Here is a 57342-nt window from a genome sequence, read left to right on the forward strand (position 1 = left end):
ACCGGTTCGTGGTCCTCGGCCTGCCCCGCCTCCATGCGCCTGCCGCGCTCCAGCTCGGCGTCCAGCTCCGCGCCGAGCAGCAGCGCGATGTTGGAGATCCACAGCCACACCAGGAACACCACCACGCCCGCGAGCGGCCCGTAGGTCTTGTCGTACGAGCCCGCGTGGGTGGCGTAGAAGCCGAAGCCGAACGAGGCGACCACCCACAGCAGCACCGCGAGCAGCCCGCCGGGCGTGATCCACAGCCAGCCGGGCTGGCGCACGTTCGGCGAGGCCCAGTAGAGCAGCCCGATGGCCGCGCTGGCCAGCAGGAGCAGCACCGGCCACTTCGCCAGGTCCCACACCGCGACGGCCTCGCGGCCCAGCCCCACCAGGTCCCCCACCCACACGGCGACGTCGCCGGTGAGGGCGGTGCCCGCCGCGACCAGCGCGAGCAGCACCACGACCCCGAGGGTGAGCAGGACGCGCAGCGGCAGGACCTTCCACAGCGGGCGGCCCTCGTCCACCTCGTAGATGGCGTTCGCCGCGCGCATGAACGCGCCGACGTAGCCGGAGGCCGACCACAGCGCGGTGGCCAGGCCGAAGATCGCGACGGGACCGGCCACGGACGGGCGCAGGCCGTCGAGCGCCTCGACGAGGATGTCGCGGGCCGGGCCGGGGCCGAGCGCGGACAGGCTGTCCACGAGGGTCTGCTTGGCGTCCGGGCCGAGGACGCCCAGCAGGCCGGTGAGCAGCAGCACTCCGGGGAACAGCGACAGCACGGCGTAGTAGGTCAGCGCGGCGGCGCGGTCCATCAGGCCGTCCTCGGTGAACTCGGCGGCGGTGCGCTTGAGGACGGCCCACCAGGAGCGCTTGGGCAGCTCGGTGGGCGCGGCGGGTGACTGGGCCATGACCGGCGGTTTGCCCGAACGGGGGTCACCCACACCACGCGGTTGACCCGGCGTGACCGGGGTAGTCGGAGTGGAGGCTTGGGGAGAGGAGACGGTCATGGAGCAGGTCACCGCCGCCACCGACCGGGCGGACCCGTCCACCGGGGAGCTGGTCGGCAGGCTGAGCGAGCAGGTGAGCAGGCTCGCCCGCGAGGAGATCCGGCTCGCGGTGCTGGAGGTGCAGGAGAAGGGCAAGCGCGTCGGGCGCGGGGCCGGGCTGCTCGGCGGCGCCGGGGTGCTGGCCTGGTTCGGCGTGATGGCGCTGATCGCCGGGCTGATCCTGGCGCTGGCGCAGGTCATGCCCGCCTGGGGCGCCGCGCTGGTGGTGGCCGGTGGGGTGTTCGTGGTGGCCGGGGCGCTGGCCCTGGTCGGACGCGGGCAGCTGCGGCGGGCCGCGCCGCCGATCCCCGAGCAGGCCGTGGCCGGGGTCAAGCGCGACCTGGCCGCCGTGAGCGAGCGGGCGCACCGGTGAGCGGGCCGGGCGGCGTGCCGCAGGACCGGCGGGCGCTGGAGCTCGACATCGAGCTGACCAGGCAGGAGCTGGGCGACACGGTCGAGGCGCTGGCGCACAAGGTGGACGTGCCCGCGCGGGCGCGGGAAGCGGTGGAGGACGCGAGGGAGCGTGCCTCCGAGGCGGTGGACGAGGTCAAGGGGAAGGTGGCAGAGGTGGCCGGTGAGGTGAAGGCGAAGGCGGACGAGCTCGCCGAGGGGGCGGCTGTCGTGGCCGGTCAGGCGCGGGCGAAGGCGGCCGAGGTGGCCGACGGGGCCAAGGTCAAGGCCGCCGAGGTCGCGGACAAGGTCGCCGAGGCGGCGGGCGAGGCGAAGGACAAGGTCGCCGAGGTCGCGGACGAGGCCAAGGTCAAGGCGGCGGTGGTCGCGGACCGGGCCTCGGTCGCGGCCGGTCAGGCGCGGGTGCGGGCCGCGCACGCGGTCGAGCAGCTGCCGACGCCCGCGCGCCGGGTCCTCGGCGAGCACCCGGCCGCGGTGATCGCGGGCGCGGTGGCGCTGGGGCTGCTGGTGTGGCGGTTGGCTCGGCGCGGCAGGTGAGGCGGGACCGCCCGGCGCGCCCGAGGTCGGCGCGCCGGGCGGGTGGTCACGCGGTGAGCCGCAGCAGTGCGGACAGGCCGCGCGGGCGGTCCACCGAGCGCTCGTGCGGCAGCAGGTAGACCGGCATCCCGGCGCGCACCGCCGCGCCGTCCTTCACCGGGTCGTCGCCCACGTACAGCACCCGGCCGGGCAGCTCGGCCCTGGCGACGGCGAACAGCGCGGGGTCGGGCTTCTCCATGCCGTGCTCGCAGGACAGCACCACCACGTCCAGCAGCTCCAGCACCCCGGCCGCCGCGAGCGCGGGGCGCAGGTCCCAGCCGATGTTGCTGAGCACGCCCAGCCGCAGGCCCCGCGCGCGCAGCTCGGTCAGCACCGGCAGCGCGTCCGGGTAGGGGCGCCAGCCCGCCGGGTCGGTCAGGCCCGCGTAGACGGCCTCCACCACGGTGTCGGGGAACGGTCCGGCCTCGGCGATCAGGGCCGTCCACACCGCGCGGTGCGCGTCCACCGACAGGTCGCCGCCCTTGCGTGCCTGGAGCGAGGCCGGGGCGTCCACGTGGGCGAGCACCCGGCTCAGGGTGGTCGCGGCCTCCGGTTCCGGCAGGCCGGTGCGGGCGGCGAGACCTCGGGCGTCGAGCACGCCGGTGTCGTCGAAGAGGGTGCCGGAGAAGTCGAACAGGACGGCGTCGAACGGGCTGTCGTTGTCCACGCCTCCCCACCGTAGTGACGGCGGGGCGGGTGGGCGCGGCTGCGGCCGGGAGGCTGCGGTCAGAAGAACTCGTCGAGCAGCTGGTAGTACTCCACCCGCCACGGGTCGGTTCGGGCCAGCACCTCCCGCGCCGGGCCCGCGCCGTAGGCCGGGTTCAGGTCGGGGTCGCCCGCCGAGCGGGCCAGCAGCGCGAGGTCCTGGTGGCGGTCGGCGAGGCCGAGCCTGCCCACGTCCAGGACGCCGGTGACGCGCAGGGTGTCCGGGTCGAGCAGGACGTTGGGCAGGCTGAAGTCGCCGTGGCACACCGCGAGGTCGCGCTCCTCCCCCGCCGCCGCCCGGTCCCGGCCCGCGCGCAGCAGGTCGAGGAGCTCGGCGGCGGTGCGGCCCGCGCGGACGTCGTCGAAGTCGGACTCGTCCACCAGCCCGGCGGCGGTGTTCGCGGCGGCCTCGGGGACGGTGACGGCGAGGCGGCGGTCGAACGGGCAGTCCGGGAGGGCGTGCAGGACGTCCAGGAACGCCAGCAGGTTCGCGATCGCGGTGGGCGCGGCACCCTGCGGCAGGTCGGAGGCGGGCACGCCGGGCAGGGTGGTGGTGACCAGGGCGCCGGTGTCGGACCAGTCGACCACCTCGGGCGCGCCGACCGGGGTGGTGGCGAGCCAGAGCAGGCGGTCGCGCTCGGCGGCGAGGGCGGTGGTGTCGAGCGAGCTCTTGCGGTGGTGGCGGCCGTCCGGGCTGCGGCGCACCAGCGCGCCGGACAGGCCGGTGGTCACCGGGGTCCAGTCGTCCACGGGGGCAGTGTGCCCGGTCAGAGCCGGTCGAGCAGGCGGTCCGGGTCGAACGCGGTGAACGGGCCGCACACCCGCACCCCGAACCGGGACAGCTCGGGGTGCCGGACGGCGACCTCGGGGCGCAGGACCAGCAGGTCGGGGACGAGGTCGACGGGCACCGGGCGGCCGAGGACGACGCCGTCGAGGTCGAGCGCCCGCGCGGTCCCGGTCCGGTCCACGACGACGCCGAGCAGGGCGTCGCCGAGCTGCCTGGCCCTGGTCAGGACCTGGCCGATCGCCCGGTCCTGCGCGTCGGGCTCCGCAGGGCGGGCCAGGGTGAACTCCTCGACGACGGCCTCGGCCGAGACCCGCCGGACCGCGCGCGGCACGTCGAGGTCGGCGGGCGCCACGCCCCGCGAGGCGGTCCGGTAGAGCGAGACGAAGCCCTCGGTCGCGCGCCGCTCCGCCTCCGCCCGGCCGGACGGGGCGGCGCCGCCCGTGCGCGCCACCGGGACCACCACGTCGACCACCGCAGAACGAGGCACAGGAATCGTCGAATCCACTTCCACTAGGTCCGGTTCCGCTGGGTCCGGGAGGGCGCGGACCCGCGTGCGATCCGGTCGGGAACCATGCCACACCGTTCGGTGACCCAACAACCACCTTGCGTGACGAACCGGCTGTGGGGATGCTCACGCCCGCGCGGAGCTGAAGATCGGCCCCGAACCCCTTGACCGGTCCGCCCCGCCGGTCGGGCCGCCCCCGCCGCCCCGCCGTGGGCGAATTGTCCGTATCCTGTGGCCGCCCGGCCCGGAACCGGAGCGCTCTCCGTCCCCACGAGCACCACGGGGTCCCACCAGCACCACAGGAGTCCGCACATGCCCCCTGCCAGACGCGCCGACGCGCTGATCAACCGCGAGCGCATCCTGGAGGTCGCGCGGGACGCGCTGGCCGAGTCCGGGTGCGCCTCGCTGAACTCGATCGCCAAGCGCGCGTGCGTCGGCGCGGGGACCCTCTACCGGCACTTCCCGACCCGCGAGGAGCTGGTGCTCGCGGTGTACCGGCACGAGGTGCAGCGGCTGGTGGACCGGGCGCCCCGGCTGCTGGCCGAGGTGGGGCCCGAGGAGGCGTTCCGGCGCTGGGCGACGGGGCTCGCCGGGTACGTGAAGGTCAAGCACGGGCTGGGCGAGGCGTTCAGCGCGGCCACGCGGGAGAACCTGGTCAGCGAGTCCTACGAGCAGGTGTCCGGCGCGGTGGCGGCGCTGCTGGCGGCGGGCGTCCGCGCCGGGGTGTTCCGCGCCGGGACGGCCGCCGACGACGTGCTGCTGCTCATGGGCGGGATGTGGCGGGTGCCGCCGGGCCCGGACGGGGAGCGGCAGGCCGAGCGGGTGCTGGGGCTGGTGGTCGAGTCGCTGCGGCCGTAGCGGGGCCCCGCCGGGGGCGGGTCCGGCGGGACCCCGCGCGGGCTCAGTCGCAGGCGATGCCGTCGCGGTCGCGGTCGAGGTCGTAGACGTCGTCGCCGACCACCCGGACCGGGCCCCGCACGTACGCGGGACCGTTGCCGCTGCCGCCCTCGCAGTCGACGTCGTCCGCGATCGGGACGCAGGCGTCGGCGTAGTTGGGGTGGCAGCCGTCGTTCGCCGGGGCCGCGGCGGTGCCGCCCAGCGGCGGGACGACCAGCGAGACCGGCGGGACCAGCTCCTCCGTGGTCACCGGCGCGGCGAACGTGGTGGTGGTGGTCGTCGTCGTCGCGGTGGTGGTCGTCGTCCTGGGCGCGGTCGAGCCGGTCGTGGACAGCGGCGCGACGCTCCCCGCCTGGCTGCTCTGCTGCCGCGCGTTGACCGCGAGCATCGCGACCATGAGCGCCAGCACGACACCGGCCGAGATCAGCAGCGGCTTGCGCGACTTCGCCGCGGGCTTCGGCGCGGGCGCCCGCGGCGGCTTCGGCGCATCGGCGCCGGGATGCCGGGAGTCCGGGTCGGAGGGCACCAGCACGGTCAGCTCGATGCCGGACCGGCCGCGCTTGGCCCTGGCCTCGCACAGCGGCCGGACACCGCTGGCGATGGCCCGCTCCAGCATCCCCGCGTAGCGCCGGGACATCGCCGGGTCCAGCTCGCCCACCCGCAGGCCGTTGATCCTGGCCTCGACGACCCGCGCGCCCACGGCGGGGGCGAGCACGACCAGCTCGACCTTGACCTCGTTGTGGCCGCCGAGGGGCGCGTCGTAGGCCGCGAGGACGTCCTGGTGGCGCTCCACCCCCGTGAGCGACACCGGCAGGTTCCCCGGTAACGGCCAGAAACCCTCGGTCGCGTTCTCCCGCACGTTCTGCTCCCCCTCGTTCCGCAATGCTTCCACCACGACCATCGGCCACCGGCGCGCGGTGTTACCGGTCGGTCGGGTGTCACGGCGGGGCGGGCGGCCGGGGCGGGGGGCCGGTTCGCGTGGTTAGGCTGCCCCGGTGGGACTGTTCACCGTGGACGAGGCCAAGGCCGAGCTGACCGCCCTCATGCCCGTGCTCGACGAGATCGTCGCGCTGCGCGCCGACGCCGCCGAGCTGGCCGCCTCGCGCGCGGACGGGGGCTCGCCATCGCCGCTCGGCGGGCTGCCCGAGCTGAAGGCCGCCCAGGCGCGGTTGGACGAGCTGATGACGGCCGTGCAGGACACCGGGGCCGAGCTGAAGGGGTTCGCGCCGCTGCTGGTCGACTTCCCCGCCGACCTGGACGGCGTCCCGGTGCTGCTGTGCTGGTTGGAGGGCGACCGGGCGCTGGAGTGGTACCACCGGGCCGACATCGGGTTCGCCGGGCGGCGCAGGCTCCCTTGACGGGATGACCCCAAGTGGGGTTACGTGTGGGGTTACAGAGATAACCCCACACGGGAGGTCGTCATGCCCAAGATCAACGTCTACCTGCCGGACGACCTCGCCGAGACCGTGCGCGCGCTGGACGTGCCGGTCTCCGCGATCTGCCAGCGCGCGCTGGAGCAGTCGGTGCGCCGGGTCGCCGCGATCCGCGCCGCCGACCCCGCCGACCTGTCCGGGCTGGAGCGCGTCACCGACCGGTTCCGGGGCGCGCTCGCGCTGGCCGCCGCGCGCGCCACCGGCGAGGTCGGCACCTCCGACCTGCTGCACGGCCTGCTGACCGAGGGCGACAACCTCGCGGCGCGCGTGCTGCCCACCCTCGACGTGGACGTCGCCGCGCTCCGGCGGGCCGTGCCCGAGCGGCCGGACGCCTCGGGCGGGCGGACCTGGAGCGCCGAGGCGGCGAGCGCGCTGGAGCTGAGCGTGGTGGAGGCGCTGGCCCTCGGGCACAACTACGTGGGCTGCGAGCACCTGCTGCTGGGGCTGGTCGCCGAACCGGACGGCGGTGGCGGGCGGGCGCTGCGCGCGGCGGGGGCGGACGTGAGGTCGGTGCGGCGGGCGGTGACCGCCGCGCTGAGCGGGTACGAGCAGCTGCGCGCCAACAGCCCCGCGCCCGACCAGGGCGCTGCGCTCGCCGCCGTCACCGGGCTGGTGCGGCGGGAGCTGGCGCCGCTGGTCGAGCGGATCAGCAGGCTGGAGCAGCGGGGGTGACCGCGCGGGTCGTGCTGGCGCTGCTCATCGTGCTGGCGCTGGCCTGAACCGCTCGGCCAGCCAGCGGACCTGGCGCTCGGCGTGCACCGCCTCGCCGTGCTCGTGGTGGTTGAACGGGTAGACGGCGATCTCGGTGTCGTCCCCGGCGAGCGCGTTGAACGCGGCGAACACCCCGGACGGCGGGCAGACGTTGTCGCGCAGGCCGGTCGCGAACAGCGCGGGGGCGGTGGTGCGGCGGGCGAAGTGGACCGCGTCGAAGTGGGACAGGGTCTCCAGCACGCGGTCGGCGACGCCCCGGCGCACCGACAGGTACTGCACGATCTCGCCGTACGGGTGCGCGTCGGTGATCAGCACGTTGCGCGCGATGTGGCACAGCAGCGGCGCGCTGGCGAGCAGGGCCGCCGCGCCGCCGCTGAGCCCGGCCGCGGCGATGGCGAACCCGCCGCCCTGGCTGTTGCCCGCGACCGCGATCCGGGTCGGGTCGACGCCGGGGAGCGCGGCGGCGGCGTCGACGGCGCGGGCCGCGTCGGTCAGCACCCGGCGCAGGTAAGCGGTTTCCGGGTCCTCGACGCCCCTGGTCAGGAAGCCGGGCGCCGACGGGCCGGAGCCGACCGGGTCGGGGGTGTCGCCGCCGCTGCCGTACTGGCCGCCCTGCCCGCGCGTGTCCACCAGCAGGTGCGCGTACCCGGCGCACGGCCACAGCAGCCGCTCCTGAGGCAGGCCCCTCCCCCGGCCGTAGCCCAGGTGCTCCACGACCACCGGGAGCGGTTCGTCGCCGTGCGGGCGGGAGTACCAGGCGCGGATCGGGTGGCCGCCGAACCCGGCGAACGTGACGTCCCAGGTGCGCAGCAGGGTCAGGCCGGTGTCGACGGGTTCCAGCGCGAGGATCGGTTCGCGGGAGCGCGCGTCGTCCATGGTGGACTTCCAGAACTCGTCGAAACCGGCGGGTTCGGGCACGTCCGGCCGGTGGTCGCGCAGCTGGTCGAGCGGGAGGTCGAACAGGGGCACGGCGCTGTCCTCTCGGTGCGGTGGCGGGGAACGGGCGCGGCGGGGCTCGGCGGCGGGGGTTCGGCGGCCGGGCTCGACGGCCGGGGTTCAGCGGCGCGGTGGCGCGGTGCTCTGGCGCACCACCAGCTCGGTCGCGAGGTCTATCCGCTCCACGGCGGGCCGCTCGCCGCGCGCCAGCGTGAACACCATCTGCGCGGCCGTCGCCGCCATCTCCGGCAGCGGCTGGCGGACCGTGGTCAGGCCGGGGCCGATCCACTCGGTGACCGGCAGGTCGTCGTAGCCCACGATCGACAGGTCGCCGGGGATCGACAGGCCCAGCTCGCCTGCGGCGCGCATGACGCCCAGCGCCTGGAAGTCCGACCCGGCGAAGATGGCCGTCGGCCGGTCGGGGCGGGTGAGCAGGTCCATGCCGTGCGCGTAGCCGCCGTTGACGTAGAAGTCCCCGTACCGCACCAGTTCCGGCGCCACCGGGAGGCCGCCGGACTCCAGCGCGCTGCGGTAGCCGTCGACGCGGGCCCGGCTGCACAGCATCGTGGTCGGACCGGAGATCACCGCGATCCGCTCGTGCCCCAACGAGATCAGGTGCCGGGTGGCGGCCAGCCCACCCGCCCAGTTGGTGGAGCCGACGGTGGGCACGCCCGGCGGCGGCTCGCCCGCCGTGTCCACGAAGACGAACGGGATGCTGCGGGCGGTCAGCCGGGCCCGCTGCTCCTCGTCCAGGTCCGACAGCACCAGGATCACGCCTATCGGCCGCCTGGCCAGCAGGTCGTCGAACCACTCGCCGGGCGGCCGGAGCGCGCCGCCCAGCTCGGACAGCACCACGGCGGCGCGCTCCTCGGCGGCGGCCCGCTCGACGCCCCGGATGATCTGGGTGGCCCACACCGAGTTCATCTCGTGGAACACCAGGTCGACCAGCGCGGGCCGGGACGACTGGCGGGCGCGCCTGCGCCGGTAGCCGCTGCGCTCGATCAGGCCCTCCACCCGCGCCCTGGTCTCGGCGGCCACGTCGGGCCTGCCGTTGAGGACCTTGGAGACGGTCGGGACGGACACCCCGGCCTCGGCCGCGATCGAGGTGATCGAGGCGGGGTGCCCGAGCTCCGGGTCCGGTGCGGGCGACGTGCTCATGCGGTACCCCGTTCAGCCGAGTCGCCCGGCGGTCGCCGGACCTAAAGTTTCGGGGCCAGAGCGTAGAGCTTCCGCCCCCAGTTGCCAACGGATGGTCGAAGTCTGGCAACGAATCCCCTGGAAGCAAAACGGTCACGGGGTGTTGACGTGGTGGATCACGGGTCTTACGGTCTGCCCACCGGGCCGGTATGTCGGGCTAGATTTCGATAGTTTCGGCCATTCACGAGGACGTGAAGCGGAGGTACCTGGTCGATGGCGAACAGGACGGCGGACGGGGGCGCCCCCTGGCGGGACGCGCGCCTGCCGGTGGCCGATCGGGTCGAGGCGCTGGTCTCGGCGATGACGCTCCGCGAGAAGCTCGCCCAGCTCGTGGGCGTGTGGGTGGGGGCCGACCCGGAGGGCGGCGACGTCGCGCCGCACCAGTCCGAGCTGACCGGTGAGCCCGTCGACTGGACCGAGGTGATCTCCGCCGGGCTCGGCCAGCTGACCAGGCCGTTCGGCACCAGGCCGGTCGACCCGGTGCTCGGCGCGCGCTCGCTGGCCTCCGCCCAGGAGCAGATCGTGGCGGCGAGCCGGTTCGGCGTCCCCGCGCTGGTGCACGAGGAGTGCCTGACCGGGTTCGCCGCCTGGCGCGCCACCGCCCACCCGGCCCCGCTGTCCTGGGGCGCCTCGTTCCGGCCGGAGCTGGTGGAGGCGATGGCCGGGCGGATCGGCGCCTCGATGCGGGCGGCGGGCGTGCACCAGGGGTTGGCGCCGGTGCTGGACGTGACCCGCGACTACCGCTGGGGCCGCACCGAGGAGACCATCGGCGAGGACCCGATGCTGGTCGGCCTGGTCGCCGCGGCGTACGTGCGGGGGCTGGAGAACGCCGGGATCGTGGCCACGCTCAAGCACTTCGCGGGCTACTCGGCCTCGCGGGCGGGCCGCAACCTCGGACCGGTGTCGATCGGGCCGCGCGAGCTGGCCGACGTGGTCCTGCCGCCGTTCGCGATGGCGGTGCGCGACGGCGGCGCGCGGTCGGTGATGAACTCCTACAGCGAGCTGGACGGCGTGCCGTCGGCCGCCGACGCCGGGCTGCTCACCGGGCTGCTGCGCGAGGAGTGGGGCTTCACCGGGACCGTGGTCGCGGACTACTTCTCGGTGAAGTTCCTCCAGACCCTGCACGGGGTCGCGGGCGACGAGGAGCGGGCGGCGGCGCTCGCCCTCGGCGCGGGCGTGGACGTGGAGCTGCCGACCGTGCGCTGCTACGGGGAACCGCTGCTGCGCGCGGTCTCGCGCGGGGACGTGCCGGAGGAGCTGGTGGACCGGGCGCTGCGCCGGGTGCTGGCGCAGAAGGTGGAGCTGGGACTGCTCGACCCGGACTGGTCGCCGCTGCCCGACTCGGTGGACTCGCTGGAGCTGGACGACGCAGGCTCCAGGACGATCGCGCTGGAGCTGGCGCGCGAGTCGGTGGTGCTGCTGGCCAACGGCGGCGGCGCGCTGCCGCTGCGGCCGTCCGCGCGGGTCGCGCTGGTGGGGCCGCTGGCGGACGACCCGATGGCGATGCTCGGCTGCTACTCGTTCCCCGCGCACATCGGCGTGCACCACCCGGACGCCGGGCTGGGGCTTGCGATCCCGACCGTGCGGGACGGGTTGCGCGGGCTGGGCGTCGAGGTCGCGCACGCGGTGGGCTGCCAGGTCGACGGCGAGGACCGCTCCGGGTTCGCCGAGGCGGTCGCGGCGGCGCGGGGCGCGGACGTGTGCGTGGTGGCGGTGGGCGACCGGGCCGGGCTGTTCGGGCGCGGCACGTCCGGCGAGGGCTGCGACGCGACGGACCTGACCCTGCCGGGCGTGCAGGCGGAGCTGGTGCGCGAGGTGCTGGCGACCGGGACCCCGGTGGTGCTGCTGCTGATCACCGGCCGCCCGTACGCGGTGGGCGACCTGGTGGCGGGGTCGGCGGCGGCGGTGCAGGCGTTCTTCCCCGGCCAGCTGGGCGGTCGGGCGATCGCCGAGGTGCTGACCGGCGCGGTCAACCCGTCCGGACGGCTGCCGGTGAGCGTCCCGGCCGATCCGGCGGGACAGCCGGGGACCTACCTGTCGGTGCCGCTGGGGCGGCGGACGGGGGTGTCCTCAGTGGACCCGACGCCCGCGTTCCCGTTCGGGCACGGGCTGTCGTACGGCGGGTTCACCTGGTCCGAGCCCTCGGTGTCGGCGGCGGACTGGCCGGTGGACGGCGAGGTGCGGGTGGAGCTGGAGGTGCGCAACACCGGCGGGGTCGACGGGTCGGACGTGGTGCAGCTGTACCTGCACGACCCGGTGGCGTCGGTGACGCGGCCGGTGGTGCGGCTGGTCGGGTTCGCCAAGGTCGACCTGGTGGCGGGCGAGGCGGCGCGGGTGGCGTTCACCGTGCCCGCCGACGTGGCCGCGTTCACCGGGACGGCGGGCCGGGTGGTCGTGGAGCCGGGCGAGATCCGGCTGCGGGTGGCCCGCTCCAGCGCGGACGTGCACGGGGAGCTGGTGGTGGACCTGGTGGGCGGGGTGCGCGAGGTGGCGCACGCGACCCGGCGGTGGACGGCGACCGCGCTGGTCGAGCAGGCGCCCGCCGCGCCCGCGCGCACCGCGCCTGCGGGGGCGCTCGCGGGCGCGGCGGCCGGAGAGGCCTCGGGGGCATGACCGCCGCACCGGAGACGGCCCTCGTCGCCGAGACGGTGGCCGAGGCGAGGCCCAGGCGCGGGAAGTGGCCGGGCAGGCGCCCGGCGGGCAGGCGGGAGAGCTGGCGGCGGGCGCTGCGCAGGGACTGGCAGCTGTACTCGCTGGCCGTGCTGCCGCTGCTGTTCTTCCTGGTGTTCCGCTACCTGCCCATGCTGGGCAACGTGATCGCGTTCCGCCGGTTCGTGCCGGGCGGCAGCGTGTTCGGCGAGTCCTGGGTCGGGCTGCGGTACGTGGAGATGTTCTTCAAGGACCCCAACTTCTGGTCGGTGTTCGGCAACACCGTCGTGCTGGGCGCGCTGACCCTGCTGTTCTGCTTCCCGCTGCCGATCGTGCTGGCGCTGATGCTGAACGAGGTGCGCTCGCGCTACTTCAAGAAGTTCGTGCAGACCGTGGCGTACCTGCCGCACTTCCTGTCGATCGTGATCGTGGCGGGCATGGTGATGCAGCTGGTGTCCGTGGAGGGCACGGTCAACCAGATCACCCGGCTGTTCGGCGCGGAGACCGTGGCGTTCATCCAGTCCCCCGACTGGTTCCGCACGATCTACGTGTCGTCCGAGGTGTGGCAGACCGTCGGCTGGGGCACGATCCTGTACCTGGCCGCGCTGACGACCGTGGACGAGCAGCTGTACGAGGCGGCCAGGATCGACGGGGCGAGCCGGTGGCGGCAGACCTGGCACATCACGCTGCCCGGCATCCGGCCGACGATGGTGACGCTGCTGATCCTGAACACCGGCACGTTCATGGCGGTGGGCTTCGAGAAGATCCTGCTGCTGCAGAACCCGCTGACCTACCCGACCGGCGACGTGGTGTCGACCTACCTGTACCGGGTGGGCCTGGTGTCCAACAACTTCAGCTACGCCGCCGCGATCGGCCTGTTCGAGGCGCTGGTGGGGCTGGTGCTGATCCTGTCCGCGAACGCGATCTCGCGGCGAGCGGTGGGGACGAGCCTGTGGTGACGCCGGAGCTGACGGAGAAGGCCGGGGCGCTGGAGAAGCCGGTCGTGCGCGCGGCGCCGCGCGGGCTCGACGACAGCCCCGGCTACCGGGTGTTCCGGGTGGTGAACACCGCGCTGCTGCTGGGCGTGGTCGCGGTGACCCTGTACCCGTTCCTGAACATCGTGGCCCAGTCGTTCAGCGACGAGCAGGCCATCCGCACGGGCCGGGTGAACCTGCTGCCGCAGGGGTTCGACCTGAAGACGTACCGGTTCGTCATGGCGGACCCGGCGTTCTGGAACGGCTACCTGAACACCGTGGTGTACACGGTGGTGGCCACCGCGATCGCCATGGCGCTGACCACGGTCTACGCCTACGTGCTGTCCAAGCGGCGGCTCAAGGGGCGCGGGCTGCTGATCGGGATCGCCGTGTTCACCATGTTCTTCAACGGCGGCCTGATCCCGAACTACGTGCTGATCTCCAGCCTGGGCATGAAGAACACGCTGTGGGCGGTGGTGCTGCCGAACGCGATCAGCGTGTTCAACCTGCTGGTGATGAAGTCGTTCTTCGAGAACCTGCCGTCCGAGCTGGAGGAGGCGGCGGTCGTCGACGGCCTGAGCGCCTACGGCGTGCTGCTGCGGATCGTGCTGCCGCTGTCCAAGGCGGTGCTGGCGACGATGGTGCTGTTCTACGCGGTGGCGAACTGGAACGCGTGGTTCGGGGCGTTCCTGTACTTCGACCGGGCCGACATGTTCCCGGTGACCGTGTACCTGCGGAACATGATCGCCGGGGCCTCCGGGGCGGACGCGGTCGGCGCGGGCGGGTCGGCCGACGTGGCGCAGGTGTCGGCGAACATCAAGGCCGTGACGATGGTGCTCACCGTCCTGCCGGTCCTGGTGGTCTACCCGTTCGTGCAGAGGTTCTTCGTGTCGGGCGTGATGCTCGGCGCGGTCAAGCAGTAGCGCGCTCTCACCCGTTGACGACGCTGTCACACCCGAGGAGTTGCCCGATGCGCACGAAGTGGAAGAGGCCGTTCACCGCACTGGTTGCGGGTGGCCTGGTCGCGAGCCTGGTGGCCTGCGGCGGCGACGACCCCGGCTCCGCGCCGGTGGACCTGGACGGCAAGCGGGTGGGCGCGATGGCCGACTTCGCCGTCGGCACGCCGTTCAAGGCCACCGAGCCGCTGGACTTCGGCATCCTCTACAACGACCACGCCAACTACCCCATCAAGAACGAGTGGATGCTCTGGTCGGAGCTGACCTCGCGCACCAACGTCACGCTCAAGCCGACGGTGGTGCCCAACAGCGACTACGACCAGAAGCGCAGCCTGGTCATCGGCGCCGGGGACGCGCCGGAGATCATCTCCAAGACCTACCCCGGCATGGAGCGGCCGTTCGTGGCCTCCGGGGCGATCCTGCCGGTCAGCGACTACCTCGACCTGATGCCGAACTTCAAGGCGAAGATCGAGAAGTGGGGCCTGAAGAAGGACCTGGACACGCTGCGCCAGGAGGACGGCAAGTTCTACGTCCTGCCCGGCGTGCACGAGGCACCGTGGCAGGACTACACGCTGGCGTTCCGCACGGACGAGCTGGCGCGGCTGGGGATCGCGACCCCGAAGACCTGGGACGAGGTGCACACCGCCCTCAAGGCGATCAAGGCCGCGCACCCGGACAGCTACCCGCTGTCGGACCGGTTCGAGGGCAAGGCGCTGCTCAACGTCCTCGGCATGACCTACGGCGCCGCCGCCGGGTGGGGCTACGTCAACGCGACCTGGGACGAGGGCGCGGGGAAGCTGGAGTTCAGCGCGGCCAGCCCGCAGTACAAGGAGATGCTGGAGTACCTGCGCAAGCTCGTCGACGAGGGGCTGCTCGACCCGGAGAGCTTCACCCGCAAGGACGACCAGATCGCGATCCGCAAGTTCGCCAACGGCGAGTCGTTCGCCATCAGCGCCAACGCGCAGAACGTGGTCAACGACTACCGGCCCGCGATCTCCGGCATCCCCGGCGCGACGGTGGCGAAGATCCCGCTGCCCTCGGGCCCCGCCGGGAACCTGATCACCGGGTCGCGGCTGGAGAACGGGCTGATGATCCCGGCCAAGGCCGCCGAGAGCGAGCACTTCGTCGCGATGATGCAGTACGTCGACTGGGTCTGGTACTCCGAGGAGGGCCAGGAGCTGGTGAAGTGGGGCGTGCCGGGCACGACCTACGACAAGGACGCCTCGGGCAAGCGGGTGCTGAACCCCGGCATCACCTACGCGGGCACCAACACCGGCGCGCCCAAGCACCTGCAGAAGGACTTCGGCTTCGCGGGCGGCGTGTTCGCCTACGGCGGTCCGACCGAGCTGCTGCGCTCGACGTTCACCGCCGAGGAGATCGCGTTCCAGGAGGAGATGGCGAAGAAGACGCCCGCCCCGCTGGTGCCGCCGTACCCCTTCACCGAGGAGGAGCGCGAGCAGGCCTCGCTGTGGGAGACGCCGCTGAAGGACTACGCGCAGCAGTCGGCGCTGCAGTTCGTCCTGGGCGACCGGGACCTGTCGACCTGGGACGCGTACCTGGCCGAGCTGGACGCCAAGGGGCGGACGCAGTTCGTGGACCTGGCCAACAGCGCCCACCAGCGCTACAAGCAGAAGAACGGCTGAGCCGGGGATGGGCGCCGACCGCACGACCGTTCCCGACCACCCGATCGGCCCGATGCCGCAGACCTGGCGCGAGTGCGTCGGGACCGGCAGGCTGAACCTGGCGCTGCGCTCGGACTACCGCGAGTCGCTCGCGGTGCTCCAGCGGGACATCGGGTTCCGCCACATCCGGGGGCACGGGCTGCTGTCCGACGACCTCGGCGTGCTGCGCGAGTCCGGCTCGGGCGTGCGGCGGTGCTCGTTCACCTACCTGGACCAGGTGTTCGACACCTACCTCGGGCTGGGCGTGAGACCGTTCCTGGAGCTGGGTTTCACGCCCGGCCTGCTCGCCTCCGGCGACGACACCGTGTTCTGGTGGAAGGGCAACATCACCCCGCCGCGCGACCACGGCGAGTGGGCCGCGCTGGTCACGGCGCTGCTGCGGCACCTGATCGACCGGTACGGGCTCGCCGAGGTGCGCACGTGGCCGATCGAGGTGTGGAACGAGCCGAACCTGCCGCAGTTCTGGAAGGACGCCGACCAGGCCGCGTACTTCCGGCTGTACGAGAGCACGGCCCGCGCGGTGAAGGAGGTCGACGCCGGGCTCCTGGTCGGGGGCCCGGCGATCTCCCCCGGCTCGGACGACTGGTGGGCGCCGTTCGCGGAGTTCGTCGCCGCGAGCGGCTCGCCGGTGGACTTCGTGAGCAGGCACGCCTACACCTCCGGGCCCGCGCAGCACATCCCGTTCGGCACCTACCAGACGTTGTCGGCCCCGCAGGACCTGCTGGCCCAGTTCGCCGCGCCGCGCGAGCACCTGGCGGGCACCGCGCTGGCCGGGCTGCCGGTGCACATCACCGAGTTCAACAGCTCCTACCGGCCGGACAACCCGATCCACGACACCGCGTTCCACGCCGCCTACCTGGCCCCGGTGGTCACCGGCGGCAACGACCTGGTGGACTCGTTCGCCTACTGGACGTTCTGCGACGTGTTCGAGGAGGAGAACGTCCCGACCTCGGTGTTCCACGGCGGGTTCGGGCTGCTCACGCACCGGCAGGTGCCCAAGCCCGCGTACCACCTGTACGCGTTCCTGGCGCGGATGGGCGCGCACGTGCTGGCGCGCGGCGAGGACCACCTGGTGTGCAAGGACGACGACGGCCGGGTGAGTGTGCTGGCCTGGCAGCCGGTGGGCGGCAGCGACGCGCCCGCGGCTGCCGAGCGGCACGAGGTGCGGCTGTCGGTGCCGGTGGACGCGCCCACCGCGTTCCTGCGCCGCGAGCGGGTGGGCGAGCACGACGGCAACGCGTTCGCCGCGTGGCGGGAGCTGGGGCGGCCGTTCTCCCCCACCGAGCGGCAGTTCGACCTGCTGCGGGACTGCGCGCGCCCGGCCGTGGAGCACTCGGCGCTGCCGGTGGCGGGTGGCCGGGTGGAGCTGGACCTGGCGCTGTCGCGGCACGAGGTGACGTTCGCCGAGGTGCTGCCGGTGCGGCCCGCGCACCACGAGGGCCTGGACGACCGCAGGCTGCTCGGCGGTTCGGACGCGCGGCTGGTCGCCGCGCACGAGCTGCCGTGAGCGCGCGGCGCGACCCGGCCGCCGAGATCGGGCCGGGGTTCCTGTCGCGGGCGTCGGCGGCGGTGCACTGGTTCGTGGTGCTGGAGCTGCTGCTGGTGCTGACCTGCGCGCCCGCGCTGCTGCCGCTGCTGTTCCTGGCCGACGGTCCGGGCAACGCGCTGCTGGTCGGCCTGTGCTTCGCGCCGGTGGGGCCCGCGCTGTCGGCGGCGGTGTTCGCCTGGCGGCGGTTCCTGACCGATCCGGACCTGTCCCCCGCGCGGCACTTCCTGCGCGGGTACCGGGTGAACGCGGTGGACGTGCTGCGCTGGTGGCTGCCCGCGCTGGCGGTGCTCTCGCTGGTCGGGTTCACGCTGTCCACAGTGGACATGGCCGGGGTGCCCGGCTGGTACGCGCTGCTGCTGGTGCTGGTCGCGGCCGGTGTCCTAGTGTGGTCGGCGCAGGCGCTGGCGCTGTCGTCGGTGCTGGCGCTGCGCACCCGCGACCTGGTGCGGCTGGCCTCCTACTACCTGTTCGCCCGGCCGTCGACGGCGGTGGGCGCGCTGGCGCTGCTGGTCGTGGTGCTGGGCGCGACCTACTTCGGTTCGGACTGGGTGCCGGTGCTGCTGGCCTCGCCGCTCGCGCTGGCCCTGCTGCGCACCGCCGACCCGGCGCTGCGCGACGCCACGGAAAGGTTCACCGCATGACCGGGCAGATCTCCTACGGCGGCGACTACAACCCCGAGCAGTGGCCGGAAGACGTCTGGGACCGCGACTACGCGGCGTTCGAGCTGGCCGGGATCGACACGCTCACCGTGGGCGTGTTCGCGTGGGCGCACCTGCAACCCGCCGAGGACCGGTACGACTTCACGGTGCTGGACGCGATCGTGGAGCGGGCGGGCGCCGAGGGCAAGCGGATCGTGCTGGCCACGCCGAGCGGGGCGATGCCGCCGTGGCTGGCGCGGGCCTACCCGGAGGCGTGCCGGGTGGACTTCGAGGGGCGCAAGCACGTGTACGGGCAGCGGCACAACGCCTGCCCGTCGTCCCCCGCGTTCCGGCGGCTCTCCGTCGCCATGGCCGGGGAGCTGGCGCGGCGGTACGGGGAGAACCCGGCGGTGGTGGCCTGGCACGTGGGCAACGAGTACGGCGGGGCCTGCTACTGCGGGCTGTGCGCGGCCGGGTTCCGGGAGTGGCTGCGGGAGCGGTACGGGAGCCTGGCGCGGCTCAACGACGCGTGGAACACCACGTTCTGGTCGCACACCTACACCGACTGGAACGAGATCGAGCCGCCGAACGCGCTGTCCGAGCACTGGCGCGGGCCTGACCACACCGCGTTCCAGGGCACGACGCTGGACTACAAGCGGTTCATGACCGACGCGCTGCTGGGCGGGTTCGTCGCGGAGAAGGCGGCGATCCGCGAGCACGTGCCGCGCACGCCGGTGACGACGAACTTCATGGGGCTGTACCAGCCGATCGACTACCACCGGTGGGCCGAGCACCTGGACTTCGCGTCCTGGGACAACTACCCGCCGGAGGACGCGGACCCGCTGCGCACGGCGGCGCGGATGGCGCTGGCGCACGGGCTGATCCGGGGGCTGAAGGGCGGCGACCCGTTCTGGGTGATGGAGCAGACGCCGTCGACCACGGCGTGCCGGGACGTGAACCCGGTGAAGCGGCCGGGAGTCCTGCGGCTGTGGTCGTGGCAGTCGGTCGCGCACGGGGCGGACGCGGTGCTGTACTTCCAGATGCGGCACGCGCGCGGGGCGAGCGAGAAGTACCACGGGGCGGTGCTGGACCACGCCGGGCGCACGGACACGCGGGTGTTCCGGGAGGTCGCGGCGCTGGGGGCGGAGTTCGCGGCGGTCGGCGACGCGCTGCTCGGGGCGCGCACCCCGGCGCGGGTGGCGCTGCTGGTGGACTGGGACAGCTGGTGGGCCGTGGAGATGTCGGACGGGCCGAGCAGGCACGTGCGGTACGTGCCGGTGCTGGCGGCCTACCACCGGGCGCTGTGGCGGGCGGGGGCGCAGGTGGACGTGGTGCCGGTGACCGCCGACCTGTCCGGGTACGACGTGGTCGTCGCGCCGCTGCTGCACATGGTGAAGGGCGACGCGGCGGAGCGGTTGGGCGCGGTGGTGCGGCGGGGCGGGTCGCTGCTGACGACGGCGCTGTCGGGGCGGGTGGACGAGGACGACAACGCGTTCCTGGCGGTCGTGCCCGGCCCGCTGGCGGGGTTGCTGGGGCTGCGGGTGGAGGAGACGGACGCGCAGCGGCCGGAGGTGGTGAACCCGGTGTCCTTCGGCGGCGGCGAGTTCGCCGGGCGGCACGTGTTCGAGGTGGTGGTCCCGGAGGACGGCGCGGAGGGTCCGGCGGCGGAGGTGCTGGGGTCGTACGGGGCCGACTTCTACGCAGGCACCCCTGCGGTGACGCGGGCTTCGCGCGGGGACGGCGCGGCGTGGCACGTGGCGACCGTGCTGGACGACGACGGGGTGGACGCGGTGGTGCGGGCGGTGCTCGACGAGCACGGCCTGGTGGGGGCGCTGGCGGACGTGCCCGAGGTGGAGGTGGCGGAGCGGGTGGCGCCGGACGGGACGCGGTACCTGTTCCTGCTGCACCACGGGGAGGCGGCGCGGGTGGTGGGGTGCCCGGTGAGCGGGGTGGACCTGCTGGGCGGTGGCGAGCTGGTGGCCGGGGCGGAGCTGGAGCTGGCCCCGGCGGCGGTGCTGGTGGTGCGGGTCAGCCCGTGACCAGGACGACCTGCACGAGCACGAGGACCAGCAGCAGCCCCGGTCCGCGCAGCACCTGGCGCACGAGGTTGGCCGGGACGACGCCGAACGGGGTGTCCAGGACGACGCCGGAGGAGTAGTCCAGGTCGGGGCGGGTGGCCAGCCTGCAGGTGACGGCCACCGCCACCGCCGCCGAGATCGCGGCCAGCGCGGGCACGGGCAGCGCGGGAACCGTTGCGGCGCACCAGATCAGCGCGCCCGCCGTCGGGATCACCAGGTGCAGCAGGCGGAGTCGCCGGTCGCTGCCGCCGATCGCCCTGCGCAGGGCGGCGTTGCGGGCGAGCGCGCGCAGCCCCGGCGCGAGCCGCTCGGTGGCCAGGAACGCGGCGACCAGGTGCACGGCGCCGAGCGCCGCGTCCGGCAGCACCCCGGCCGCCGCGTGCGGGACGAGCGCGAGGGCGGCCCACACCGCGACGCCGGTCCCGTTGCGGCGCAGGCGGACCAGCTCCGCGCGGAGCACGGCGGCGGCGCGCGGGCCGCGCAGGGCGGCGGACCGGACGCGGCCGGTGGTGAGGGCGCGGCGGGTGGCGAGCAGGTCGGTGAGCACCGCCGGGTCCAGCCAGGTGGCCGACGCGCGGGCGGCGTCGACCAGGCGCGTCCCGCCGGTGAGGCTTGCGCGGGTGAACCGGCCCAGCCGCCGGGACGCGGCGGCGGTCGTGGCCGCGCTCGCGATGCCGGTGACCGCGACCAGCGGCCAGAGGACGCCGTCCGGCGGGAGCGGGTCGCGGCCGGTGACGAGCACGAGACCCAGCAGCAGCACGGCCGCCGCGACGCACAAGCGCAGCGCGCGCTGCGCGGTGGCCACCGAGGCGGGGGCGTGTTGCAGCACGACGGCCCCGGCGCCGACCAGGACGCCGAGCGGCACGCCGGAGGCGGTGACGGCCGCGCTGCCCGTGAACGGGCCGAGCGCGGCGAGCAGCAGCCCGCAGCCCACCGCGCTCGCGGCCAGCGCCGCGCCGAACCGGCCGCGCAGCAGCGACCGGCGGTCCACCGGGCTGGTGAGCAGCCACGACGCGCTCGCCGACGACACCACGACCGGGCCGACCGCGAGCAGCAGCTTGAGCGCGAGCGCGACCAGCAGCAGCGCCACCGGTCCGACGAGCGGGGCGGCTGCGCCGGGCGGGGTGGAGAGCGCGCCCCAGGCGAGCCCGACCGCCATGCCGCCGGGGAGCAGCACGTCCTGGGCGTCGAGGAGCCTGCGCGGCGGCGGGCGCCGGTCGTGCCCGGAGCGGAGCCCGCACAGCTCCCGGCGGAGTTCGGCGGCGGTGGGCGCGGTCACCGCCCGACCTCGACGAGCCCGTCCGCGACCCGCGCCACCAGGGCCTCGTCGTGCGAGGCCAGCAGGACGGCGACGCCCGCGCGCTTCTCGGCGTCGAGCCGGTCGGCCAGCCAGCGCCGTCCCCCGGCGTCGAGCCGCTGCTCCGGCTCGTCCAGCACGAGCAGCCTGCGCGGGCGCACCAGGCAGGAGGCCAGCGCGAGCCGGTGCCGCTGCCCGCTGGACAGGGTGGCGGGGAGCTGGTCGGCGGCGGCGTCCAGGCCCAGCTCGGCCAGCACGTCCGCCACCAGGGCCTCGGGGTCGGCCGAGCCGTGCGACCACGCGCACAGGCGCAGGTGCTCGACCACCGACAGGTCGGGGAAGAACGCCAGGTCGTCCAGCGCGGTGGCGACGGCGGCGCGCGTCGCGGGCGCGGACTCGTCCAGGTCGGCCCCGTCGAGCAGCACCCGGCCCGCGTCGACCCGGTCGACCCCGGCGACGCAGCGCAGCAGCGTGGACTTGCCCGCCCCGTTGGGGCCGACCACGGCGGTGGCGCGGCCCGGTTCCAGGGTGAAGCCCACCTCGTCCAGCACCACGAGGTCGCCGTAGCCCTTGGTGAGGCCGACCACCTCCAGCAGCGTCCCGCCCGTCCGCCCGCCCGTCCGCCCGCGCGTCACCGCTCCCCCTCGCCCCCGTCCGGTCGCGCCGGAAGCTACCAGGGGATCAGTGGATGGTCCGGCCGTGCGCGTCGGGGACTCCGGACTTGCGCAGGAAGTAGGTGTTGACCTGGTCGCGCCACTCCACCGCGCACCGCAACTGCTCGGCCAGCCGCTCGGTGACGCGCTCGTGCACGTCGTCGGAGACCTTGCCGCGCAACGACTCCCAGGTCGCCGCCATCCGCTCGACGGCCGCCACCCCGGCGAAGTGCGTGTCGTAGACGTGCTGCACCACCGTCTTCCCCGAGTGCAGCACGTGCCCGTACGGGACGTGGTGGAAGAACAGCAGCAGCTCGTCCGGGCAGGTGTCCAGGTGCTCGTAGACCTCGCGCCACGGCTGCGGGTACTGGCCGGTGAAGCCGGTGCCGGTGGCGCGGGTGCGGTCGACGCCGACGCCGTCGCGGTCGGCGAAGTGGTAGGTGCCCCAGCGGGTGTACTCGTAGCCGTCGACGTCCGGGCCGTAGTGGTCGCCCGGTCGGACCATGAAGCCGACGCCCAGCGGGGCGGTGTAGTCCTCGTACGCGCGCCAGGAGCCGGACATCAGCGCGTGCAGCGGGGCGTGGGCGGCCGGGTCGGGGAAGGTGAGGGCGATCCACTCGCGCAGGAGCTCGTCGGGGTCGGCGGTCGGGTCCCAGGCGAGCCTGCCGAACGCGTAGAGGTTGGCCTGCGCCAACGGGTGCCCGGTCCAGAACGGGTCGTCGCCGACGTTCGAGACGGCGGTGATCCCGGCGGCGAGGGTGTGGACCTCCCGGTCGCCGAAGGGGAAGCGCAGGACCTCGCTCCACTGCGGCCCGAGGTAGCAGACGTGCCGCTGCTGGCCGGTGTACTCCTGGGTGACCTGGAACTCCACGGCCAACCTGGTGGTCGGCATGGCGGCGATGACCGGGGAGACCGGTTCGCGGGGCTGGAAGTCGATGGGGCCGTTCTTGACCTGGAGCACGACGTTGTCGGCGAACTCGCCGTCCAGCGGGGTGAAGTGGTCGTGCGCCGCTCGGGCGCGGTCGGTGCTGCGGTCGCGCCAGTCCTGGTGGTGGTCGTAGACGAAGGCGCGCCAGAACACCGTGCCGCCGAACGGTTCCAGTGCTTCCGCGAGCGCGTTGGCGCCGTCGGCGTGGTCGCGGCCGTAGCTGAACGGGCCGGGTTGGCCCTCCGAGTCGGCCTTGACGACGTAGCCGCCGAAGTCGGGGATGGCGGCGTAGACGGCGGCGGTGGTGCGGGCCCACCAGGCGCGGACCTCGGGGTCGAGCGGGTCGGCGGTGGTCAGGCCGCCGAGCAGGATCGGGGAGGCGAAGTTGACCGACAGGTGCGCGCGGATCCCGTGCGGGCGCAGCACCTCGGCCAGGCGGACGACCTCGGGGAGCAGGTCGGTCAGCAGGCGGGCCTCGGTGCGGTGCACGTTGACGTTGTTGAGCGCCACCCGGTTCACGCCGATCGAGCCGAGCAGGCGGGCGTACGCGGCGACGCGGGTGAGGTCGGGGCGGACGGCGCCGTCGGCGTAGAGCAGGGAGCCGCCGGAGTAGCCGCGCTCGACCTGGCCCATGACGGGGTGGACGTCGACGTTGTCCCAGTGGTCGAGCATCCGGACCGGGTAGGCGGGGTGGTGCTCGCCGGTCTCCTGGAAAGCGCTCTCACCGGCGCGGACGAGGTGGTGGAAGCCGTAGAGCAGGCCGGGGCCGGAGGCGGTGACGGTGGTGGTCCCGGCCGCGTCGCGGGTGATCGTGAACGCCTCGGGGTCGTCGTCCGGACCGGTGAGGACCAGGTCCAGCTCGGGGTCCTCGGTCACGAGCGCCCCGCCGTGGGCGGTGGTGGCGGCCAGCGCCTCGGCGCGCACGGTGTCGGCGATCGGGCCCTCGCCCACGACGCGGACGCGGCGGGCGCCGAGCGCGCGGAACGCGGTGGGTGGGAGCCAGGCGGGGTGTACGTCGGGGAGCAGTTCGGCCGCACCGAGAGAACCGTTCACCGGTCACCCACCCGAGGGTCCTGGGTCGCCGTCGACCCAATTGGTTTATCCGTTGAACTTAAACGGCTCGGGGGTGGCGGGGCAAGGGATCGGCGGCGTGCGACCCGCGCCACCTCCACGACCGGGGCTTGACAACGGCGCCCCGCGTTGTGAACGCTTGTTCATGAACAAGCGTTCACAACGGAGGTGCGGAGTGTCCGAAGAGGTGGTCAACACCGCCCAGGCGCAGGCCTGGAACGGTCCGGCCGGTCAGCGGTGGGCCGAGCGGAGCGAGCGGTTCGACGCGGTGTGGGGCGGGTTCGACCGGTTCGCGCTCGACCACGTCAGGCCGGGTGACCGGGTGCTCGACGTCGGCTGCGGGACCGGCGCGCTGACCAGGGGCGCGGCCGGGATCGGCGGGTCGGCGACCGGGGTCGACCTGTCCGAGCCGATGCTCGCCAAGGCCCGCGCGCTGGGCGGCGCCCCGGACTACCTGCTGGCCGACGCCCAGGCGCACCGCTTCTCCCCCGGCGCGTTCGACCTGGTGGTCAGCCGGTTCGGGGTGCCGTTCTTCGCCGACCCGGTCGCCGCGTTCGCCAACCTCCGCGCCGCGCTGCGCGCCGGGGGCCGCCTGGCCGTCCTCGTCCCGCACGGGCTCGGCGAGGTCGGCGACCTGCTGACCCGCGTCGTCCCCGGCTGGGGCCCGCTGAGCGCCGGTCCGCTGTCGCTGTCCGAGCCGGACGTGGCGCGCCGGGTGCTCGCCGACGCCGGGTTCGCGCAGGTCGGCGTCGAGGAGGTCCAGGCCTGGCAGGTGTGGGGCGGTGATCCGGACGACGCGGCGGAGTTCCTGCTGTCCTGGGCGTGGCAGGCGATCACGCGGGCGCGCCCGGACGCCACCGAGGCCGAGCTGCTCCCGCCGGTCCGCGCGGAGCTGGCCGGGCGCGGGTGCCGGTTGCGCGCGAGCGCCCTGCTGCTGACGGCGGTGGCCTGATGGCGCGGGTGCTGGTGCTGGGCGGGTACGGCGCGGTCGGGCGGCACGCGGTCGCCGAGCTGGCGCGGCGGCACGAGGTGGTCGTCGCGGGGCGGGACCTGGCGCGGGCGTCGGCGGTGCCCGGCGCGACCGGGGTCCGGGTGGACCTGCGCGACGAGGAGGACGTGCGGCGGGTCGTGGCGGGCGCGGACGTGGTGCTGATGTGCGCCGAGACCGCCAACGGCGCCGTCGCTCGGGCCGCCGCCGAGGCCGGGGCGCACTACCTGGACGTGTCGGCGTCGGCTGGGGTGCTCGCGTCGATCGAGGAGCCCACGGGCACGACGGCGCTGCTCAGCGTCGGTCTGGCGCCCGGCGTGTCGAACCTGCTGGCCCGCTGGTGCGTCGAGGCGACCGGGGCGCGCGAGGTGGAGATCGGGGTGCTGCTGGGCGGCGGCGAGCGGCACGGGGCCGCCGCCGTCGAGTGGACCGCCGCCGGGGTCGCCGGGATGGGCGGGGCGTGGCGGGCGAGGTTCCCCGAGCCGTTCGGGGCGCGGCGGGTGCGCGGGTTCCCGTTCTCCGACCAGGTGACGCTGCCGACCACGCTGCCGGTGGACCGGGTGCGCACCGGGCTGTGCCTGGACTCGCGGCTGGCGACGGCGCTGCTGCCCGCCGTGCGCTGGCTGGGGCCGCTGGCGTCGTCGGTGCACCTGGGCGGGGACGGGTTCGCCGTGGTCGCGTCGGCGGGCGGGATGAGCTGCTCGTTCAGCGGCAGCGGGCAGAGCAGGGCCACCGGCGTGATCGCGGCGGCGCTGGTGGAGCTGCTGCCGACGATGCCCGCAGGCAGGTGGCACGTGGAGCAGGTGGTGGAGCCGGAGGCGTTCCTGGGGGCGCTGGAGGGGTACCGGGTCGCGGGGCCGTCCTACGATGTGCGGTGATGGCACCACGGAGGGCCGCGGCACTGCCCGAGGGCGTGAGCGCGCGCGAACACCTGATCACCGCGGCGGCCGGGCTGGTCGCCGAGCGCGGCACGGCCGGGCTGACCGTGCGGGACGTGGCGCGCGCGGCCGGGCTCGCGCCGGGCGTGCTGTACAACCACTTCGCCGACCGCGAGGAGCTGCTGGCGCTCGCGCTGCACCGGCACGTGCGGCAGGTGGAGGACGCGCAGGGGTTCGCCTGGGGCGGTGATCTCGCGGCCGACCTGCGGGCGTTCGTGGCGCACGCGGTGGCGGTGCACCGGGCGGTGCTGCCCGCGCTGGCCGGGCTGGTGGGGCAGCCGGAGCTGGCGGCCAGGTTCGAGGCGCTGGGCAACCCGATGGGCGGCGGGCTCGGCATGGTGGAGCTGCTGGCGCGGCGGCTGCGCGCGGAGCGGGACGCCGGGAACCTGGCGGCGGGGGCGGACGTGGAGACGGTCGCGACGCTGGTGGTGGGGGCGTGCCACGAGCTGGCGGTGCCCAGGCTGTTCGGGCTGGGCGCGGTGGAGGCGTTCCCGCCGGAGTGCGAGGACGCGGTGGTGGACACGGTGCTGCACGGGGTGCTGCCGCGCTGACCCGCGCCCGGCGGTGGGGTCGCGCGGGCGGCCCGGCCCCGGTGCCAGGCCGCCCGCGCGAGTCTCGGTGGCGCGTTTTCCCCTGCTGTGCAAGGGGATCGCGCCCGGTGGGTCAGGAGCCGACGCGGAAGGTCGCGTCCTGCTGGTCGGTGGCCGTGCTGATCGGGTCGACGCGCAGCGCGTAGCCGGAGTGCCGCAGGTAGCGGTCCGGGAGGTTCGCGGAGCGGAACGAGGACCAGGACGAGTCGGCGAGGCCGGGGACGCGGTGGAAGGTCGCGTCGGCGCGGAAGGCGGCGGTGTTGTCGTTGGCGTCCAAGCGGATCGCGTACTCGTAGTGCCGCAGGTAGCGGGTCGGGTCGGACACCGACTGGAACGAGACGCCCGAGGAGTCCGACAGGCCCGGCACGAGCTTCCAGAGCTGGTCGGTGTACGGGTCGAACGGGTACGGGTCGATGCGGCCGAGGTAGTTCTGGTGGCGCACGAAGCGGTCCGGGAAGTTCGAGGACTTCAGGCGGTTCCAGGACGGGGCGCCCCAGCGGGACAGCAGCGCGGACTGCTCGGCCGCCGTGATCGGGGAGATGGTGGCGTGCTTGGAGTTCAGCGGTTGGGCGTAGGCGCGCTGGTTCATCACCGACCAGGAGTTCGCGCCGAGGTTGCCGGTGGACCAGGCGTAGAACTCGCCGTTCACCGGGGAGTACGAGTCGCACCACAGGTAGTGGGTGTCCGAGGTGTTGGACTTGACCACGATCGGCGCCTCGATGCCGCTGGCCTGCTTGAGTGGGCTCGTGTAGGTGCTGAAGCTGTTGGGGTTCAAGGAGGACGAGCGGGCGCCGTAGATGTTCCCGTCGGCCATGTTCTTGTAGTACAGGTAGTTCGTGCCGTTGCTCGTGGCGACGGTGCCGTCGAGGACGTTGAAGCCGGGGTCGAAGAACACCTGCGGGGAGCCGACGTTCACGAAGTCGGTGGTGTAGTTGACCATGAAGACGTCGCGGGTCCCGTTGTGCGCGGAGTAGAAGATGCCGTACTGGCCGCGCGCCGGGTCGTAGAACGCCTCGGGCGCCCAGGTGTGGGTGTCCATCGAGTGCATCTTCAGCCTGCGGTAGTTGCTGAAGCTGGTCAGGTTCGTGGAGTCCCAGGCGTGGATGTACTGGTTCTTCTGCGTGAAGTCGGTGCCGTTGAGGTCGGTGGCGATGACGACGAACGTGCCGTCCTGCTTGCGCAGGATGAACGGGTCGCGCAGGCCCTTGGTGCCTGCGGTGGGGGTGACGACGGGGTTGTTCTGGTTGAGCGGGGTCCAGTTGAGGCCGTCGCCGCTGACCGCGAGGTGCAGGCCGTAGTTCGCTCCGGTCATGCTGGGGGACTCGGTGAAGTAGCCCATCACGTACGCCGCGTAGGTCGCTTCGGCGCCGGGGCCCTCGGGCTCGGCGGCGACCGGGTGGTCGGGTTGCCGCGCGACCGCTTGCTGGGCGACCGCTTGCTGCGGCGCGACGGCGAGCAGCAGGGTCGCGACGAGCAGCGCCGCCCGGCTGCCCAGGGACCTGGTTCTGACCACGACGTTCCCTCCCAGACACCGCCGTCGTCGATGTTCACGCTCACATCGGCGCGCGACGGCAGTGTCGTGTCCGGTGGTGCGGGGGTGTCCGGCGAGGTGGAGCGGGCGGCGGCCGGTTACCGGGATGTTGCGGACGAGTGTGATCGCTCACAACTGGGGTGTCAACCCCCGCCCTGGAGCCGATCCGGTGCGGCCGAGCGGGTTCTTGACATGCGGCGATGCTTGGTTTTTCCACTCCGGCGGTGCTTGTTGTTAGCGCTAACACGAGTGGGCCCGAAATGCCGGGAAAGCGCAGGTGGGGGCGGTGGTGGGAACCGCCAACGGGACGGGGGCGCGTCGGGCGCGCGGGAACGGGCCCCCGACGTCCGCCGCCCGCTCACCCGAAGCGCTTGACCAGCTCCACCCGTGACCGCACTTCCAGCCGCGCGAAGATGTTCCGCAGGTGGTGCTCGACGGTCCGGTGGCTCAGGAACAGCCGCGCCGCGACCTCCCGGTTGCTCGCCCCCTCCGCGACCAGCCGGGCGATCCTGGCCTGCTGCGGGGTCAGCTCGCCGAACCCCCCGCTCCGGTCGCCCGCCCGCTCACCCGCCCGCTCGCCCGCCGCCGTCTCCCCCGCCGCCCGCAGCTCGGCGCGCGCCCGACCGGCCCAGTGCTCGGCCTCCTGCCGCTCGAAGATGTCCGCGGCTTCCCGCAGCACCTCCCGAGCCGCCCTCGGCCGCCGCGTCCGCCGCAGCCAGCGCCCGTAGATCAGCTGCGTCTTCGCCAGCTCCAGCGCGCCGCCGCTCCCCCGGTGCAGCCGCAGCGCCTCGGTGAAGTGCGCGCGCGCGTCCTCACCGTCCGCCAGCACCCCCAGGCACCGGTGCGCCACGGCCCGCCGGGCGGCGCTCCCGCCGCTGTCCGCCCAGCGCTGGAACCGCCGCAGCTCCCGCTCCGCCCACCCGACCTCGCCGCACCCGGCCGCCGCCTCCACCAGGTGCGGCACGGCCATGGTCCGGATGCCCTCGTGCACGCCCCCGTACCGCCCGCCGGACTCCAGCGCCCGCAACCGCTCCAGCGCGACGACGGGGCGCTCGCGCGCCAGGTCGACGCACGCCAGCGCCCAGGCCGCGAGCGTCCCGGCCCGGCCGAGGCCGTTGCGGGAGACCTGCTCGGCGGCGGTGTCGACGCGGTGCAGCGCGGTGTCGCAGTCGCCGCGCAGCGCGGACAGCAGGGCGAGGATCATCAGGTGGTCGGCGGCGGCGTTGCGCTGGCCGACGGCCTCCGCCGCGTGCAGGCCCTCGAACGCGGCGGAGAGCGCGAGCGCGTGCCGGTCCAGCAGCAGCGCCGACAGGGCCTGGTAGATCAGCGCCCACGGCAGGAACGCGGTCAGCCCGCGCTCGCGGGTGGCGACCACCGCGCCACCGGCCAGCTCGTGCGCCTTGGCGGAGTCGCCGAGCACGTAGGCGGCGTGCCCGCCCCACACCCCGGCCTGCGGCACGGGGGTGCGCTCGGCGGTGGCGACGACCGCGCGCAGCAGCGGCACGGCCTCGGCGTGGTGGCCCCGGAAGGTGGCTTCCATGCCGAGCACGTGGTCGAGCACGAGGGCTTGCGCGTCGGGGTCGTCGGGCGAGCGCAGGTCGGCGGCGGCGCGGGCGATCTCGGTGTGCAGCGCGTGGTCGCCCGCGCCGCACGCGGCCTCGCCCGCGAACCCGAGTGCGAGGGCGGCCTGGGCCCGGTGCGCCCCGGCGAGGGCGGCGGAGGCGCGGAGCAACCGGCGGGCGGCGCCGTCCGGCTGGCCGCCACCGAGGTCGAGGCCTCCCCGGACCAGGTCGGCGAGCGCCCGGAGCTCCGGGCTGTCGGACAGCCGGGCGGCGGCGGTGAGCGCGGACCTGGCGGGGCCTGCGGCGCCTGCGGTCCAGTGGTCGGCGGCGGCGCTGACCAGGCGGCGGGCGCGGAGCGCGGGGGCGCTGGTGAGCGCGGCGGCGCGGTCGTGGTCGCGGGCGGCGCGGGCGTGGTCGCCGCAGCGGCGGGCCCGGCGGGCCTCGGCGTGCAACCGCTCGGCCTGGGCGTCCCTGGCGCCGGGGGCGGTGGCGGCCTGGTGCCAGGTGCGGCGGGGGCCGGGTGGGAGGGCCTTGGCGAGGGCGGTGTGGGCGGCGTAGCGCTCGGCGAGGGGGAGTTCGGCGGCCAGGGAGGTGCGGGTGAGGGGGTCCGGGAGCAGCAGGGGGGCGGCTTCCTGGACGGCGGCGGGGCCGATGTCGGGGAGGCGGGCGAGGGTGTCGGGGTCGAGGTCGGGGTCGACCAGGGCCAGGGCGGTGGCGGTGCGGGCGCGGGGGGAGAGGCGGTGGAAGCGGGCGCGGAGGCGGGAGCGGAGGGTGCTGGTGGAGGGGAGGAGGTTCGGGGCGGGGGCGGTGCCGCCGAGGTGCTCGGCGGTGAGGGCGGCTGCGAGTTCCACCAGGGCTAGGGGGTTTCCGGAGGCCAGGTGGGCGAGGTCGTCGGCCAGGTCGGCGGGGAGGCCGGGGCGTAGGTCGTTGAGGACTCGGAGGGAGTCGGGGTGGGTTAGGGGGGTGAGGTCGATGGTGGGGAGGGTGGAGAGGGTGGGTGGGGTGGAGGGGTTTGGTTGATTCGGCAGGTTGGGCAGGTTGGGCAGGTTGGGCAGGGCGGGCAGGTTGGGTAGGGCGGTCGCACCGGACAGGGCGGTCGCGCCGGACAGGTCCGACAGCCCTGGCAGGCCTGGCAGGCCTGGCAGGCCTGGCAGACCGATCTCGCCGGGCAGACCGGGTAGCCCCGACAGGCCGGTCTCACAGGCGAGGAGGACGGCAACGGGTTCGGCGGCGAGCTCGGGAAGGGCGCTGAGCAACGCGGACAGGTCGAGCAGGTGCGCATCGTCCACGCAGAGCAGAACCCGACGGGGGTGGTCGGCGAAGTCCGCAGCGGCTCGGCGTGCGGCACGCAGGAGCGCGGTCTTGCCGGTGCCGGGACCACCACGCAGCACCAGCGCTCCCCCACGCCCAGCGCGGGCGTGGTCGAGCAGTGCGTCCACGGCGACGCGCTGCCGGTCGCGTCCGAGCAGCATCAGTCCAGTCTCACCAGCCGGAGGGCTGCGGTGGAACCCCACGACCGTGGCTGACTCTTGACACCGGGGACGGAGGCGGGACGAGCGGTCCGTTCACCGAGGAGGGCGGAGTGGGAGCGAGGCTTCAGGTGAACGGTCCGCACACCGGAGGCGGCGGCAGAACTCCGGATGAACGGTCCGCACACCAGGACGGGACTTCGAGTGAACGGTCCGCACATCAGGACAGGGCTCTAGGTGAACGGACCGCACACCGGGGACGGAGCGGGGTTTCGAGCGAACGGACCGCACTCAGGGGTGAGGCACCGGGTGAGCGGTCCGTTCACCCGGAGGCAAGTGCAGGGATTCCCGGCAAACGGCCCGTTCACCGGGAGGCAGCAAGCAAAGCTCCGAGCGAGCGGACCATTCACCGGCAGCGGGGACGGGGCTTTCCAGTGAACGGTCCGTTCGCCGGAGGCAAGAGCGGTAGTTCCGGTGAACGGACCGTTCACCCGACGCGAAGGCAGCAGTTCCAGTGAACGGTCCATTCGCCCGACGCGAAGGCAGCAGTTCCAGTGAACGGTCCATTCGCCCGACGCGAAGGTGGGAGTTCCGGTGAACGGTCCGCAGACCCAGAAGCAGCACAAGCGGGGCGCCGTGCGAACGGGCCGTGCACCGGGGCGGGCTCCAAGTGAGTGGTCCGTACGCCTCGAACTGCTCCTAGTGAACGGTCCGCACATCAGGGACGGGCTTCGAGCGAATGGTCCGCACACCCCCAAGCGGCTCCGAGTGAACGGTCCGCACACCGGGGGGCTCCGGGCGAACGGGCCACTCACCACGAGCCGAGCAAAGCTCAGGGTGCGCCCCCTGCACACCAGGAAGCAGGGGCAAGCCCCCGCCCTGCCGCCAGACACCAGGGGCAGCCCTCCCCCGCGAAACCGGTGTTCCCACCGGTCCACCCACCCGACGTGCGCGGGTGGGGCAGGTGGTTGTGCCGATGCACGAACTGTGGTGGGTGCCGGAAGGTCGGATTCCCCTGCCCCCTGCACGAGCGAGGTGTGCTCCCGTGCGAATGCGCGCACTCTTCCCCGCCCTGGCCCTGCTGGCCGCGAGCGCGGTGGCCGTTCCCCCTGCGGCGCTGGCCGCCGCCAGTCCCTACGAGCGCGGTCCCGCGCCGACCAACGCCAGCGTCGAGGCCGCTAGGGGGCCGTTCGCCACGGCCACCGCGACGGTCTCGTCGGTGTCCGGCTTCGGCGGCGGCACGATCTACTACCCGACCAGCACCGCCGAGGGCACCTTCGGCGCGGTGGCGATCTCGCCCGGCTTCACCGCCACCCAGTCCTCGGTCGCCTGGTTGGGGCCTCGGTTGGCCTCCCAGGGGTTCGTGGTGATCACGATCAACACCCTGTCGACGCTGGACCAGCCGGACAGCCGGGGCTCCCAACTGCTCGCGGCCCTGGACTACCTGACCACCAGCAGCTCCGTGCGCACCCGCATCGACGCTTCGCGCCTTGGCGTGATGGGGCACTCGATGGGCGGCGGCGGTTCGCTGCGGGCGACCGTCTCCCGGCCGTCGTTGCAGGCCGCGATCCCGCTGACGCCCTGGCACACCACCAAGAACTGGTCCAGCACGCGGGTGCCCACGATGATCATCGGTGCGGAGTCGGACAGCACCGCGCCGGTGTCCTCGCACTCCGAGCCGTTCTACACGAGCATGACGTCCGCGCCCGAGAAGGCGTACCTGGAGCTGAACAACGCGAGCCACTCCGCCCCCACGTCGTCGAACACCACGGTGGCGAAGTACAGCATCTCCTGGCTCAAGCGGTTCATCGACGACGACACCCGGTACGACCAGTTCCTGTGCCCGGCCCCGTCACCCAGCTCGCTGATCGAGGAGTACCGGGCCACCTGCCCGCACAGCTGAGCGAAAACACGAGAGAGCACGAGAGAGCAGTAGAGAGCACTAGAGCAAGAGAGACGGCGAGAGCACGAGAGCAAGAGAGACGGCGAGAGCACGAGAGACCGCCGGACCGTGAACGGCCCCCGCGCCCTGCCGGTGGGGGCCGTTCACGGGCGGGAGGACCACCAGGGGACGCCATCACCGCCACCGCCACCACCGGAGCCCGGCATCCCCCCACCACCAGCCCCCAGCTCCCCCGCCACTGGGCCATCGGTGTGAAACTCCCCTGCGGACTCGGCCCAGTCGGTACCGTCCGGCCGTGGCCAAGACCAAGATCCGCTTGGGTTCCGAGTTCACCGGGCTGTGGCTGTCCAACGCGGTGGCGAACCTCGGTGACGGCCTGTCCGTGGCCGCTGGCCCCCTGCTGCTGGCCTCGCTCACCTCGGACCCGCTCCTGGTCGCCGCGTCCCTGTTCGCCCAGCAAGCGCCGTGGCTGCTCTTCTCCCCGCTCGGCGCGGCCCTCCTGGACCGGGGGCTGGACCGCCGCCTGCTGCTCGTCGCGCTCAACACCACCCGCTGCGTCGTGGTCGCCGCGCTGGCCGGGCTCGTCTGGCTCGACCTGGCGACCATCCCCGCCGTCTACGCCCTGCTGTTCACACTCGGCGCGGCGGGCGCGGTGGCGGACGGGGCGATCACCGCCCTAGTGCCCTCCCTCGTCCCGGCCGCCGACCTGGAGGCGGCGAGCTCGCGGCTGAGCGCGGGCACCCTCGCGGGCAGCACCCTGCTCGGACCGGCGCTGGGCGCCTGGTTGTTCGCGGTCGCCGCGTCGGCCCCGTTCGGGGTGGAGGCCCTCGGCTTCGCCGTCGCGGCGCTCCTGCTGCGCGGGACCCGCCGGTCGGCGCCGCCGATCGAGGTGGTCACGCGGGCCGCCGCGCCGCCGGGGCTCGCCGAGGGGCTGCGGTGGCTGTGGCACAACCGGCTGCTGCGCCTGCTTGCGCTGGCGCTGCTGCTGATGAACATGACGCTCTACGGGTTCCTCGGCGTCCTCGTGCTCTACGCGCGCGAGCGCTTGGACGCGGGACCGGCCGCGTTCGGGCTGCTGCTCGCCGCGACCGCCGCGGGCGGGGTGCTGGTGGTCCCGCTGGTCCCCCGGCTGGTGGACCGCTTCGGCCCGGTGCCGCTGCTGCGCGCCGGGCTGGTCGTGGAGACCGTCGCCCACGTCGCCCTCGCGCTGGTGCGCGCGTTCCCGGCCGCGATCGCGGTGCTGGTCGCGTTCGGCGCGCACTCGGTGCTGTGGGGCACGATCACCCGGACCGCCCGCAGGCGCGTGGTCCCCGATCGGCTGCGCCGGTCGGTGAACGGCGCGTTCCTGCTGTTCAGCTCGGGTGGCGCGGCGCTGGGGGCGATCCAGGGCGGGCTGGTCGCGCGGGCGTTCGGCGTCACCGGGCCGCTGTGGGTGGCGGCCGGGGTGGTCGGGCTGCTGTCCGCGCTGATGTGGCAGCTGCTGGCCGTGGTGGGCGGTGAGGACGGGTGACGGGGCCCCGCTACTCGCTCTTCCAGGCCGCGTCGTAGCGCTGCTGGCGCAGCTCGTCCTGCGCGGCGGCCCGCGCCTTCCTGGCCCGACCGGCGTCGCCGTTCTCGTAGCCGTACTTGGACACCCGGTTCTCGGTGCTCTCGATCGCGTAGGACATCGCGAAGTACACCCCCACGATCAGCCCCAGCGAGCCGCACGCGATCGCCAGCGGCAGCGGCGAGCCGAGGCCGACGACAAGGCCGGTCGCGATGATGATCGTCAGCGGCAGGACCTGCACGAACGCCCGGAGCATGAACCAGGCCAGCCAGGACGGCTTCGTGGCCTGCTCGAAGATCCACTCGCGGTGCCGCTGGGGCAGCCTGCCCCCGACCAGGTACCACAGGCGGAGTGCGGGGGACGGGCGGTTCACTGTGCCTCCTTGGCAGCGGCGATCAGGCCGGTCAGCGCCCCGTGCAGGTCCTGGAGCTGGTCCAGCTCCACCCCGAGGCGGTCGACCACGGCGGGCGGGATCTTCAGCGCCTCCTGGCGCAGCGCCTGCCCCTGCGGGGTGAGCGTCACGGCCAGCACGCGCTCGTCGTCGGCGTCCCGGCCGCGCTGCACGTACCCGATCGCCTCCAACCGCTTGAGCAGCGGGGACAGCGTGCCGGGGTCGAGCGCGAGCAGCCCGCTCAGCTCCTTGACCGACAGCGGCGCCCCCTGCCAGAGGGCGAGCATCACGAGGTACTGGGGGTGGGTGAGCCCCAGCGGTTCGAGCAGCGGCCGGTAGATCGAGACCACGGTCCTGGACGCGATCGAGAGCGCGAAGCAGACCTGCCGCTCCAGGGCCAGCGGGTCCTCGGCGTTGCTTTGTGTGCCAACCATTTGCACACCACGGTATCCCAGCGGCCCGCCGCGGGACTCCGCCGGATGGCCAGTTGTCCGGGAGATCACACCGGCGGTCGCGCGGGGGCGCCCGGCGGGCAGGAAATGCTGAACGGCGGGTGAAGTGGAACCGGAGGAATTCCCGGAACGCGCCGGAGAACCGCGCGGAACAACACGATCACCGGATAGGGGTATTGACCGGAGCGACGGTGAGAGGCGCGCGGGAAATGTGGGAAGCCGTCCGTCGGTTCACGACGGACGGCTCCCCGCGCGATGTGGTCAGACCACCGGGAGCACGCACATCACCGCAGCTCAGGTCAGCTGCGGCGGCAGTGGCGATGGCAACGGCGACCGCGCGGGCGGAGGACTCCGCCCATCGGGCTGGTCGCCATTTCGCACTCCTCGTTCGGTGTGCCCCCATCCTGCCCGACCGATCGGTAGGACGTCAAACAATTAACAGGTGAACGCCCAGTGCCCAATCGGTGGGAGCACCCGCCGCCGATTAGCCCCGGTCGCCGGAATCCGCTATCGCGCCCACGCGCGAGCGCCCGGCTCGCCCAACCGCCTGGCCAGCCGGTCCGCGCGGGCGGTGAGCGCCTCGGCCCTGCGGGTCAGCGGCTCCGGGTCGGCCCCGCCGCGCCGGTCGGCGTCGGCCACCGCCCCGGCCAGGGCCGCGCAGTCGGTGACCAGCGCCAGGTACTCGGCCCGCGCGACCGGCGTGACCAGGTCGTCCAGGGCGATGATCCGCTGCGCCAGCTCGCCGGTGGCCGCGCTGAGCCGGGCCCTGGCGTCCCGCACCCCCTCGGCCCGCGCCTGCCGCCGGACCGCCGCCCCACCGGCCCGCCGACCCAGCAGGTATAGGGCCGCCGCCCCCACCAGCACCGCGAGCAGCGCGGCGGCGGCGAGCAGGTAGCGGGGCAGCGACGGGCTGAGCACCCGCCCGCCGTCGGGCACGGTCCCGGCGCGCACGAGCTGGTCGTAGTTCACCGCGACGATCTTCAGCGCCTCCAGCGGCCGGTCGGCGAACTGGTGCACGCCCCGGCGGATCGCCAGCTCCGCCACGAACGCCCGGCCGAAGTTCTCCTCACCCCGGCCGGGCAGCAGCGCGCACCCGTAGCTGGCGTACTCGCCGCCCTCCTTGCTCAGCAGCAGCACGACGGTCCCGTCGGCGGCGCGCTCCAGGGCGTCGCAGCCGTCGCGCAGGTCGGCCTCGGGCTCCAGGAACACCACGACCAGCCTGCGGTTGCCGATGATCCGCTCGGCCGCCTCCTGGTCCAGCTCGACGCCGGGCGCCGCGTACACCGAGGACTGGGCGACCTGCCGCGCGGCGGGCCCGTCGAACAGCCCGCCGCTCCACACCGCCCACCCGGCGAGCGCCAGGCAGGCCGCGATCACCGCCGCGCAGGCGAGGGGGACGCGCTTCACGCCGGGCTCCCGCTCAGGTAGGCGGACGGCCGGTAGTCGGGTCGGCCGAGCTGCCTGGCGGTGGTGTCCAGCTCGGCCTCGGCGGCGTCGAGCAGGCGGCGCACGTGGGCCTCGGGCAGCCCGGTCTCCAGCGCCTCGCGGGCCGAGCCGAGCCTGGCCAGGCCTCGGGTGAGCGAGGCGTCGCGGCTGAGCGCGGACACCTCGACGGCGAGCGCGGACAGCGCGGCGAGCCGGGCCGGGCTGGTCCTGGGCTCGCCGGGGCGCACGCGGGCGGCGCGGGCGGTGAGCACCAGGAACACCGCGACGCAGCCGGTGAACGCCCACGGCAGGGCGGGCAGGGCGACGTCGAGCGGGTCGGGGGTCCGGTAGGGCAGGGGGCGGTCGAACAGGCCCGCGTACCGGATGTCGGTGACCCGGTCCAGGTAGGCGTCCAGTATCACCGCCTGCGGGTAGGCGTAGGCGTCGATCCGGTCGGAGAACTGGCCGTAGAAGCTCGCGGCGGCTACCTCGGCGAAGTCGGCCTCGTGCGGGCCGTGGTACTCGACCCAGTTGCCGTACATGACCACGACGGGCCGGTCGGGGAACACCGAGGCGAGCGCGGAGCCGTAGTCGGGGACGGGCGCGCCGCGCTCCTGCACCGGGAACACCGCGTAGAGCGCCTCGCCGGGGAACGCGTCGGGCTTGTCGGGGACCTCGCCCAGCACCGCGCCGGGGGCGACGTGCGGCAGGTCGTCGCGCAGGTCGACGGCGACCGCCTCCAGCTCCTGCGGGGTGGGGTCGCGCCAGCGGAACGGGTCGACGTCGGCGGGCGCCACCTCGCCCACGTGCAGCGCGACGAGGTCGAGCAGCTCGTTGGTGACGTCGGCGAGCGCGAACTGGGCTCGCCAGCCGGGGATGGTGTCCGGGTAGGCCTGGTTGACGCCGTCGGTGACCTCGGTGCCCATGACCAGGACGGTGGCGTTCTCGACGTCGCGGACCCGGTCGCGCTCGTCCTCGTCGAGCCCGGCGGGGGCGACCAGGACGCGCACGTCGGTGCCCGCGACGGCGGCGTCGACCAGCGCCTCGTCCCAGGTGGCGGTGGCGCCGGGCAGCCGGACCACCGGGGCGGCCTCGACCAGCGCGGTCATCTCCTCGACGCTGGGCACGGTCAGGCCGGCCAGCTCGCCCGCCGCCCCCTCGGGCACCGGCTCGCGCGGCGACGGGGACTCGCCGTAGGTGACGTCGACGGCGCGCCGCTGGGCGAGCAGGAACACCACGAGCACGACGACCGCGATGGCCAGCGCGGCGAACCGCACCGCGCGGAGCACCGAGGCCTCAGCCATGGAAGCTCCCCCGCCACAGCCGCTCGGCGCGGCGGGCGCAGTCGGCGGCGACGCGCGCGGAGGCGGTGCCGCCCCGGTTCGCCATGAGCAGTTCGGCGCGGGCGAGCAGGCGCTCGGCCTCGGGGCAGTACCAGTTGCCCGCGTCGCGGGTGATCGCGGCGCTGTCGATGGCGGCGAGCGCGGTGGAGCGGGCCACCTCGGCGGACCGGGCGCTGGCGCGGGCGCGGGGGACGAACGCCGCGCTGAAACCGGCGATCACCAGCACCACCGATCCGAGCAGCCAGACCATCCACATGCGCGCGCCATTCCAGGTGAGGTGTGCGCCTGATTGTGCCCGGTCGGGTGGCGGTCGGCGGCGGGGCCGGGGGTGTGCGGGGGCACGTCTCGTCCTCGGGGTCGCACTCGGTCTCGTCCTCGGCCCCGGCCTCAGCCCGCGCCGAGGAGGTCGACCAGCTCGCGCAGCGCCTGCCCGAGCTCGCGGTCGACGCGGACGGCGGCGCGGTCGTCGCCCCTGGTGACGCCCCGGTTGAGGATGGCGACGGGCTTGCCGGACTTGGCGGCGTGGCGCACGAACCGCAGGCCGGACATGACGGTGAGCGAGGAGCCGAGCACGAGCAGGACGTCGGCGGCGTCGACCAGGTCGTAGCAGCGGCGCACGCGCTCGGGCGGGACGTTCTCGCCGAAGAAGACGACGTCGGGCTTGAGGACGTCGCCGCAGCGGGCGCAGTCGACCACGCGGAAGCCCGCGACGGCCTCGGCGGGCAGGTCGGCGTCGCCGTCCGGGTTCACCTGGTCGGTGGTGGCGGTGAAGCCGGGGTTGGCCTCGTGCAGCCGGGCGTCGTGCTCGGCGCGGTCGGTGGTGGCGCCGCAGCCGAGGCAGATCACGCGGTAGAGGCTGCCGTGCAGCTCGACGACGCCGGTGGCGCCGCCGTCCTGGTGCAGGCCGTCGACGTTCTGGGTGATGACCGCGTCGACCAGGCCCGCGCGCTGGAGGGCGGCGACGGCGCGGTGGCCGTCGTTGGGCTCGGCGCGGCGCATGGCGCGCCAGCCGACGTGGGCGCGCGCCCAGTAGCGGCGGCGGCCCTCGGCGGAGCCGGTGAACTCCTGGTAGGTCATCGGGGTGTGCTTGCGCAGGCTGCCCTCGGCGCCCCGGTAGTCGGGGATGCCGGACTCGGTGGACAGGCCCGCGCCGCTGAGCACCAGCGCGCGACCGGGGCGCAGCAGGTCGACCAGCGGGGTGAGCGAGGTCGTCCTGGGCAGCGGGTCGCCGGTGGCGGTCCAGGTGAGGGTCGGGCGTGTCCGCATGGGACGAGGGTACGACCGGGGCGACTCGGCGCGCGGGGCGCGGTGGCCGGGGTGGATCACCTGTTCGGGGGTGGCGGGGCGGCGTGGTCGCGCGGTGTGCCCGTGCGCGCTGGTCCGGTCGGGGGGCGGGACTGCGGCTGTCCGGCGCTCACCCTCGCGACAGGGTCGACCGCGCTCCGCTTATGTGATAGCCATCTATCAGAACGCTGGTCGCCTGATGGCAGGAGAACACCGTGAGCGAGACCGCCGTGCGCCAGGCGCCGGAACTGCCGGTGCACATGCGCAGGAACGGCTTCGACCCCCACCCGTCGCTGGCCGAGCTGCGCGACACCGGCGGCATCCGGCGCGAGCGCACCCCGATGGGGCTGGACGCGTGGGTGGTGAGCAGGCACGAGGACGTGCGCCGGGTCCTGTCGGACACCTCGGTGTTCAGCAACGACAGCGAGGACCTGCCCACGCTCGCCGACATGTCGCCCGAGGAGCGCAGGAAGCGGCTGTCGGGGAACCTGCTGGCGCTCGACCCGCCCCGGCACACCCGGTTGCGCAGGCTGCTCACGCCGGAGTTCACGATCAGGCGGATGCGGCGGCTGGAGCCCAGGATCAGGCAGATCGTCGACGACCACCTGGACGCCATGGAGCAGGCCGGGTCGCCCTCGGACGTGGTGCGCGACTTCGCGCTGCCGGTGCCGTCGCTGGTGATCTGCGAGCTGCTGGGCGTGCCGTACGAGGACCGGGCCGACTTCCAGCACCGCAGCAACCTGCTGCTGGACATGTCGCTGCCGCTCGCGGAGCGCAGGCGGGTCGGCGAGGAGTCGCGGGAGTACATGGCGCGGCTGGTCGCGGGCGCGAAGGCCGATCCCGGCGACGACCTGCTGGGGATGCTCGTGCGCGAGGGCGAGCTGGACGACGACGAGCTGATCGGGATCGCGGCGCTGCTGCTGATCGCCGGGCACGAGACGACGTCGAACATGCTCGGGCTGGGCACGCTGGCGCTGCTGCGGCACCCCGAGCAGCTGGCGCTGGTGCGCGACGACGAGACGCTGACCGAGCGGGCCGTCGAGGAGCTGATGCGCTGGCTGAGCGTGGTGCACACCGGCAGCGGGCGGAAGGTGCTGCGGGAGGTCGAGCTGGGCGGGCAGGTGCTGGCCGAGGGCGACTGGGTGGTGTGCGCGCTGCAGGGGGCGAACCGGGACCCCGGCCTGCTGGAGGACCCGGAGCGGTTGGACGTGCGGCGCGGGTCGCCGGGGCACGTGGCGTTCGGGCACGGGCTGCACCACTGCCTGGGGGCTCCGCTGGCCAGGATGGAGATGCGGATCGCGTTCCCGGCGCTGCTGCGGCGGTTCCCGGCGATGCGGGAGGTGGCGGGGCACGAGCCGTCGTTCCGGTCGTTCCACGTGGTGTACGGGCTGACCGCGCTCCCGGTGGAGTGGTGACCCTGGTGGTGACCCTGGTGGTGGCCTGGGCGGTGACCGGGGTGGTTCTCGGGTGAGGGGCGGGAGGCGCGTCGTGGGGCGTCGCGCCTCCCGCCAGTGGTGTTCGGCGCGGCGGCCCGCCCGGTTCGGGTGGACCGGGCGCGGGTCGGGTGGTGCGGTGCCGGGGTCGGCGAACTGGAGGTGCGTGGTGGGCGAGCGGGTCGAGGCTGACCGGGACGTGTGCGTCGGGGCCGGGATGTGCGTGATGACGGCGGGCGCGGTGTTCGACCAGGACGACGACGGGATCGTGGTGGTGCTGGAGGGCGAGCCGGGCGGGGACGACGCGGCTCGGGCGAAGGACGCGGTGGCCTACTGCCCCTCGGGAGCACTGCGCCTGGTCAGCGGCTGACCTGTCGACGTACGGTGCGCGGGTGCCCGCAAGATCCCCGCAGGACCGGTTCGTCCCATCCAGTCCCCCCGCCGGGCCGTCGCCGGGGGCGGCCCCGCGCGCGGGGAGCGGGACGGCGAGCGCGGTGCGCCCGAGGCGGGCCGACGCCCGGCGCAACCACGACCGGATCGCGCGGGCGGCCGTGGAGGCGTTCGGCCGCCGGGGACCCGAGGGGCCGAGGCTGGAGGACGTGGCGGCGCTGGCCGGGGTCGGCGTGGCGACCGTGTACCGGCTGTTCGGCGACCGGGACGGGGTGCTGCGGGCGGCGTTCGACCTGTTCTTCGCCGAGCGGGTGGCACCGCTGGTGGTCGAGGCGAAGGCGGGCCCCGACCCCGGCGCGGGGCTGCGCCTGGTGCTGGCGGGCGCGGTGGAGGCGTTCGCGGACCACCGGTCGCTGGTGGTCGCGGCGAAGCACGCCGCGCTGATCGAGCCGGAGACCCTGGACCGGCTGCTCGGCGAGATGGCGGACCTGCTGCTGGAGGCGCGGCGGCTGGGGCAGGTGCGCGACGACGTGCTGGTGGGCGACCTGGGCGGCCTGCTGATGATGGCGCTGGCGGTCTCCCAGCTGCCGGACCGCCGCCGGAACCTGGCCCTGCTGTGGGACGGCCTGCGCCCCGGCGGCTCCACCCTGCCCGAGCCCGAGGGCCTGCCCGCACCTGAGGACCTGCCCGCGCCCGAGGGGTGCTGACCACCGGGGGCGCCCGAGGCCGTTGAGCAGCGGGGGGCGCTGAGCAGCGGGGACGCCGGTCGATCCGGCCGTCGCGGACCGGGCGCGGCGCACCGCCAACCCCCTGGAGCCACCCCCGGAGCCGCCGCCCGCCAAGGCCACCGGCCGCCGCAGCTCGGGCCGGTGCGCCGCCGCCGCCCCGAAACCGCTCCCGAGAGCCGCCGTCCCGGAGCGCCCACCGCCGGGTGACGCAGACCACTCCCCCCGCCCTACCGCCGGGTAATGCTCAGCTCCCCCGCCTCCCTGCCGTCGCCGGACGTGGTCCCGCCGAACGCCGCCGGGTCCCGTGGCGCGTGCCGCGCCCGCCGCGACAGCGAGAGGAGAGGCCCCATGCTCGGCTGGAAGTCCCGGAGGGCTCAGCAGGAGACCGAGGGGCGCGAGCCCGGTCCCCGGACCGCCGCCGACACCGGTGAGGCCGACGCGCTGCGCGACGAGGTGACCGCGCTCAAGCAGGAGCTGGAGTTCGTCAACGAGCGCTACGGCCTGATGATCAAGGCCTCGGACATCGGCCTGTGGGACATGTCGGTCGTCGCGGGCGACCCGGTCAACGCCAGCAACGAGTTCTGGTGGTCCGACCACCTGCGCAAGATGCTCGGGTTCACCGACGAGCGGGACTTCCCGAACGTGCTGGACAGCTGGGCCTCGCGGCTGCACCCGGACGAGAAGGACGGCGTGCTGGGCGCGTTCGCCGCGCACCTCAACGACCGCACCGGCCGCATCCCCTACGACATCGAGTACCGCCTCAAGCGCAAGACCGGCGAGTACCGCTGGTACCGCGCCAGCGGCACGACCCGGCGCGACGGAGCGGGCGTCCCGCTGCGCGTCGCGGGCGCGCTGCTGGACATCGACACCCAGAAGACGCTGATGACCGCCGCGCTGGGCTTCGTCGACCGGCTCGGCGACAGCGCGAGCGAGCTGTCCGAGGTCAGCAACCGCATGTCGGACACCACGCAGACGGCCGTGTCGGTCACCGAGACCGCGGTCTCGGCGATCGAGAAGCTCGGCGAGAGCAGCCTGGAGATCGGCAAGGTCGTGCAGTTCATCACCACGATCGCCGACCAGACCAACCTGCTGGCGCTGAACGCGACCATCGAGGCGGCGCGCGCGGGCGACTCGGGGCGCGGCTTCGCCGTGGTGGCCAACGAGGTCAAGGAGCTGGCGAGCGAGACCTCGCGGGCGACCGACGACATCGGCCACAAGGTCGACGTCATCAAGGAGGACACCACGCGCGCGGTCTCCGCGATCCAGGAGATCAAGCAGATCGTGAGCCTGATCGACTCGTTCCAGACGACGATCGCGTCGGTGGCCGACAACCAGCGCGAGGCCGCGCAGGACGGGCGGGCGCTGCGCTCGATCGGCAGCTGACCGCAGGTCTTCCGGTGCGGTCGGGGTGGTGTGCGCTCCCGACCGCGCCGGGCGGTGGACCCGTCTCCCTGGGGGACGCGGGTCCACCGGTGTCCGCGACCGGACCGCTCGCCGGTCGTGGGGAGGAGCGGTGGCCCGGCCCTTTCGCAGGGGGCCGGGCCACCGCTCTTCGCGTTCCGGGGGTCAGACCGGGATGATCATGCCGGGGAAGGTCTTCGAGCCGGTGCAGTGCGGGCACTCGCGGCCGTTGTCGATGGTCCTGGGGACGCCGCCGATGACCGCCGCCACGGGGTTCGCGAGGTAGCCCGCCCCGCCGCACAGGTGGCAGAGGGTCCTGGCCTCGGGCGTCACGGTGAAGAGGCCGTCCTCGTCGTCCTCGTCCTCCTCCAGCTCGTCGACGACCTCGTCGTAGTCGTCCTCGCCCTCGTCGTCGCCCTCGAACTCGAAGTCGTCGTCGAACTCGTCGTACTCACCGTCGTCCGGCTCGTCGCGGCCGTCGCCGCCAGCCTCGCGATCCGCCATCGAGCCACCCCGAACGTCGCACGCCTTGCAGGAACCCCGATCGTAACCGCCGGGGGCGGACCGGCCGCCCGCGCCGCCGTCAGGGCTCCACCGGGCCCGCGAACGCCCCCGCCGCGGGCAGCGACACCACGACCGTCAGCCCGCCGCCCGGCGTGTCCTCCGCGGTGATCGTGCCGTCCATCGCCTCGGTGAAGCCCTTCGCCACGCTCAGGCCGAGGCCGATGCCGGGCGCGGCGGACCGGTCGCCGAGCCGCTGGAACGGGGCGAACACCGCCTCGGCCGTGTTCTTCGGGACGCCGGGGCCGTGGTCCACCACCCGCAGCTCGACGCGGTCGCCGTGCGCGCTGGCCCGGACCGCCACCTCGGGGAAGCCCGCGCCCGCGCCCGGACGGGGCCGCCCGCGCGTGCCGTGCCGGAGTGCGTTGTCCACGACGTTCGCGACCACCCGCTCCAGCAGGCCCGGGTCCGCCCGGACCGGGGGCAGGTCCTCGCGGACCTCCACGAGCACCCGGTCGCGCTCGTCGATCCCGGCCAGCGCCGCCGCGACCGCCTCGTCGTAGCCGATCGCCTTGAACACCGGGCTGACCGCGCCGGTCGCCAGGCGGGAGGAGTCGAGGAGGTTGTCGACCAGGGCGGTGAGGCGGTCGGCGGAGACCTCGACGGCTTCCAGCAGCTCGGCGGTGTCCTCGGCGGTGAGCGGCAGGTCCGGGTCGCGCAGGCTGCCCACCGACGCCTTGATGGAGGTGAGCGGGGTGCGCAGGTCGTGGCCGACGGCGGAGAGCAGCGCGGTGCGCAGCTGGGTGGTCTCGGCAAGGCGCCGGGCGTCCTCGGCCTGGACGGCCATGCGCTGGTGCCGCAGGGCCAGCAGCGCTTGGCCCGCCGCGCCCTCCAGCGCCCTGCGGTCGTCCGCCGCCAGGGGCTTGCCGCGCAGGGCCAGGTGGACGTCCGGGTTCACCGGGACGTCGACGTCGGCCTCGTCGGGGTCGGCGCAGGGGGACGGACCGGCGGACGCGACCGTGGTCCAGGTGTGGTCGACGCGTTCGAGCAGGGTCGCGGACTCCTGGCCGAAGTTCTCGCGGACCTGCTCCAGCAGGCGGGCCAGCGGGTCCGGTCCGGCCAGGACGGTGCGGGCGTAGGAGGCCAGGAGCGCGGCCTCGGTCCTGGCCCGCGCGGCCTGGGCGGCGAGCCGGGCCGCGCGGTCGACCACCAGCGCCACCAGCACGGCCACGGTCACCATGACCAGGAGGGTGAGCAGGTTCTCCTGGGCCGAGACGGTGAGGCTGTAGTAGGGCTGGGTGAAGAAGAAGTTCAGCATCCCCGCGCCGATCAGCGCGGCGAAGACCGCCGGTCCCAGGCCGCCGACCAGGGCGACCACGACGGTGGCCAGGAAGAACCCGACCAGGTCGGTGGAGAAGGTGATGTCCTCCGCCAGCGCGGTCCCGATCCCGGTGACCACGAGCGGGAGCAGGACCGAGAGCAGCCAGCCCAGCGCCTGCCTCGACGGGGTCAGCGGGTTGCGGTCGGGGGCGCGGCGCGCGGGCGCCGGGGACCGGTCGTGGGGGACCAGGTGGACGTCGACGCTGGTGGAGCGGGCGACGACGGCGGCCCCGACGCCCTCGTCGAACACCCGCGCCAGGCGGGAGCGGCGGGACGCCCCGAGGACGAGCTGGGTGGCGTTGACGCCTCGGGCGAAGTCGAGGAGCGCGGTGGGGACGTCGTCCCCGACGACGGTGTGGTAGGTCGCGCCGAGGCCCTCGGTGAGCTTGCGGAAGCGGGACGGGGCGTCGGGGGGAGAGTCGGGCGCGGCGGCGGCGGGGGCGGCGGGGGCCGGGGCAGCGGACGTGGCGGGGGCGGCTGTGGAGGCGGGGGCGGCAGGCGCCTCCGGCATCTCCTGGGTGGTCGGCGTCTCCGGAGTGGTCGGTGCGTCCGGCGCGGTCGGTGTCTCCGAGGCGGTCGGTGCATCGGGCGCGGTCGGTGCATCGGGCGCGGTCGGCGTCTCCGAGGCGGTCGGCGCGGGGTCGCCGGGCAGGACGGTGACCACGAGCAGCTCGGCCCCGGACCGCAGGGCGATGCGGCGGGCCCTGCGGATCAGCGGTTCGCTCTCCCGGCCGCCGGTGACGGCGACCACCACGCGCTCCCTGGTCTCCCAGGTGTCGGTGATGCGCTGGTCGGCGCGGTAGCGCTGGAGCGCCACGTCCACCTGGTCGGCCACCCACAGCAGGGCCAGCTCGCGCAGGGCCGCGAGGTTGCCGGGGCGGAAGTAGTCGGCCAGCGCCGCGTCGACCTTGTGGGCCGGGTAGACGTTGCCGTGCGCCAGGCGGCGGCGCAGGGCCTCCGGGGTCAGGTCGACCAGCTCGACCTGCTCGGCCCTGCGGATCGCCTCGTCCGGCACGGTCTCGCGCTGCTCGACGCCGGTGATCCGGCGGACCACGTCGGTGAGCGATTCGAGGTGGTGCGCGTTCAGGGTGGTGAGGACGTCGATGCCCGCGTCGAGCAGGTCCTCGACGTCCTGCCAGCGCTTGGCGTTCTTGGCGCCGGGCGGGTTGGTGTGGGCCAGCTCGTCCACCACGACGACGGCGGGCGACCTGCGCAGGACCGCTTCCAGGTCCAGCCGGGCCCCCGGTTCGCCGTCGTGGCCCGCTGTTCGGCGGGGGACGACCTCCAGGCCCTCCAGCAGCTGGGCGGTGCGGGCGCGGCCGTGCGCGTCGACCTGGCCGATGACGACGTCCGCCCCGCGCTCGCGGCGGCGGTGGGCCTCGTTCAGCAGCGCGAAGGTCTTGCCGACGCCGGGGGCCGCGCCCAGGTAGACGCGCAGTTCGCCTCGGGTGCGCTTGGTCTCGACCACACGATCAGTGTGCGCGGTGGCGGGCGGTCCGTTCGCCCGGCGCCGTGGAGGGCGCTCCCGGTTCCGGTTACCGGGGGTGACGGCAAAACGGACATCGGCGGTCTGGCACCCTCGCAACCCGCGCAACCGCGGCAACCGTCCCGCAACCGCTTTCCGGAGGGCGGCAACCGTCGCGCGACCGTCGTGGACCCGTTGCGGCAACCGAACAAGCCAAAAACGACCGTCCACAGCGGACAGTTGTCAAACCTGCGGAAAAAACTTCACCCGATCGTGTATAGCGCTACGCTATTCGGGTGAGCGCGCTCACCCATTCGGGTGCAAACGGGTTGCTGTGCCGCACTATCGGTTCATGCGTTTGAGTCGACTCTCGGTAGTTGCGGGCATTGCCACCGGTCTGGTTGTCACGACGGCCACCGTCGTCCTGGCCAGCGCCCAGGCCAGCCCCTCCCCCGCCACGGGCCCCGGCCCGTGCGTCGGCGCCGAGTGCCCGGCCCAGCACGCGCCGGTCCGGGGCAACACCGGGCAGTTCGACGGGCGCGACGAGGCGGTCAACGTCTTCGTCGGCAAGTCGTTCACCGTGTCCGGCAACGCGGCCGAGGCCGAGGGCCGCCTCGTCGTCGGGGGGACGTTCACCCTGGCGAAGGACGGCGCCGGCGTCGGCTACAACGTCGGGACCGTGGGCGCGGGCTCGCAGGTGCCGCCGCCCGCGAACTCGGACTTCCTGGTCACCGGCGGGGACCTGACCATCGCGCCCGGCCAGGAGCTGCGCGCCGACGGCGGTGTCGTGCGGTACGCGGGCACCAAGACCGGCGTGGTCAGCAGCACCGGCGCCGCCGTGCAGGACGACAACGCCTTCGCGCCCTACGCGGGCATCAGCGAGGCGCTGCGCAGGGACAGCGCCTGCTACTCCGCGCTCCCCGCCACCGGGACGGTCACCCGCGACGACCTCGCCACCACCTTCACCGGCGACGGCGTCTCCGCGCTCCAGGTCTTCACCCTCGCGGGCGACATCACCGGGGCCGACGGCTCGATGCAGGGCATCGAGTTCGCGAACATCCCGGACGGCGCGACCGTGCTGGTCAACGCCACCGGCTCCGCGCCCCGCATCACCAGCTGGTCCGGCACGCACCACAACCGCGACGGCGTCGACCGCATCGGCCAGCGGCTGCTGTGGAACTTCCCGAACGCCACCACCGTCACCCTGAACGGCCGCTCCGAGTTCCAGGGCAGCGTCGTCATCCCGCGCGCGGACAGCACCGCCAAGGTGAGCACCCCCGGCTTCAGCGGCCGGTTCTTCACGGCGGGCTCGCTGGAGCACGGCGGCAACGGCAACTACGACGGCAACGAGTTCCACGCCTACCCGTTCACCGGCACGATCCCCACCTGCGGCACCGGCACGACGCCGCCGAGCACCACCACGACCGCGCCGAGCAGCAGCACGAGCACCACCACCCCGAGCAGCAGCACGACCACGACGGCCCCGACCACCACCACCGCGCCGTCCACCAGCACGACCACGGTCTCCACCACCACCGTCGAGACCAGCACCACCACCACGGCGCCGAGCACCACGACCACCGCGCCCAGCACCACCACGACCGTCGAGACCACCACCACGACGCCGTGCGAGGAGACCACCCCGGAGACCAGCACCACCACCACGGTCCCGACCACGACGACGGTCCCCACCACGACGACCGCGCCGAGCACGAGCACCACGACCAGCACCACCACGAGCACGACCACGCCGGAGACCACCACCCCGAGGTCGGTCACGACCACGACCGACGAGTCCACGACGACCACCGCGCCGTCGACCACCTCCTCGTCGACGACCTCCGCCACGACCAGCGAGTCCACGACGACCTCCGCGACGACGTCGACCGGCGCCGAGACGTCGAGCACCACCGCCACGAGCCCGAGCACCTCGGAGAACCCGGTCGTCCCGGTCGCCGCCAAGACCTCCGGTGGCGCGGGCCTGGCCCACACCGGTTCCCCGGCCGGGGTCGCGCTGGGCATCGGCGCGCTCCTGCTGATCGGTGGCGCGGCCCTGTTCGCGGTGACCCGCCGCAAGGCCTGATGACCGCCCGACCGGCTCAACGCCCGAACGGGGCCCGCGCGAGCAGCGCGGGCCCCGTTCGCGTGCGCGGGGGTGCGTCACGCCTTCCGGGGCGTCGGCGGTCGTCGCCCGCCCCGTGCGCGGGCGGGGGTGGTCAGGCCCGCGCGGCGCGGGAGCGGCGCAGGCCCCAGCCGACCAGGGCCGCCGCCAGGGCGGTCAGGACCAGGGCCGCGGTGGTGACGGCCAGGTGGAAGTGGGCGGTCTGGGCGGGCGTCCAGCCCGGCGCGGTCAGGTCGGCGCCGAACAGCAGCGCCAGCGACGTCCCGACCACCGCCAGCCCCACCGCCGAGGTGACCTCGCTGGCCGTGTCGGTGAGGGCCGCGCCGATCGTGGTGCGGTTCTCGGGCAGGCCGCGCAGCACGTTCATGGCGGCGACGACGCCGACCACGCGCAGCCCCAGCGCGACCAGCACGAGCGCGAGCGCCACCCAGGGGTAGCCGAGGCGCCCGAGCAGGGCGTACTCGGCCAGTCCGGCGACGACCGCCGCCGCGCCCAGCCACGCGGCGCGGTCGAAGCCCAGCCTGCTCAGCAGCGGCTGCACGAACGCGCCCCCGGCGAGCAGGACCACGACCTGCGGCAGGGTGCCCAGCGCGGCCTGCGCGGGCGACCATCCCCAGTCGAGCTGGAGCTGGAGGGCCACCAGGTAGCCGAGGCCCGCCGTGGCCATGCCCGCCGCCGCCTTGTAGGCGAGGCCGCTCGCCACCAGCGGGCGGGCCAGCAGGGCCGGGTCGAGCAGCGGGTGGGCGGCGGTGCGCTGGCGGTGGGCGAAGCCGAGCGCGGCGGCGACGGCGGCGAGCCCGGTCGCCCACGGGGTCCACCCGCCCGCGTCCACGGCCAGGGTCGGCGTCACCAGGGCGAGCACGACGGTCGCCGTGCCCAGCAGCGCGCCGAGGACGTCCACGGGGGCGCGGTGCAGCTCGGCCGGGTCGTCGGGCGCGATGCCCACCCGGACGCCGAGCAGCGCGAGCAGCGCGATCGGGGCGTTGACCAGCAGCAGGGCCTGCCAGGGCGCGACCGCGATGGCGAGGCCGCCCAGGGTCGGGCCGATCGCGAGGCCGACCAGGCCGACGGTGGAGATGAGCGTGGTGGCGCGCACGCGCAGCGCGTCGTCGCGGAACAGCCGGAAGGCCAGCGCCATCGAGCCGGGGGTGGTCATGGCGGCGGCGACGCCGAGGACGGCGCGGACGGCGATGAGCTGCCAGGCGCTGGTGACCAGGGCGGTGGCGAGGCTGGCGGTGGCGAGCAGGGTCAGGCCGGTGAGCATGAGCCTGCGGCGGCCGAAGCGGTCGGCGAGCGCGCCGAAGGCGAGCATCAGGCCGCCGAAGACGACCGCGTAGGCGGCGGTGACCCACTGCAGCTCGGTGGTGGTGGCGGCCAGCTCGCGGCCGATGGTGGGCAGGGCGACGGTCAGGACCGAGTTGTCGAGCATCTCGAACAGGAACACGGCGGACAGGCCGGCGAGGGCGATCCAGGCCTGGCGCAACGAGGTGGGAGCGGGGGCGGTGGCTGGGGCGTGCAGTTCAGCGGTCACGAACACTGTTCTACGCTCGAACACCGTTCGCGACAAGATGAACGGTGTTCAAAGTAACCTGGAACACTGTTCGCCAGGGGGAACTAGACTCGTCCCCGTGCCGACACCGCAGCAGCGCCGCGCCGCCCGCAACCAGCTCGCGGGCGGCGCCGCCGAGCCAGGGCGCGAGGCGCCGCGCAAGGCGCCGATCACCGTGGACGCGATCGTGGACACCGCGTTCGGCATCGTCGAGCGCGAGGGCTACGAGGCGCTGACCATGCGCCGGGTGGCCGCCGCGCTGGGCACGGGCGCGTCCTCGCTGTACGCGCACGTGGTCAACAAGGAGGACCTGGACGAGCTGCTGATCGGCCGCCTGTGCGCGCGGGTCGAGCTGCCCGAGCCGGACCCGGCCGCGTGGCGGGCGCAGCTGACCGCCGTGTGCGCCGCGCTGCGGGACGAGTACCTGCGCTACCCCGGCATCTCCCGCGCCGCGCTCGCCGCCGCGCCGTCCAACCTGGACACGCTGCGGGTGAGCGAGGGGCTGCTCGCGATCGCGCTCGCGGGCGGGGTCGCGCCGCAGGCCGCCGCGTGGGCGGTCGACGCGCTGACCCTGTACGTCAACGCCTACAGCCTGGAGCGCTCGCTGGCCGCGCGCCGGGCCGCCGGGGGCGAGGAGTGGGTGATCAGCCGGGAGGAGATGGCCCGGCGGTTCGCGGCGCTGCCGGACTCGTTCCCGACGTCCAAGCGGCACGCCGCCGAGCTGACCGCCGGGACCGGGCACGACCGGTTCGACTTCACCCTCGCGCTGATGCTCGACGGGCTGGAGCGCGACCGGGCGGGAACCGGGCGGAGCGACCCCGACTAGGCCGGAAGTGTGACGAGCGCCATCACGGCGTCGCGGGGCGGGGAACCGGGAGCGCGCCGACCCGCGACACGGTCAGCACGCACACGTCCCGCACGTACCGGCTGGACCGCGCGTCCCCCGGCAGCACGAGCGTCGGCAGGTCGAGCAGCCGCCCGTTGTAGCGGGTGGCGAGCAGCGCCGCGCACGCGCCGAACTCCGGGTCGAACTCGGCCCAGGACAGCACCACGCCGTACCCGTCCGCCGAGCGCACGGACACCACGAAGTTGAGCCGGTCGACCTTGCCACCAGCGGCTTCGCGCAGTTCGACGCGGGCCAGCAGCTCGCACAGCGGCACGCCCTGCACGTGGTGCACCTCGCGCGCCCGCTCGGTCGAGTAGCGGACGTTGAACGGCTCGCGGGCGTGCGCGTGCAGGTCGGCGGTGGCGAAGGCCCACTCCCGCCCGACGTCCCCGGTCACCCGCACCACACCCGGCAGCACACCTCGCACCATAGGGGTTGCCGCGCTTCCGCAGAAGCCGCCAACAGGCTGTCAATCACCCGTTTCTGCGGTATTACACTCCGCACCGTGCCGAATTTGCGGATTAGCGAAGCAGCCGCCCTGCTCGGGGTGAGCGACGACACCGTGCGCCGGTGGATCGACCAGGGACGGCTGTCCTCGGTCCAGCTCGACAGCGGGCGCATGGGCGTCGAGGGCGCCGAGCTGGCCGCGTTCGCGCAGCGCGCCGCCGAGAACCCCGAGGCGGGCGGGGCCATCACGACCTCGGCCCGCAACCGGATGCGCGGCATCGTCACCCGCGTCGTCAAGGACGGCGTCATGGCGCAGGTGGAGATGCAGGCGGGCCCGTTCCGCGTGGTGTCGCTGATGAGCAGCGACTCCGCCGAGGAGCTGGGCCTGGAGGTCGGGTCGGTGGCCGTGGCCTCCATCAAGTCGACCCACGTCGTCGTCGAGATCCCGGAGGTCTGAGCCCCGTGAGAACCCGTCCCCGCCTGCGCGTCCTGTCCGCCCTGTCCGCCGCCGCGCTCGCGCTGACCGGCTGCACCCCGTCGGACGCCCCGGCGCCCGCCGAGTCCGGTTCGGCCGCCACCCCGCTCGGCGAGGTCACCGTCTTCGCCGCCGCCTCGCTGAACGAGACGTTCACCCGGCTGGGCAAGGACTTCGAGGCCGCCAACCCCGGCTCGAAGGTCACCTTCAACTTCGGCGGCAGCTCGGGCCTTGCCCAGCAGCTGAACCAGGGCGCGCCCGCCGACCTGTTCGCGTCGGCGGCCCCGGCGAACATGAAGCAGGTCACCGACACTGGCCTGGTGACCGACACGCCCACCACGTTCGTGCGCAACCGGCTGCAGATCGCCGTGCCCAAGGGCAACCCGGGGAAGATCACCGGGCTGGCGGACTTCGGCAAGGAGGACCTGAAGATCGCCCTGTGCGCCGAGCAGGTGCCGTGCGGGGCCGCGTCCAAGAAGGTGTTCGAGGCGGCGGCCGTCACGCCGAAGGCCGACACGCTGGAGCAGGACGTCAAGGCCGTGCTGACCAAGGTGCGCCTCGGCGAGGTCGACGCCGCGCTGGTCTACCGCACGGACGTCCAGGCGGCGGGCGCGGACGTCGAGGGCATCGCGTTCGCCGAGGCCGACGAGGCGGTCAACGACTACCCCATCGCCGTGCTGGCCAAGGCGCCCAACCCCGCGGGCGGCAAGGCGTTCCAGGACTACGTGCTCTCCGAGAGCGGCAAGAAGGTCCTGTCCGCCGCGGGCTTCGACGCGCCGTGACGCGCCGACCGCCGCTGGTCCTGCTGCTGCCCGCGGCGGTGGGCGTGGCCTTCCTGCTGGTCCCGCTGCTCGGGATGCTGCTGCGCACCCCGTGGGACCGGCTCGGCGAGCTGCTGTCGGCGCCCCTGGTCGGGCAGGCGCTGCGGCTGTCGCTGCTGTGCGCGTCGCTCGCGACGCTGGTGTGCCTGCTGCTGGGGGTGCCGCTGGCGTGGCTGCTGGCCCGCACGCGCCTCCCCGGCAGGGGCGTGCTGCGCGCGCTGGTGACCGTGCCGATGGTGCTGCCGCCGGTCGTCGGCGGTGTGGCGCTGCTGTACGTGCTGGGCCGCCGGGGGCTGGTCGGGCAGTACCTGGACGCCTGGTTCGGGGTGTCGCTGCCGTTCACCACGGCGGGCGTGGTGGTCGCCGAGGCGTTCGTGGCCATACCGTTCCTGGTGGTGTCGGTGGAGGGCGCGCTGCGCGGCGCGGACCCCCGCTACGAGGAGGCGGCGGCCACGCTCGGGGCGTCCCGGTGGACGGTGTTCCGCCGGGTCACCCTGCCGTCGGTGCTGCCCGGCGTGGTGGCGGGCGCGGTGCTGTGCTGGGCGCGGGCGCTGGGCGAGTTCGGGGCGACGATCACGTTCGCGGGCAACTTCCCCGGCAGGACCGCGACCATGCCGCTGTCGGTCTACCTGGCGCTGGAGACCGACCCGGACGCGGCGATCGTGCTGAGCGTGCTGCTGCTGGTGGTGTCGGTGGGCCTGCTGGCCGCCCTGCGGGAGCGGTGGATCACCGCATGACGCTGGACGCGCGGCTGGTGGTCAGCCGGGGGAGCTTCGAGCTGGACGTGGCGCTGCGGATCGAGCGCGGCGAGGTCGTGGCGCTGCTCGGGCCCAACGGGGCGGGCAAGTCGACGGCGCTGCGCGCGCTGGCCGGGCTGGTGCCGCTGACCGGCGGGCACGTGCGGGTCGACGGCGACGAGTGGGCCGGGTTGCCGGTGGAGCGGCGGCCGGTCGGGGTGGTGTTCCAGGACTACCTGCTGTTCCGGCACATGTCGGCGCTGGAGAACGTGGCGTTCGGGTTGCGCTCGCGAGGGGTGCGCAAGGCCGAGGCGCGGGCGACGGCGCTGGGCTGGCTGGAGCGGGTCGGGCTCGGCGAGCACGCGGGGTCCCGGCCGGGCGCGCTGTCCGGCGGGCAGGCGCAGCGGGTCGCGCTGGCGCGGGCGCTGGCGACCTCGCCGGGGCTGCTGCTGCTGGACGAGCCGATGGCGGCCATGGACGCCGGGACGCGGCTGCGGGTGCGCGCGGACCTGGGCGGGCACCTGGCCGGGTTCCGGGGGCGGACGCTGCTGGTGACGCACGACCCGCTGGACGCGATGGTGCTGGCCGACCGGCTGGTGGTGCTGGAGGGCGGCCGGGTCGTGCAGGAGGGAAGGCCGGAGGAGGTGGCGGCCCGGCCGCGCACGGAGTACGTGGCGGCGCTGGTGGGGTTGAACCTGCTCAGGGGGACGGCGCGCGGCGAGGCGGTCGAGCTGGACGGCGGCGGGGTGGTGGTGACCGGCGAGGAGCTGCGCGGCGAGGTGTTCGTGGCGTTCGCGCCGGGGTCGGTGGGGCTGTACGGGGAGCGGCCGGAGGACGGGCCGCGCAACGCCTGGCCGGTGCGGGTGGTCGGGCTGGAGCAGCAGGGGCACTCGACGCGGGTGCGGTTGGACGGGGTCGTGCCGCTGGTGGCGGAGGTGACGGCGTCGGTGGTGGCGTCGCTGCGGCTGCGGCCGGGCGACGGGCTGTGGGCGGCGGTGTCGGCCGCGGAGGTCGTCGCGTACCCGGTGTGAGGGGTCGCGCTTCGCGTCGCCGCAGGCGGCGCGGGGACCGTTCGCCGTGGTCGGGAGGCCTTCGCCCGACCGGTAAGGGACTTTGGTCCCTGGTACCCCCGTGAGCGCTCACTAGCCTCGGAAACGGCTTCCGGGGTGGTGAGGGAGGGGTGCGGGTGAGCGCGCTGGCGGTGCGGGCGTCCGGTGGCGTCGAGGAGCGGGTCTCGGCCGAGGTGGCGGAGTTCCTCGGCGGTGTTCCCGGCTCCGAGGTGCGGGTGCGGCTGACCCCGCTCGACGGCGGGACCGCGCTGCTCCAGGCCAACGCGCGGGTGCGCGGGCACCGGATCAGGGCGCAGGTCGCGGCTCCCCTCGCGGACGCGACGGCGCTGCTGCGCGAGCGCGTGGCGGACCAGGTGTCCCGGTTGGACTCGCCGGGCGCGCACCGCGCGTGGCCGGGACCGGACCGGGCGCCGGTGGTGGCCGGGCGCGCCGGGGCGCGGCGGGTGGCGCGGCGCAAGCGGGTGCGGACCGCGCTGTGCGCGCCGGACGCGGCAGCGCTGGTCATGGACCTGATGGACTACGACTTCCACCTGTTCGCGGACTCGGAGACCGGGCAGGACAGCGTGCTCTACCGGGTGGGGCCGACCGGGTACCGGTTGGCGCGCATGGAGGACACCGCGCCGCCCGCGCTGCCGGTGGTGGTGCCGCTGACGACGAACGTGCACCCGGTGCCGGAGCTGACCGAGGACCAGGCGGTGCGGCTCCTGGACGAGACCGAGCTGCCGTTCCGGTTCTTCCGGCAGGCCGGGACCCGGAGCGGGGCGGTGCTGTACCGGCGGTGGGACGGCGACTACGGGCTTTTGGCGGCCGACTCGTAGCCCCCTAGAACTCCCTGCGGAACCAGCGCTCCGCAGGGCCCCGCGTGGCGAAGCCGCGCGAGACCACCAACCGGTCAACCTGAACTCCCTGCGGAACCAGCGCTCCGCAGGGCCCTAACGTGAAAGATGCCCGCCCGAGCCCCGCCCCACCTGGCCGGCCTCGTGACACCCCCGGTCAGCTCACCCCGGTCCGCCAGCGCGGCACCGGGGTGATGCTGTCCTCGGGGATGTCCGTCCCGAGCGGTTCGGCGGTGCCCTTGAACTCGGCGAGCTTGGCCGCCGACAGGCAGAACACCTTGTTCCCCCCGGCTTCGGCCCACTCCGCCAGTTCGCGGTGCGGCAGCGCGCGGTCCGAGGCGATGAGGACCGCGTTGCCCGCCTTCCTCCCCAGCAGGAGTCCGGGTTCGGCGAGCAGCGCCACGTGCGGGAACACCTCGGTCAGCGACGCCACCGCCCGCAGCGCGAGCCCGAGGTCGGCCGCCGACCACATGTTGCCCAGGTACAGCCCGCCCGGCCGCAGCACCCTGGCGATCTCGCGCAGGAACGGCGTGGCGGCGAGGTCGAGCGCGATCGTGCCGACCCGCGCGACGTCCATGACCACCACGTCGGCCGCGTCGTCCGCCGTGCCCCTGATCCCGGCCTCGCCGTCCTCGACCCGCACCCGCAGCCCCGGCACGGCGTCGAGCGCCAGGTGCTCCCGGACCAGCTCGACCAGCGGCCCGTCCAGCTCGTAGACCTCCTGCGCGGAACCGGGCCTGGTGTGCGCGAGGTACCGCGAGATGGTGAACCCGCCGCCGCCGACCTGGAGCGCGGACACCGGGTCGCCCTCGGGCCAGTGCAGGTCGAGCACGCGCGCGACCCAGCGGGTGTAGGGGAGGTGCAGGTAGCCGGGGTCGTCCAGGTCCACGCAGGACTGGAGCACCCCGTCGACCATGAGCAGCCACCCGCGCTCCCGGTAGGGCGCGGGCGCGAGCTGCGCCGTCCCGAACCGAACCGGCCGCTCGACGCCCTGACGCTGTTCCACGCGCGCCACCCTAGACGGCCGCCGGTCCGCGCCGGTCCGGAACGGTCGCGGTCACGAACGGCGGGGCAGCGCCGCCTCCGCCTCGCCCAGCACCTGGTTGAGCCGCGCCACCGCCTCGTCGACGTCGAGCGCCGCGCTCTCGAAGGCGCGCACGGCGGCGTCCGCCGCCTCGGCCTTGGCGCTCGCCTCGGCGACGGCCGCGCGCAGCGACGCGGCGACCTCGTCCGGCGCGTGCGCGGCCAGCTCCAGCGCCCGCTCCGAGGCGCGCGCGGCCCGCAGCCCGGCGTCGTCGCCCCGCGCGCACCCGTCGTTCTCGGCCACCCACCGGTCCAGTCCGGCCAGCGCCTCGGGGAGCTGGTCGCGCAGCGCCTCCACCTGCGCCCGCCCCAGGTCGACCTCGCACTGCGTGCCACCGGCCTCCAGCACCAGGCAGGCCGCCTCCTCGTTCCGCCGCGCCCACAGCCTGACCGACCCGCTCGCGCCGAGGTCGATGCTCACCGAGTTCCCGCTCATCACCCGTCTCCGTCCGCGCACCGCGCGGGGTCTACCGTGTGCCCCACGCCACACGGCCATGCTAGGCATAATGCCGAGCTTTATGTCAGCCACCGAGCCGACTCGAACGGGTGATCTCGGAATAGGCCGAACGAGCCGAGATCATGAAGAGCGAGTGATCGGAGGACCCCCGTGCGCCCCACCGTGCGCAGCCGCCGCCTGGGCGCCCGCCTCGGCGACCACCGGCAGCAGAACGGCCTGTCCGGCACCGAGCTGGCCGCCCGGCTCGGCATCCACCAGGCCACCTGGTCGAAGATCGAGACCGGGAAGACGAAGGTCTCCCCCGCCCTGCTGACCCGCGCGGCGGAGGTGCTCGGCATCCCCGCCGAGGCGACCGCCCAGCTCCAGGAGCTGCACCGCAGGGCCGACGAACCCGGCTGGTGGCAGGACTACGGCGACATCCTGTCCGAGGCCGTGCAGATGCTGATCGAGCTGGAGGCCGACGCGTCCTGGATCCGCA

The 57342-nt window shown here is 74.5% G+C and carries 53 protein-coding genes (2 of these 53 running past the window's edge); 29 read left to right on the forward strand and 24 right to left on the reverse strand.

Annotation, left to right across the window (positions count from 1 at the left end; genetic code table 11):
* A protein-coding gene (locus LV78_RS35415; protein ID WP_253850474.1) for a YihY/virulence factor BrkB family protein crosses the window boundary here: on the reverse strand, positions 1-890 show its 5' portion. Its footprint begins 31 nt before the window's first position; only the first 890 of its 921 coding nucleotides appear in the window; its start codon is at positions 888-890; the stop codon falls past the left edge of the window.
* Positions 891-987: 97 nt separating this feature from the next.
* Between LV78_RS35415 and LV78_RS35420 the strand changes: the two genes are divergently transcribed.
* Positions 988-1401: a phage holin family protein gene (locus LV78_RS35420; protein WP_253850475.1), complete on the forward strand. Its 414-nt coding sequence runs from the start codon at positions 988-990 to the stop codon at positions 1399-1401.
* Positions 1398-1976, forward strand: coding sequence for a DUF3618 domain-containing protein (locus LV78_RS35425; protein WP_253850476.1), 579 nt, complete (start codon positions 1398-1400; stop codon positions 1974-1976). The genes LV78_RS35420 and LV78_RS35425 overlap by 4 nt, the downstream gene beginning before the upstream one ends.
* A gap of 46 nt (positions 1977-2022) precedes the next feature.
* Here the strand turns inward: LV78_RS35425 and LV78_RS35430 are convergent, their stop codons facing one another.
* The 3 genes from LV78_RS35430 to LV78_RS35440 are packed head-to-tail and all read right to left on the reverse strand — an operon-like array spanning position 2023 to position 3994.
* Positions 2023-2682 carry an HAD family hydrolase gene (locus LV78_RS35430; protein WP_253850477.1) on the reverse strand — a complete coding sequence of 220 codons (660 nt, stop codon included), beginning with the start codon at positions 2680-2682 and terminating at the stop codon, positions 2023-2025.
* Between the two features lie 59 nt (positions 2683-2741).
* A complete protein-coding gene (locus LV78_RS35435; RefSeq protein ID WP_253850478.1) occupies positions 2742-3470 on the reverse strand; it encodes an aminoglycoside 3'-phosphotransferase in 729 nt (242 codons plus the stop codon).
* A 17-nt stretch (positions 3471-3487) separates the two neighbouring features.
* On the reverse strand, positions 3488-3994 hold the full coding sequence (locus LV78_RS35440) for a hypothetical protein (RefSeq protein ID WP_253850479.1): 507 nt from the start codon (positions 3992-3994) through the stop codon (positions 3488-3490).
* Positions 3995-4324: 330 nt separating this feature from the next.
* Between LV78_RS35440 and LV78_RS35445 the strand changes: the two genes are divergently transcribed.
* Positions 4325-4870 carry a TetR/AcrR family transcriptional regulator gene (locus tag LV78_RS35445; protein WP_253850480.1) on the forward strand — a complete coding sequence of 182 codons (546 nt, stop codon included), beginning with the start codon at positions 4325-4327 and terminating at the stop codon, positions 4868-4870.
* Positions 4871-4913: 43 nt separating this feature from the next.
* Here the strand turns inward: LV78_RS35445 and LV78_RS35450 are convergent, their stop codons facing one another.
* Entirely contained in the window at positions 4914-5792 is an 879-nt protein-coding gene (locus LV78_RS35450) for a hypothetical protein (RefSeq protein WP_253850481.1), read from the reverse strand.
* Positions 5793-5904: 112 nt separating this feature from the next.
* Here LV78_RS35450 and LV78_RS35455 point away from each other — a divergent pair, with 112 nt between their 5' ends.
* Both LV78_RS35455 and LV78_RS35460 read left to right on the forward strand, forming a co-directional pair.
* The gene (locus LV78_RS35455) at positions 5905-6267 is read left to right on the forward strand and encodes a DUF2203 domain-containing protein (protein ID WP_015800823.1); all 363 of its coding nucleotides are present in this window, start codon (positions 5905-5907) and stop codon (positions 6265-6267) included.
* A 63-nt stretch (positions 6268-6330) separates the two neighbouring features.
* A complete protein-coding gene (locus tag LV78_RS35460; RefSeq protein WP_253850482.1) occupies positions 6331-7014 on the forward strand; it encodes a type II toxin-antitoxin system CcdA family antitoxin in 684 nt (227 codons plus the stop codon).
* 24 nt (positions 7015-7038) lie between these two features.
* Here the strand turns inward: LV78_RS35460 and LV78_RS35465 are convergent, their stop codons facing one another.
* Positions 7039-8022 (reverse strand): acetylxylan esterase, encoded by a 984-nt coding sequence (locus LV78_RS35465; RefSeq protein ID WP_253850483.1) that lies wholly within the window; start codon positions 8020-8022, stop codon positions 7039-7041.
* A gap of 87 nt (positions 8023-8109) precedes the next feature.
* On the reverse strand, positions 8110-9147 hold the full coding sequence (locus tag LV78_RS35470) for a LacI family DNA-binding transcriptional regulator (protein WP_253850484.1): 1038 nt from the start codon (positions 9145-9147) through the stop codon (positions 8110-8112).
* 252 nt (positions 9148-9399) lie between these two features.
* On the opposite strand from LV78_RS35470, the gene LV78_RS35475 reads away from it, so the two are divergent.
* Genes LV78_RS35475 through LV78_RS35505 form a run of 7 tightly spaced genes read left to right on the forward strand, consistent with a single transcriptional unit; the run spans position 9400 to position 19673 of the window.
* Positions 9400-11799 (forward strand): beta-xylosidase/alpha-l-arabinosidase, encoded by a 2400-nt coding sequence (locus LV78_RS35475; RefSeq protein ID WP_253850485.1) that lies wholly within the window; start codon positions 9400-9402, stop codon positions 11797-11799.
* A complete protein-coding gene (locus LV78_RS35480; RefSeq protein WP_253850486.1) occupies positions 11796-12794 on the forward strand; it encodes an ABC transporter permease in 999 nt (332 codons plus the stop codon). The genes LV78_RS35475 and LV78_RS35480 overlap by 4 nt, the downstream gene beginning before the upstream one ends.
* Complete coding sequence (locus LV78_RS35485; RefSeq protein WP_253850487.1) at positions 12791-13732, forward strand: carbohydrate ABC transporter permease; 942 nt, start codon at positions 12791-12793, stop codon at positions 13730-13732. Before LV78_RS35480 ends, LV78_RS35485 begins: the two co-directional genes overlap by 4 nt.
* Before the next feature lie 47 nt (positions 13733-13779).
* Positions 13780-15408 (forward strand): ABC transporter substrate-binding protein, encoded by a 1629-nt coding sequence (locus LV78_RS35490; RefSeq protein WP_253850488.1) that lies wholly within the window; start codon positions 13780-13782, stop codon positions 15406-15408.
* Positions 15409-15415: 7 nt separating this feature from the next.
* Positions 15416-16954 carry a GH39 family glycosyl hydrolase gene (locus tag LV78_RS35495; RefSeq protein WP_253850489.1) on the forward strand — a complete coding sequence of 513 codons (1539 nt, stop codon included), beginning with the start codon at positions 15416-15418 and terminating at the stop codon, positions 16952-16954.
* The gene (locus tag LV78_RS35500) at positions 16951-17637 is read left to right on the forward strand and encodes a glycosyl transferase (RefSeq protein ID WP_253850490.1); all 687 of its coding nucleotides are present in this window, start codon (positions 16951-16953) and stop codon (positions 17635-17637) included. The genes LV78_RS35495 and LV78_RS35500 overlap by 4 nt, the downstream gene beginning before the upstream one ends.
* Positions 17634-19673: a beta-galactosidase gene (locus tag LV78_RS35505; protein WP_253850491.1), complete on the forward strand. Its 2040-nt coding sequence runs from the start codon at positions 17634-17636 to the stop codon at positions 19671-19673. Before LV78_RS35500 ends, LV78_RS35505 begins: the two co-directional genes overlap by 4 nt.
* Here LV78_RS35505 and LV78_RS35510 read toward each other — a convergent pair.
* From LV78_RS35510 to LV78_RS35520, 3 genes are read right to left on the reverse strand one after another with little or no spacing between them, the layout of a single operon-like run.
* A complete protein-coding gene (locus LV78_RS35510) occupies positions 19663-20991 on the reverse strand; it encodes a DUF6297 family protein (RefSeq protein WP_253850492.1) in 1329 nt (442 codons plus the stop codon). The two genes, LV78_RS35505 and LV78_RS35510, sit on opposite strands and share 11 nt — an antisense overlap.
* Positions 20988-21644 carry an ABC transporter ATP-binding protein gene (locus LV78_RS35515; protein ID WP_253850493.1) on the reverse strand — a complete coding sequence of 219 codons (657 nt, stop codon included), beginning with the start codon at positions 21642-21644 and terminating at the stop codon, positions 20988-20990. Before LV78_RS35515 ends, LV78_RS35510 begins: the two co-directional genes overlap by 4 nt.
* A gap of 46 nt (positions 21645-21690) precedes the next feature.
* On the reverse strand, positions 21691-23643 hold the full coding sequence (locus tag LV78_RS35520; protein WP_253850494.1) for an alpha-glucuronidase: 1953 nt from the start codon (positions 23641-23643) through the stop codon (positions 21691-21693).
* Positions 23644-23836: 193 nt separating this feature from the next.
* Between LV78_RS35520 and LV78_RS35525 the strand changes: the two genes are divergently transcribed.
* Genes LV78_RS35525 through LV78_RS35535 form a run of 3 tightly spaced genes read left to right on the forward strand, consistent with a single transcriptional unit; the run spans position 23837 to position 26138 of the window.
* On the forward strand, positions 23837-24613 hold the full coding sequence (locus LV78_RS35525; protein WP_253850495.1) for a class I SAM-dependent methyltransferase: 777 nt from the start codon (positions 23837-23839) through the stop codon (positions 24611-24613).
* Complete coding sequence (locus tag LV78_RS35530; RefSeq protein WP_253850496.1) at positions 24613-25527, forward strand: saccharopine dehydrogenase NADP-binding domain-containing protein; 915 nt, start codon at positions 24613-24615, stop codon at positions 25525-25527. The genes LV78_RS35525 and LV78_RS35530 overlap by 1 nt, the downstream gene beginning before the upstream one ends.
* Positions 25527-26138, forward strand: a complete 612-nt coding sequence (locus tag LV78_RS35535; RefSeq protein WP_162945080.1) for a TetR/AcrR family transcriptional regulator — start codon at positions 25527-25529, stop codon at positions 26136-26138. The genes LV78_RS35530 and LV78_RS35535 overlap by 1 nt, the downstream gene beginning before the upstream one ends.
* 112 nt (positions 26139-26250) lie before the next feature.
* Here the strand turns inward: LV78_RS35535 and LV78_RS35540 are convergent, their stop codons facing one another.
* Positions 26251-27690, reverse strand: a complete 1440-nt coding sequence (locus LV78_RS35540) for a glycoside hydrolase family 43 protein (protein WP_253850497.1) — start codon at positions 27688-27690, stop codon at positions 26251-26253.
* Between the two features lie 376 nt (positions 27691-28066).
* The gene (locus LV78_RS41285) at positions 28067-30742 is read right to left on the reverse strand and encodes a LuxR family transcriptional regulator (RefSeq protein ID WP_301307958.1); all 2676 of its coding nucleotides are present in this window, start codon (positions 30740-30742) and stop codon (positions 28067-28069) included.
* A 1048-nt stretch (positions 30743-31790) separates the two neighbouring features.
* Here LV78_RS41285 and LV78_RS35550 point away from each other — a divergent pair.
* Positions 31791-32642, forward strand: coding sequence for a poly(ethylene terephthalate) hydrolase family protein (locus tag LV78_RS35550; protein WP_253850498.1), 852 nt, complete (start codon positions 31791-31793; stop codon positions 32640-32642).
* 295 nt (positions 32643-32937) lie between these two features.
* On the forward strand, positions 32938-34152 hold the full coding sequence (locus LV78_RS35555) for an MFS transporter (protein WP_253850499.1): 1215 nt from the start codon (positions 32938-32940) through the stop codon (positions 34150-34152).
* Positions 34153-34162: 10 nt separating this feature from the next.
* Here LV78_RS35555 and LV78_RS35560 read toward each other — a convergent pair whose 3' ends face one another.
* From LV78_RS35560 to LV78_RS35585, 6 genes are all read right to left on the reverse strand, one after another.
* On the reverse strand, positions 34163-34561 hold the full coding sequence (locus LV78_RS35560) for a DUF5313 family protein (protein WP_253850500.1): 399 nt from the start codon (positions 34559-34561) through the stop codon (positions 34163-34165).
* Entirely contained in the window at positions 34558-35013 is a 456-nt protein-coding gene (locus tag LV78_RS35565; RefSeq protein WP_253850501.1) for a MarR family winged helix-turn-helix transcriptional regulator, read from the reverse strand. The genes LV78_RS35560 and LV78_RS35565 overlap by 4 nt, the downstream gene beginning before the upstream one ends.
* A 525-nt stretch (positions 35014-35538) precedes the next feature.
* Positions 35539-36438 carry a hypothetical protein gene (locus LV78_RS35570; RefSeq protein WP_253850502.1) on the reverse strand — a complete coding sequence of 300 codons (900 nt, stop codon included), beginning with the start codon at positions 36436-36438 and terminating at the stop codon, positions 35539-35541.
* A complete protein-coding gene (locus LV78_RS35575; RefSeq protein WP_253850503.1) occupies positions 36435-37760 on the reverse strand; it encodes a hypothetical protein in 1326 nt (441 codons plus the stop codon). Before LV78_RS35575 ends, LV78_RS35570 begins: the two co-directional genes overlap by 4 nt.
* Positions 37753-38055, reverse strand: a complete 303-nt coding sequence (locus tag LV78_RS35580) for a DUF6403 family protein (protein WP_253850504.1) — start codon at positions 38053-38055, stop codon at positions 37753-37755. The genes LV78_RS35575 and LV78_RS35580 overlap by 8 nt, the downstream gene beginning before the upstream one ends.
* Positions 38056-38186: 131 nt before the next feature.
* Entirely contained in the window at positions 38187-39065 is an 879-nt protein-coding gene (locus LV78_RS35585; RefSeq protein ID WP_253850505.1) for an NAD-dependent protein deacetylase, read from the reverse strand.
* A gap of 233 nt (positions 39066-39298) precedes the next feature.
* On the opposite strand from LV78_RS35585, the gene LV78_RS35590 reads away from it, so the two are divergent.
* From LV78_RS35590 to LV78_RS41290, 4 genes are all read left to right on the forward strand, one after another.
* A complete protein-coding gene (locus LV78_RS35590; protein WP_253850506.1) occupies positions 39299-40498 on the forward strand; it encodes a cytochrome P450 in 1200 nt (399 codons plus the stop codon).
* 187 nt (positions 40499-40685) lie between these two features.
* Positions 40686-40886, forward strand: coding sequence for a ferredoxin (locus LV78_RS35595; protein WP_253850507.1), 201 nt, complete (start codon positions 40686-40688; stop codon positions 40884-40886).
* Positions 40887-40908: 22 nt separating this feature from the next.
* Positions 40909-41613: a TetR/AcrR family transcriptional regulator gene (locus LV78_RS35600; protein ID WP_253850508.1), complete on the forward strand. Its 705-nt coding sequence runs from the start codon at positions 40909-40911 to the stop codon at positions 41611-41613.
* Between the two features lie 369 nt (positions 41614-41982).
* On the forward strand, positions 41983-43017 hold the full coding sequence (locus tag LV78_RS41290) for a methyl-accepting chemotaxis protein (protein ID WP_301307959.1): 1035 nt from the start codon (positions 41983-41985) through the stop codon (positions 43015-43017).
* 183 nt (positions 43018-43200) lie between these two features.
* On the opposite strand, the gene LV78_RS35615 is transcribed toward LV78_RS41290, so the two are convergent.
* Both LV78_RS35615 and LV78_RS35620 read right to left on the reverse strand, forming a co-directional pair.
* Positions 43201-43539, reverse strand: coding sequence for a hypothetical protein (locus LV78_RS35615; RefSeq protein ID WP_253850509.1), 339 nt, complete (start codon positions 43537-43539; stop codon positions 43201-43203).
* A 79-nt stretch (positions 43540-43618) separates the two neighbouring features.
* Positions 43619-46384 (reverse strand): DUF4118 domain-containing protein, encoded by a 2766-nt coding sequence (locus LV78_RS35620; protein ID WP_253850510.1) that lies wholly within the window; start codon positions 46382-46384, stop codon positions 43619-43621.
* Between the two features lie 349 nt (positions 46385-46733).
* Here LV78_RS35620 and LV78_RS35625 point away from each other — a divergent pair, with 349 nt between their 5' ends.
* Positions 46734-48464, forward strand: a complete 1731-nt coding sequence (locus LV78_RS35625; protein ID WP_253850511.1) for a choice-of-anchor A family protein — start codon at positions 46734-46736, stop codon at positions 48462-48464.
* Positions 48465-48597: 133 nt separating this feature from the next.
* On the opposite strand, the gene LV78_RS35630 is transcribed toward LV78_RS35625, so the two are convergent.
* Positions 48598-50034 carry an MFS transporter gene (locus tag LV78_RS35630; RefSeq protein WP_308208793.1) on the reverse strand — a complete coding sequence of 479 codons (1437 nt, stop codon included), beginning with the start codon at positions 50032-50034 and terminating at the stop codon, positions 48598-48600.
* Positions 50035-50131: 97 nt separating this feature from the next.
* Between LV78_RS35630 and LV78_RS35635 the strand changes: the two genes are divergently transcribed.
* Positions 50132-50878, forward strand: a complete 747-nt coding sequence (locus tag LV78_RS35635) for a TetR/AcrR family transcriptional regulator (RefSeq protein ID WP_253850512.1) — start codon at positions 50132-50134, stop codon at positions 50876-50878.
* 22 nt (positions 50879-50900) lie between these two features.
* On the opposite strand, the gene LV78_RS35640 is transcribed toward LV78_RS35635, so the two are convergent.
* The gene (locus LV78_RS35640) at positions 50901-51356 is read right to left on the reverse strand and encodes a molybdopterin-binding protein (RefSeq protein WP_253850513.1); all 456 of its coding nucleotides are present in this window, start codon (positions 51354-51356) and stop codon (positions 50901-50903) included.
* A gap of 87 nt (positions 51357-51443) precedes the next feature.
* Here LV78_RS35640 and LV78_RS35645 point away from each other — a divergent pair, with 87 nt between their 5' ends.
* The 5 genes from LV78_RS35645 to LV78_RS35670 all read left to right on the forward strand — a co-directional run bounded on the left by LV78_RS35645 (position 51444) and on the right by LV78_RS35670 (position 55306).
* Positions 51444-51842, forward strand: coding sequence for a TOBE domain-containing protein (locus LV78_RS35645; RefSeq protein WP_253850514.1), 399 nt, complete (start codon positions 51444-51446; stop codon positions 51840-51842).
* A 5-nt stretch (positions 51843-51847) separates the two neighbouring features.
* The gene (modA, locus tag LV78_RS35650; protein ID WP_253850515.1) at positions 51848-52642 is read left to right on the forward strand and encodes a molybdate ABC transporter substrate-binding protein; all 795 of its coding nucleotides are present in this window, start codon (positions 51848-51850) and stop codon (positions 52640-52642) included.
* Positions 52639-53418, forward strand: a complete 780-nt coding sequence (gene modB / locus LV78_RS35655) for a molybdate ABC transporter permease subunit (RefSeq protein WP_253850516.1) — start codon at positions 52639-52641, stop codon at positions 53416-53418. Before modA ends, modB begins: the two co-directional genes overlap by 4 nt.
* Positions 53415-54449: an ABC transporter ATP-binding protein gene (locus LV78_RS41295; protein ID WP_301307961.1), complete on the forward strand. Its 1035-nt coding sequence runs from the start codon at positions 53415-53417 to the stop codon at positions 54447-54449. Before modB ends, LV78_RS41295 begins: the two co-directional genes overlap by 4 nt.
* A gap of 155 nt (positions 54450-54604) precedes the next feature.
* Complete coding sequence (locus LV78_RS35670) at positions 54605-55306, forward strand: sigma 54 modulation/S30EA ribosomal C-terminal domain-containing protein (RefSeq protein WP_253850517.1); 702 nt, start codon at positions 54605-54607, stop codon at positions 55304-55306.
* Positions 55307-55481: 175 nt separating this feature from the next.
* Here the strand turns inward: LV78_RS35670 and LV78_RS35675 are convergent, their stop codons facing one another.
* Entirely contained in the window at positions 55482-56330 is an 849-nt protein-coding gene (locus LV78_RS35675; RefSeq protein ID WP_253850518.1) for a spermidine synthase, read from the reverse strand.
* A gap of 51 nt (positions 56331-56381) precedes the next feature.
* A complete protein-coding gene (locus LV78_RS35680) occupies positions 56382-56843 on the reverse strand; it encodes a hypothetical protein (protein WP_253850519.1) in 462 nt (153 codons plus the stop codon).
* A 171-nt stretch (positions 56844-57014) separates the two neighbouring features.
* On the opposite strand from LV78_RS35680, the gene LV78_RS35685 reads away from it, so the two are divergent.
* Positions 57015-57342, forward strand: partial view of a helix-turn-helix domain-containing protein gene (locus LV78_RS35685; protein ID WP_253850520.1) — the 5' end (the start) only. 512 nt of this gene lie beyond the right edge of the window; the window shows 328 of its 840 coding nt (coding positions 1-328); it begins with the start codon at positions 57015-57017; its stop codon lies beyond the right edge, outside the window.

This window comes from Actinosynnema pretiosum (genome assembly GCF_024171695.1).
Classification (GTDB): Bacteria; Actinomycetota; Actinomycetes; order Mycobacteriales; family Pseudonocardiaceae; genus Actinosynnema; species Actinosynnema pretiosum.

Bases quoted from the DNA above. Each gene is read 5' to 3' on its own strand.
- LV78_RS35420 (WP_253850475.1), top strand. From the start codon at position 988: ATGGAGCAGGTCACCGCCGCCACCGACCGGGCGGACCCGTCCACCGGG.
- LV78_RS35445 (WP_253850480.1), top strand. From the start codon at position 4,325: ATGCCCCCTGCCAGACGCGCCGACGCGCTGATCAACCGCGAGCGCATC.
- LV78_RS35460 (WP_253850482.1), top strand. From the start codon at position 6,331: ATGCCCAAGATCAACGTCTACCTGCCGGACGACCTCGCCGAGACCGTG.
- LV78_RS35470 (WP_253850484.1), bottom strand. From the start codon at position 9,147: ATGAGCACGTCGCCCGCACCGGACCCGGAGCTCGGGCACCCCGCCTCG.
- LV78_RS35475 (WP_253850485.1), top strand. From the start codon at position 9,400: ATGGCGAACAGGACGGCGGACGGGGGCGCCCCCTGGCGGGACGCGCGC.
- LV78_RS35480 (WP_253850486.1), top strand. From the start codon at position 11,796: ATGACCGCCGCACCGGAGACGGCCCTCGTCGCCGAGACGGTGGCCGAG.
- LV78_RS35490 (WP_253850488.1), top strand. From the start codon at position 13,780: ATGCGCACGAAGTGGAAGAGGCCGTTCACCGCACTGGTTGCGGGTGGC.
- LV78_RS35495 (WP_253850489.1), top strand. From the start codon at position 15,416: ATGGGCGCCGACCGCACGACCGTTCCCGACCACCCGATCGGCCCGATG.
- LV78_RS35505 (WP_253850491.1), top strand. From the start codon at position 17,634: ATGACCGGGCAGATCTCCTACGGCGGCGACTACAACCCCGAGCAGTGG.
- LV78_RS35530 (WP_253850496.1), top strand. From the start codon at position 24,613: ATGGCGCGGGTGCTGGTGCTGGGCGGGTACGGCGCGGTCGGGCGGCAC.
- LV78_RS35535 (WP_162945080.1), top strand. From the start codon at position 25,527: ATGGCACCACGGAGGGCCGCGGCACTGCCCGAGGGCGTGAGCGCGCGC.
- LV78_RS41285 (WP_301307958.1), bottom strand. From the start codon at position 30,742: ATGCTGCTCGGACGCGACCGGCAGCGCGTCGCCGTGGACGCACTGCTC.
- LV78_RS35550 (WP_253850498.1), top strand. From the start codon at position 31,791: ATGCGCGCACTCTTCCCCGCCCTGGCCCTGCTGGCCGCGAGCGCGGTG.
- LV78_RS35565 (WP_253850501.1), bottom strand. From the start codon at position 35,013: ATGGTTGGCACACAAAGCAACGCCGAGGACCCGCTGGCCCTGGAGCGG.
- LV78_RS35575 (WP_253850503.1), bottom strand. From the start codon at position 37,760: ATGGCTGAGGCCTCGGTGCTCCGCGCGGTGCGGTTCGCCGCGCTGGCC.
- LV78_RS35580 (WP_253850504.1), bottom strand. From the start codon at position 38,055: ATGTGGATGGTCTGGCTGCTCGGATCGGTGGTGCTGGTGATCGCCGGT.
- LV78_RS35585 (WP_253850505.1), bottom strand. From the start codon at position 39,065: ATGCGGACACGCCCGACCCTCACCTGGACCGCCACCGGCGACCCGCTG.
- LV78_RS41290 (WP_301307959.1), top strand. From the start codon at position 41,983: ATGCTCGGCTGGAAGTCCCGGAGGGCTCAGCAGGAGACCGAGGGGCGC.
- LV78_RS35615 (WP_253850509.1), bottom strand. From the start codon at position 43,539: ATGGCGGATCGCGAGGCTGGCGGCGACGGCCGCGACGAGCCGGACGAC.
- LV78_RS35625 (WP_253850511.1), top strand. From the start codon at position 46,734: ATGCGTTTGAGTCGACTCTCGGTAGTTGCGGGCATTGCCACCGGTCTG.
- LV78_RS41295 (WP_301307961.1), top strand. From the start codon at position 53,415: ATGACGCTGGACGCGCGGCTGGTGGTCAGCCGGGGGAGCTTCGAGCTG.
- LV78_RS35680 (WP_253850519.1), bottom strand. From the start codon at position 56,843: ATGAGCGGGAACTCGGTGAGCATCGACCTCGGCGCGAGCGGGTCGGTC.